General features: G+C 40.5%; 44 protein-coding genes (1 of these 44 running past the window's edge). 27 read left to right on the forward strand and 17 right to left on the reverse strand.

Annotated features, from left to right (window positions below; translation table 11 throughout):
* Positions 1-132: 132 nt before the first annotated feature.
* Genes QMA00_RS03040 through QMA00_RS03050 form a run of 3 tightly spaced genes read right to left on the reverse strand, consistent with a single transcriptional unit; the run spans position 133 to position 4,805 of the window.
* Positions 133-3,165 (reverse strand): TonB-dependent receptor, encoded by a 3,033-nt coding sequence (locus QMA00_RS03040; RefSeq protein WP_290155962.1) that lies wholly within the window; start codon positions 3,163-3,165, stop codon positions 133-135.
* Between the two features lie 9 nt (positions 3,166-3,174).
* A complete protein-coding gene (locus tag QMA00_RS03045) occupies positions 3,175-4,251 on the reverse strand; it encodes a FecR domain-containing protein (RefSeq protein ID WP_290155964.1) in 1,077 nt (358 codons plus the stop codon).
* The gene (locus QMA00_RS03050) at positions 4,248-4,805 is read right to left on the reverse strand and encodes a sigma-70 family RNA polymerase sigma factor (RefSeq protein WP_013464680.1); all 558 of its coding nucleotides are present in this window, start codon (positions 4,803-4,805) and stop codon (positions 4,248-4,250) included. Before QMA00_RS03050 ends, QMA00_RS03045 begins: the two co-directional genes overlap by 4 nt.
* 300 nt (positions 4,806-5,105) lie before the next feature.
* On the opposite strand from QMA00_RS03050, the gene QMA00_RS03055 reads away from it, so the two are divergent.
* From QMA00_RS03055 to QMA00_RS03080, 6 genes are all read left to right on the forward strand, one after another.
* Positions 5,106-5,714, forward strand: coding sequence for a PilZ domain-containing protein (locus QMA00_RS03055; RefSeq protein ID WP_290155966.1), 609 nt, complete (start codon positions 5,106-5,108; stop codon positions 5,712-5,714).
* Between the two features lie 114 nt (positions 5,715-5,828).
* Positions 5,829-6,884 carry an agmatine deiminase family protein gene (locus QMA00_RS03060; RefSeq protein WP_290155967.1) on the forward strand — a complete coding sequence of 352 codons (1,056 nt, stop codon included), beginning with the start codon at positions 5,829-5,831 and terminating at the stop codon, positions 6,882-6,884.
* Positions 6,881-7,774: a carbon-nitrogen hydrolase gene (locus QMA00_RS03065; protein ID WP_214552853.1), complete on the forward strand. Its 894-nt coding sequence runs from the start codon at positions 6,881-6,883 to the stop codon at positions 7,772-7,774. Before QMA00_RS03060 ends, QMA00_RS03065 begins: the two co-directional genes overlap by 4 nt.
* 50 nt (positions 7,775-7,824) lie before the next feature.
* Positions 7,825-11,298 carry a transcription-repair coupling factor gene (mfd, locus tag QMA00_RS03070; RefSeq protein WP_290155969.1) on the forward strand — a complete coding sequence of 1,158 codons (3,474 nt, stop codon included), beginning with the start codon at positions 7,825-7,827 and terminating at the stop codon, positions 11,296-11,298.
* Positions 11,298-12,134 carry a peptidoglycan binding protein CsiV gene (locus QMA00_RS03075; protein ID WP_290155971.1) on the forward strand — a complete coding sequence of 279 codons (837 nt, stop codon included), beginning with the start codon at positions 11,298-11,300 and terminating at the stop codon, positions 12,132-12,134. The genes mfd and QMA00_RS03075 overlap by 1 nt, the downstream gene beginning before the upstream one ends.
* 27 nt (positions 12,135-12,161) lie before the next feature.
* The gene (locus QMA00_RS03080; RefSeq protein ID WP_138626899.1) at positions 12,162-12,416 is read left to right on the forward strand and encodes an outer membrane protein assembly factor BamE; all 255 of its coding nucleotides are present in this window, start codon (positions 12,162-12,164) and stop codon (positions 12,414-12,416) included.
* A gap of 23 nt (positions 12,417-12,439) precedes the next feature.
* Here the strand turns inward: QMA00_RS03080 and QMA00_RS03085 are convergent, their stop codons facing one another.
* The 3 genes from QMA00_RS03085 to QMA00_RS03095 all read right to left on the reverse strand — a co-directional run bounded on the left by QMA00_RS03085 (position 12,440) and on the right by QMA00_RS03095 (position 17,785).
* On the reverse strand, positions 12,440-13,807 hold the full coding sequence (locus QMA00_RS03085; protein WP_036983009.1) for a hypothetical protein: 1,368 nt from the start codon (positions 13,805-13,807) through the stop codon (positions 12,440-12,442).
* A 107-nt stretch (positions 13,808-13,914) separates the two neighbouring features.
* A complete protein-coding gene (locus QMA00_RS03090) occupies positions 13,915-16,602 on the reverse strand; it encodes a TonB-dependent receptor (protein ID WP_013464672.1) in 2,688 nt (895 codons plus the stop codon).
* A gap of 754 nt (positions 16,603-17,356) precedes the next feature.
* Positions 17,357-17,785, reverse strand: coding sequence for a hypothetical protein (locus QMA00_RS03095; protein WP_290155975.1), 429 nt, complete (start codon positions 17,783-17,785; stop codon positions 17,357-17,359).
* Between the two features lie 337 nt (positions 17,786-18,122).
* Between QMA00_RS03095 and ccoN the strand changes: the two genes are divergently transcribed.
* The 12 genes from ccoN to ttcA all read left to right on the forward strand — a co-directional run bounded on the left by ccoN (position 18,123) and on the right by ttcA (position 29,541).
* Positions 18,123-19,556 carry a cytochrome-c oxidase, cbb3-type subunit I gene (gene ccoN / locus QMA00_RS03100; RefSeq protein WP_010389600.1) on the forward strand — a complete coding sequence of 478 codons (1,434 nt, stop codon included), beginning with the start codon at positions 18,123-18,125 and terminating at the stop codon, positions 19,554-19,556.
* A gap of 12 nt (positions 19,557-19,568) precedes the next feature.
* Positions 19,569-20,243: a cytochrome-c oxidase, cbb3-type subunit II gene (gene ccoO / locus QMA00_RS03105; RefSeq protein WP_033102690.1), complete on the forward strand. Its 675-nt coding sequence runs from the start codon at positions 19,569-19,571 to the stop codon at positions 20,241-20,243.
* A gap of 6 nt (positions 20,244-20,249) precedes the next feature.
* Positions 20,250-20,435, forward strand: a complete 186-nt coding sequence (locus QMA00_RS03110) for a cbb3-type cytochrome c oxidase subunit 3 (protein WP_010389598.1) — start codon at positions 20,250-20,252, stop codon at positions 20,433-20,435.
* Positions 20,432-21,466, forward strand: a complete 1,035-nt coding sequence (gene ccoP / locus QMA00_RS03115) for a cytochrome-c oxidase, cbb3-type subunit III (RefSeq protein ID WP_036983016.1) — start codon at positions 20,432-20,434, stop codon at positions 21,464-21,466. The genes QMA00_RS03110 and ccoP overlap by 4 nt, the downstream gene beginning before the upstream one ends.
* A 149-nt stretch (positions 21,467-21,615) precedes the next feature.
* Positions 21,616-22,107 (forward strand): FixH family protein, encoded by a 492-nt coding sequence (locus tag QMA00_RS03120; RefSeq protein ID WP_069439306.1) that lies wholly within the window; start codon positions 21,616-21,618, stop codon positions 22,105-22,107.
* An 8-nt stretch (positions 22,108-22,115) separates the two neighbouring features.
* On the forward strand, positions 22,116-24,488 hold the full coding sequence (locus QMA00_RS03125; protein ID WP_290155978.1) for a heavy metal translocating P-type ATPase: 2,373 nt from the start codon (positions 22,116-22,118) through the stop codon (positions 24,486-24,488).
* Positions 24,485-24,652 (forward strand): cbb3-type cytochrome oxidase assembly protein CcoS, encoded by a 168-nt coding sequence (gene ccoS / locus QMA00_RS03130; RefSeq protein ID WP_008109812.1) that lies wholly within the window; start codon positions 24,485-24,487, stop codon positions 24,650-24,652. Before QMA00_RS03125 ends, ccoS begins: the two co-directional genes overlap by 4 nt.
* Complete coding sequence (locus QMA00_RS03135; RefSeq protein WP_138687007.1) at positions 24,645-25,316, forward strand: sulfite exporter TauE/SafE family protein; 672 nt, start codon at positions 24,645-24,647, stop codon at positions 25,314-25,316. Before ccoS ends, QMA00_RS03135 begins: the two co-directional genes overlap by 8 nt.
* 42 nt (positions 25,317-25,358) lie before the next feature.
* Positions 25,359-26,096 carry an FNR family transcription factor gene (locus QMA00_RS03140; protein ID WP_013464664.1) on the forward strand — a complete coding sequence of 246 codons (738 nt, stop codon included), beginning with the start codon at positions 25,359-25,361 and terminating at the stop codon, positions 26,094-26,096.
* Between the two features lie 196 nt (positions 26,097-26,292).
* Positions 26,293-27,447 carry a right-handed parallel beta-helix repeat-containing protein gene (locus QMA00_RS03145; protein ID WP_290155981.1) on the forward strand — a complete coding sequence of 385 codons (1,155 nt, stop codon included), beginning with the start codon at positions 26,293-26,295 and terminating at the stop codon, positions 27,445-27,447.
* A 159-nt stretch (positions 27,448-27,606) separates the two neighbouring features.
* Complete coding sequence (uspE, locus tag QMA00_RS03150) at positions 27,607-28,533, forward strand: universal stress protein UspE (protein WP_069439304.1); 927 nt, start codon at positions 27,607-27,609, stop codon at positions 28,531-28,533.
* Between the two features lie 93 nt (positions 28,534-28,626).
* On the forward strand, positions 28,627-29,541 hold the full coding sequence (gene ttcA, locus QMA00_RS03155) for a tRNA 2-thiocytidine(32) synthetase TtcA (RefSeq protein WP_076920801.1): 915 nt from the start codon (positions 28,627-28,629) through the stop codon (positions 29,539-29,541).
* Between the two features lie 48 nt (positions 29,542-29,589).
* On the opposite strand, the gene QMA00_RS03160 is transcribed toward ttcA, so the two are convergent.
* Together QMA00_RS03160 and QMA00_RS03165 are read right to left on the reverse strand one after the other, a co-directional pair.
* Positions 29,590-30,654 carry a hypothetical protein gene (locus QMA00_RS03160; RefSeq protein WP_033103709.1) on the reverse strand — a complete coding sequence of 355 codons (1,065 nt, stop codon included), beginning with the start codon at positions 30,652-30,654 and terminating at the stop codon, positions 29,590-29,592.
* A 64-nt stretch (positions 30,655-30,718) separates the two neighbouring features.
* Positions 30,719-31,777, reverse strand: coding sequence for a hypothetical protein (locus tag QMA00_RS03165; protein WP_290155984.1), 1,059 nt, complete (start codon positions 31,775-31,777; stop codon positions 30,719-30,721).
* Positions 31,778-32,101: 324 nt separating this feature from the next.
* On the opposite strand from QMA00_RS03165, the gene QMA00_RS03170 reads away from it, so the two are divergent.
* A complete protein-coding gene (locus tag QMA00_RS03170) occupies positions 32,102-33,391 on the forward strand; it encodes an amidohydrolase (RefSeq protein ID WP_290155986.1) in 1,290 nt (429 codons plus the stop codon).
* 439 nt (positions 33,392-33,830) lie between these two features.
* Positions 33,831-34,463: a trimeric intracellular cation channel family protein gene (locus QMA00_RS03175; protein ID WP_290155987.1), complete on the forward strand. Its 633-nt coding sequence runs from the start codon at positions 33,831-33,833 to the stop codon at positions 34,461-34,463.
* A gap of 13 nt (positions 34,464-34,476) precedes the next feature.
* On the opposite strand, the gene recD is transcribed toward QMA00_RS03175, so the two are convergent.
* From recD to QMA00_RS03205, 6 genes are all read right to left on the reverse strand, one after another.
* Complete coding sequence (gene recD / locus QMA00_RS03180) at positions 34,477-36,495, reverse strand: exodeoxyribonuclease V subunit alpha (RefSeq protein WP_290155988.1); 2,019 nt, start codon at positions 36,493-36,495, stop codon at positions 34,477-34,479.
* Complete coding sequence (gene recB / locus QMA00_RS03185; RefSeq protein WP_290155989.1) at positions 36,492-40,058, reverse strand: exodeoxyribonuclease V subunit beta; 3,567 nt, start codon at positions 40,056-40,058, stop codon at positions 36,492-36,494. Before recB ends, recD begins: the two co-directional genes overlap by 4 nt.
* On the reverse strand, positions 40,045-43,344 hold the full coding sequence (recC, locus tag QMA00_RS03190; RefSeq protein ID WP_290155991.1) for an exodeoxyribonuclease V subunit gamma: 3,300 nt from the start codon (positions 43,342-43,344) through the stop codon (positions 40,045-40,047). The genes recB and recC overlap by 14 nt, the downstream gene beginning before the upstream one ends.
* 168 nt (positions 43,345-43,512) lie before the next feature.
* Positions 43,513-44,574 (reverse strand): alkaline phosphatase D family protein, encoded by a 1,062-nt coding sequence (locus QMA00_RS03195; RefSeq protein WP_290155993.1) that lies wholly within the window; start codon positions 44,572-44,574, stop codon positions 43,513-43,515.
* The gene (locus QMA00_RS03200) at positions 44,571-45,701 is read right to left on the reverse strand and encodes an alkaline phosphatase family protein (RefSeq protein WP_024601366.1); all 1,131 of its coding nucleotides are present in this window, start codon (positions 45,699-45,701) and stop codon (positions 44,571-44,573) included. Before QMA00_RS03200 ends, QMA00_RS03195 begins: the two co-directional genes overlap by 4 nt.
* 68 nt (positions 45,702-45,769) lie before the next feature.
* Positions 45,770-48,043 (reverse strand): TonB-dependent receptor, encoded by a 2,274-nt coding sequence (locus QMA00_RS03205; RefSeq protein ID WP_076920790.1) that lies wholly within the window; start codon positions 48,041-48,043, stop codon positions 45,770-45,772.
* A 402-nt stretch (positions 48,044-48,445) separates the two neighbouring features.
* Between QMA00_RS03205 and QMA00_RS03210 the strand changes: the two genes are divergently transcribed.
* Positions 48,446-50,185 (forward strand): PAS domain S-box protein, encoded by a 1,740-nt coding sequence (locus QMA00_RS03210; RefSeq protein ID WP_076920789.1) that lies wholly within the window; start codon positions 48,446-48,448, stop codon positions 50,183-50,185.
* Positions 50,186-50,244: 59 nt separating this feature from the next.
* On the opposite strand, the gene QMA00_RS03215 is transcribed toward QMA00_RS03210, so the two are convergent.
* Entirely contained in the window at positions 50,245-51,288 is a 1,044-nt protein-coding gene (locus QMA00_RS03215) for an alkene reductase (RefSeq protein ID WP_076920787.1), read from the reverse strand.
* 173 nt (positions 51,289-51,461) lie between these two features.
* Between QMA00_RS03215 and QMA00_RS03220 the strand changes: the two genes are divergently transcribed.
* The 6 genes from QMA00_RS03220 (at position 51,462) to QMA00_RS03245 (ending at position 57,275) form a co-directional block, all read left to right on the forward strand.
* Complete coding sequence (locus QMA00_RS03220; RefSeq protein WP_013464648.1) at positions 51,462-52,040, forward strand: TetR/AcrR family transcriptional regulator; 579 nt, start codon at positions 51,462-51,464, stop codon at positions 52,038-52,040.
* Positions 52,041-52,104: 64 nt separating this feature from the next.
* Positions 52,105-52,494 carry a DUF2750 domain-containing protein gene (locus QMA00_RS03225; protein ID WP_013464647.1) on the forward strand — a complete coding sequence of 130 codons (390 nt, stop codon included), beginning with the start codon at positions 52,105-52,107 and terminating at the stop codon, positions 52,492-52,494.
* Between the two features lie 229 nt (positions 52,495-52,723).
* Positions 52,724-53,836 (forward strand): methyl-accepting chemotaxis protein, encoded by a 1,113-nt coding sequence (locus tag QMA00_RS03230; protein WP_013464646.1) that lies wholly within the window; start codon positions 52,724-52,726, stop codon positions 53,834-53,836.
* Between the two features lie 111 nt (positions 53,837-53,947).
* Complete coding sequence (locus QMA00_RS03235) at positions 53,948-54,331, forward strand: hypothetical protein (protein ID WP_248474764.1); 384 nt, start codon at positions 53,948-53,950, stop codon at positions 54,329-54,331.
* Entirely contained in the window at positions 54,316-54,660 is a 345-nt protein-coding gene (locus tag QMA00_RS03240; protein ID WP_290156048.1) for a c-type cytochrome, read from the forward strand. The genes QMA00_RS03235 and QMA00_RS03240 overlap by 16 nt, the downstream gene beginning before the upstream one ends.
* A gap of 443 nt (positions 54,661-55,103) precedes the next feature.
* A complete protein-coding gene (locus QMA00_RS03245) occupies positions 55,104-57,275 on the forward strand; it encodes a M3 family metallopeptidase (protein ID WP_290155995.1) in 2,172 nt (723 codons plus the stop codon).
* A 159-nt stretch (positions 57,276-57,434) separates the two neighbouring features.
* Here the strand turns inward: QMA00_RS03245 and QMA00_RS03250 are convergent, their stop codons facing one another.
* Both QMA00_RS03250 and QMA00_RS03255 read right to left on the reverse strand, forming a co-directional pair.
* On the reverse strand, positions 57,435-57,605 hold the full coding sequence (locus tag QMA00_RS03250; RefSeq protein ID WP_290155997.1) for a hypothetical protein: 171 nt from the start codon (positions 57,603-57,605) through the stop codon (positions 57,435-57,437).
* A 10-nt stretch (positions 57,606-57,615) separates the two neighbouring features.
* A protein-coding gene (locus tag QMA00_RS03255; RefSeq protein WP_290155999.1) for a DEAD/DEAH box helicase crosses the window boundary here: on the reverse strand, positions 57,616-57,671 show its 3' end. It continues 2,968 nt past the right edge of the window; 56 of the gene's 3,024 nt are visible here — the last part of the coding sequence; the start codon falls outside the window, past its right edge — the gene reads right to left on this strand; the stop codon is at positions 57,616-57,618.

Here is a 57,671-nt window from a genome sequence, read left to right on the forward strand (position 1 = left end):
TCTTACATGGATGTAAGCCAGTAGAATAACGCAGGAGCAGTTATCGAGCCCACTAAGTTACAAGCCTCGCGCCGCGATTAAACCGCTCCTAGTTTGAACAAATTTTAATCCACAAAGGTCAACAGACCCTTATTAAAAGCGGTATTCTGCACCTACGTAGTAGTAAGCACCGTTAAAACCAAATGGCGCTGAACGACGAGAGTACTTAAATACCCCATCACTGCTGACAATGGTATTACCTTGAGCATCTACAATAGTACCCGAACGTGAATTACCTATGGTGTTTTCATCAGGGTAAACATCAAATAAGTTATTTGCGCCAATGTTTACCGATAAGTTATCAGTTACAAAGTAATTAACTTTAATGTCAGTTAAAATTTCAGCACCGTAAGTCTGGCGGCCGCCATCTTCAACTGTGTACTCACCAAAACGATTAAGTGATAAATTAACAGTCCAGTCGTCACGGCGATAAAGTGCACTTAAGTTAATGCGATCTTCTGGTTGCCATTCTTCAATGATAGAAATTTCTTGATCAGAAAACACATCATCGACTGGCACGGTTTCAAGACCAGAACCTGCAGGTGTAAATAACGACACGACATCGGTTTCTGTAAAGTTAGCCGCTAAAGTAAAATCAAGCGTGCCGCCTAGGCCTTCTGTATTCCATGTAGCCACAAAGTCGATACCTTGTGTCTCAGTGTCAGCGCCATTTAAGAAAAACTGCCCTGCACCCGCACCTGAACTTAATAACGCAGCATCAAGACTGCTTGATAAGCCTTTACCTAAGCGATTACTAATTACAATACGGTCGTCAATATCGATTGAGTAGTAATCAAGCGTTACATTAATATTATCGCTTACATTATAAACAATACCTAAACTGCGGTTTTGAGATTTCTCTTCTGTTAATTTAGGAATACCTAAACTTTGCGCAAGGGCTGAATCGTTTCTAAAGGTCCCTACTTCTTCAGCCACTAAATTACCATTAGGGCCTACAACAAACTGCGTGCTGATATTGTTAAAGTACAACTGCTGCATTGAAGGTGCTCTAAAGCCTGAGCTTAATGCACCACGAAGTGAAATATCTTCGGTTAGTGACCAGTTCCCCGCGAGTTTAAAGTTAACTGTATCACCAAACCCTTTGTAATTATCGTAACGTAACGCCCCTGAGATAATCACATCTTCAATAACGTAAGCTTCAGCGTCTAAGTAAAACGAGATCACATCGCGCGACTCATCAACCGACGATGCTGGCGATGAACCACCAAAGCCTTGTGTGCCACCTGATGCATTTTCGCTACCAATACCACCACTCAGTCCATCATAAATATTAACACCATTGTTGGTATCGTAATCGCGGTATGCGTATTCACTGCCCTCTAAAATACGGTACTCATCGGTGCGTATTTCTGCGCCCATTGCTAATGAGTAATCATCAAAATTTTGAGTAAAATCAAGATTAATCGTTTGCAGTGATAACTCCATACCATACGCGTAACCTTGACGTGGAATAGTGGCGCGAATATCTGCAGCGCTTAAGCCTTGGTCGTAACGTAAGAAGTTGGCATAAGAGGCATTAATCGTATCGCTAGTGGTGTAATCAATGCTGTTTTCACCATAGGTGTACGATAAGTCTAAGCTTGAGTCGTTATCAAACTGCGTTTTATAACCAAAGTTATATGAAATATCGTCAATCGTAGTGTTTATTTTTGGTAAAAAGCCAGCCGGAACTGTCGCATCACCATCTTGTAATACTGGGTTACCACCGGCATTGGCATTATGACGGAAAAATGCTGCTGATTCGTTATCACGCGTTGAGTAGGTAATAAAACCGTATAGTTCACCCGCTCCTAATTCGTAGCCGGTGTTAACCGTTAAACCAAATTGTTGAGAGTCGGCATCGCCAATTCTAAATGTATCGCGTGGCGCGGTTAGTTCACGCGGGTCGCCTGCCAGTAACGTGCCGTCACTGAGCTCAGTACAACCATAAAATTGACATGAACCATGAAGCCCTGCACGGTTAGTTGGTGCGCGGTCACGATAGTTTATAGTCGTATTTAAATAACCATTGTCACCTAAAGCAAAGCCTTTATTAAAGTCGATGTTAACAGTTTCGCCATCACCTTCTGAGTACTCACCGTAGTTAATAGCGGCTTTACCACCTTCGCTGCCATCTTTGAGCACAATATTTATAACACCGGCAATTGCATCAGAACCATATTGAGCCGCAGCGCCATCACGCAGTACTTCAATACGTTTAATTGCTGAGGCTGGAATAGCGTTCATATCGGTACCCGCCGTACCACGCCCCACCGAAGTATTAATATGAATAATACTGGCTTGGTGACGACGCTTACCATTGATCAATACCAACGTTTGATCTGGCCCTAGGCCACGTAGCGTTGCTGGTCTTAATGCGTCAGTACCATCACTGATAGATGAACTTGAAAAGTTAAAAGAAGGTGCAATAGCTTGAAGCATGCGGCCAACTTCTGTTTGGCCGGTATTTTCGAGTGCTTCTGCACTTAAAATATCAACGGGGACAGGTAAGTCTTCAACTGAGCGCCCTGCGACACGGCTACCTACAATAGCAATTTTTTCGATGTTTTGTTCTGCGCTTTGTTCAGCGGCATTGATTCCTTGTGAATTAACTGCAAGTAAAGCAGGTAATACAGCTGCACTAACTCCTGAAAGCTTCATCATGTTGTTATCTTTCCTATTGATTTGTTTGAGTTTAATACTCAGTAAACCATTTTGATCAACAACCGCATCGAGCTGTGTCTCAGCCAGTAATGCTTTTAGTGCATCAAGTTGAGAATAAAATCCATACAACGAATTTGCTTCGTATTGCTTGGCAAGTTCATACGAAAAAACCACAGTTTGTTCTGTTTGCTTAGCAAATTCTATTAAGGCTTTGTCTGCTCGTTGCGCTTTTATATCAAATTGCATCATTTGCCCCTCGGTTTGACTTGCATACACACTGATACTTAAAAACAGCGGTGCAACAAGGCCAAATTGAGTTAAATGGCACGTATGGTTACTGCGCAACTTATATAAACAGTTAGCAAACAAAAATCCTCTATAGTTTTTTATCATTTTTTTAATCTTTAAATTACTTTTTACACCCTTATGAGCAACATTGATTAACAATGGTGTGATTTTCATTACGATTACCTATGATTTTTTTTGATATTTTAGGCTAACAACATGCTCGCCTAAACGTTCATGTTCAATCGAAAAATTATTTTGTAAGCTCTCTAACAGCCCTGCCACATCACCCGCTTTAAAAACACCGGCCACTTTTATACGGGCTAACTCATCAGATGATAGTTCAAACCGCGTAGCGGTATAACGGCTGACTTCGTTTAAGGCATCAACCAGTTGCTCACCATTAAATATCAACATGCCATTTTGCCAAGCTAAGTCACGCTGTACATCATCAACCGATAACTGTGTGATTGGTTTGGTAACGCTTTGTTCAATAATGGCTTTTTCACCGGAAATCACAATATTGGCATTAATTTGACGAATTTCATGATTGTTATTATCAGCTTGTTGATACGCTTTAAAATCATCAGCATTAACAGCAACGCTAGGATCGGTGATCATCACTTTACCCTCAGTAACAACCAGCTCGAGATCTGACGAAGTATTGCGCTGCACATTAAATACAGTACCGAGAGCGGTAAAGCTTTTATCACCGGCCATCACGCTGAATGGGCGTGATGCATCTTTAGCAACATTAAAACGCCCCTCGCCACGACTTAGTAACAATTGCCTACGGCCTTGGCTATAAGCGACTTCTAATGAGCTATTGGTATTAAGTTGTACAATTGTGCCATCCGGTAAAACATAGGTTGCTTGCTCGCCAACTTTTGTTTTATAAATTTTTGTATAATTTACCTTGGCTAAATTTTTGTTGAAATTGCTATCTATATTTAGCAAAAAGTAGCTGCACATCATTAAAGCTGCAACAACACTTGCCGCAATACCATATACATAGGAAGGCTTTGTTTTAATGCCTGCAGAGTGCTTATTAGGAAACAATACGCTGAGCTCGTTAAGCACACTTAAGTCATCCCATAATTGTGCTAATTCATATACCGCATTCTGATGAGCCGTGCTTTGTAGCATCCACAGTTTAAATTGCTCTTGCTCTTGTGTACTTAAGCCACGATCAATCGCACTTATCCATTGCGATGCTTTTTCTAAGATTAATTCTTTTGAAGTAAATTGATGGATGTTATTCATTTTGCTGCCCTCATTATGTCCGCACTTTGTTGGCAATGGTCGCTTTCATCGTGTGACTGTTCGCGCATATATAGCATGGTATTTAATAACCCTTTGGCAATGTGTTTTTCTACCGTACTTTGACTTAGCTGCATTTGCTGTGCGATCTCTTTTTGGCTCATTCCATAGACTTTTTTTAAAATAAAGCACTTTCTTACAACAGGACTTAATTGCTCAGTCGCCCGACAAAATAATAAAAAACGCTCTTTAGAGGTGTATTCGTCTTCTAATTGCATTGATTTAAGCAATTTGGGGAGTTCAGTTTCGTGATTTAAAGGGGTACTAAATTTATTATCCCATTTAGCTATATGATTAAGTGCTAGGTGTTTAGCTGTTTTTAACATGTAGCTACGGGTGTATTGAATATCTTGCTTTAATTCAGCTTCATAACTTTTAACAAAGGTTTCTTGAACAATATCATCAACATCGTCAGGCAACACAATTTTAGACACGAAACGCCGCAGTTGCGTGGATATGTCTGAGAATGTACTGGCTAATTTAAGTCCTCGAGCCACGTGGGTAGTCCCTTGTTATTATTATTACCGTAAGATTACGAGTTTTAGGGCTAATTACAAGGAGTTTTGTTAATTATTGGTTATTTATTAGTTGCTAACATACATAGTGCAATGTAAACGTATTACCTTTTAAAACTTTTTTAATCATTATGCCTGTTTGGTAAATATTGAAAGTTAGCGCAATTTTAGTTGATTTGGCTTTTTATAATGAGGGCAAACAGATATTTAGCTTAATTTTATTGGCGTGTTGTGTAGTAATTTAGTAGTGGCAACGCTACTATTAACGGATAGGAGTTACATATGAATAATCAAAAATTATCAGATTTTGAGCTTTATTTTCAAATTGATGAAAGTAATCGCGTCAATCTGTTTGCCGTAGATGATTCGGCTGTGCCAAAAAGTTTAGCTGAACTTGACGCTGATATTCCGCCTTTATTTAAACTTGCTAACGAAGTAAGCAGTTTAGAGCAAAGCGTCTTAGGCCCTTTGCGTAATTTAGGTGATATTGCCCAAGAACTAACTACTTTTTTACAAGCTCAGTCGCGCAAAATAGATTTGATCATGAGTCATATTTTAGCCTCTGAACAACCAGAAGATAACTCTATCTATTGCGATAGTTACGGCGGTGGCGGCATTAAGTTTACCAGTGAACATTTGTATACATTAGAGCAAAAGTTTCGTACTAAACTTTTTTTACAACACGAGGCCTCTGCGGTGTATTGTTATAGCGAAGTGGTTGCCATTGAAAAACAAGATAATGAGCACTACCAATATACCCTGTTATTTGTATCAATAAGAGACAGCGACCAAGAGTTGGTTGTAAGAGCCAGCTTACATGCGCAAACTCGCCAGCTTAAAAAGCGCCAGCAACTTGAAAAAGCCAAAGAGAGTACAAACGACAAAAGCTAGCGTTTATTTACTTCTCAAATCGCTTTAAAATTGTGAGCCAAACACTCATTTAGAAGTGACTTAGCAGTAATTGAACTGCTAAACTAGCCCCATCTTTATTTGTATTAAAAATCCATGAACTTTAGACTTTTACCTGAATGGGCCGAGCAAGACGCTGTTATGCTTACATGGCCGCATAAAGACACAGATTGGGCTGATAAATTAGCCCGTGTAGAACCTGTATATATTGAGCTTGCTAAGCATATAACAACGCAGCAAAAGCTTGTTATTGTGGCGCATAATAGTGCCTTAAAAATGCATATTACAGCATTGCTAAATAGCGCTAACATCCCTTTGAATCGTGTTCATTTTGTAGTAACCCCTACCAACGATACGTGGGCGCGCGATCATGGCCCGCTTACTTGTGGCGCTATTGACTCACCCGAGCAACTAAAAGTATATGATTTTACTTTCAATGGTTGGGGCAATAAATTTGAAAGCGCATTAGATAATGAAATTAATCGTACTTTGGTAAAAGAGTTAAGTAGCAAAAACAACTACTATCAAGCGCTCGATATGGTACTTGAAGGTGGCGGTATTGAAATAAACGAGCATGGTGTGTTGCTAACAACCAGCGAATGTTTGCTTAATAAAAACCGTAACCCAAATTTAAACCCAAGTGACATAGAAGCGCTTTTAAAAGCGCACTTGGGCGCAACAGATTTTTTATGGGTTGATCATGGCTATTTAGCAGGTGACGACACCGACAGCCACATTGATACCTTAGTGCGTTTTGCACCAAATAATACCCTTGTGTATGTGCAATGTGACGATGAAACCGATGAGCACTTCAGCGCGCTTAATGCCATGCAAAAGCAACTACAAAGCTTTAAAACTGCCGATCGCACCCCATATAAGCTAATTGAGTTGCCATGGCCAAAAGCCGTGTACGATGATGAAAACACGCGCTTACCCGCCACCTATGCAAATTACTTAATTATTAACAATGCGGTATTAGTGCCTACTTATAACGATATAAACGACCAACGCGCGTTAGCGCAGGTTCAAAAAGCATACCCAGAGCACACAATTATTGGGGTAAATTGTTTACCTATTATTGAGCAATTTGGCAGTCTTCACTGCATTACAATGCAATTACCTCGTGGATTTTTAGCTGGAGCAGCACAATGACAAGCCCTGCAAATTTATCAGTTGCCTTAGTGCAACAAAGCAACAGTGACAACGCTGAACACAATATTGAAAAATCAATTGCTGGCATTCGCGATGCAGCCAGTCAAGGTGCACAACTTGTTGTGCTACAAGAATTACACTGTAGTTTATATTTTTGCCAAACTGAAGATGTCGACGTCTTTGATTTAGCCGAAACAATACCTGGGCCGAGTAGTAACACGTTAGGTGAACTTGCTAAAGAGCTTGGTATTGTAATTGTCGCGTCTTTATTTGAAAAGCGCGCTACAGGCCTTTACCACAATACCGCAGTGGTGCTCGAAAAAGACGGCAGTATTGCCGGTAAATACCGTAAAATGCATATACCGGATGACCCTGGCTTTTACGAAAAGTTTTACTTTACTCCTGGCGACTTAGGCTTTGAGCCTATTCAAACCTCAGTGGGCAAACTTGGCGTACTGGTGTGTTGGGATCAGTGGTTTCCTGAAGCGGCGCGTTTAATGGCGATGGCCGGTGCAGAGCTTTTAATTTATCCAACAGCCATTGGCTGGGATCCACGCGATGATAAAGATGAGCAAACCCGTCAAAAAGATGCTTGGGTTATTAGCCAACGAGCCCATGCGGTAGCCAATGGCGTTCCAGTGATTAGCTGTAATCGTGTTGGTCTTGAGCGCGACCCGAGTGGACAAAGTGACGGCATTCAATTTTGGGGTAACTCGTTTATTGCAGGTCCCCAAGGCGAAATATTGGCAGAGGCCGATAATCAAAGTGAACAAATATTAATGGTTGAACTTGATCAAAAACGCAGCGAAAACGTAAGACGTATCTGGCCGTATTTACGCGACCGCAGAATTGATCATTATCAAGATTTAACAAAAATCTATCGCGACTAAATAATAGTATGGCTCTTAGCAGCTAAGAGCCTAATTTAATGGAGTAATTAATGGCGTTTGAGCAATGGGCAGCCTTGCCTTGGGTAAAATCTCAAAAAGATAAAATTCAATGGGGCGAGCTTTTAGGCAGTGGCTTGAGCATTGCCATTGCACAAGGTGTAAAACAACAAGATAACTTAGTGTTAATAGTTACGCCAGATACACCAAGTGCTTTGCGCCTTGAAACCGAATTAGAGTATTTGCTTCCGGATAACCCGGTAATGATATTTCCGGATTGGGAGACATTGCCTTACGATCATTTTTCTCCCCATCAAGATATTATTTCAGCGCGCTTAGCAACGCTTAATACCCTGAAAAACGAGCAACAAAGCGTGCTCATTATGCCTGTATCAACGCTGATGCTGCGCACGGCCCCTGCTTCGTTTATATACGGTTCAACGCTTAATTTTAAAGTAGGCGATAGATTAGACACCCACGCTTTGCGTGAAAACTTAGAGCAAGCGGGTTACATGCACGTGCAACAAGTTATGGAGCATGGCGAATATGCAATACGTGGCTCTATTGTTGATTTATACCCGATGGGCAGTAAACACCCATTTAGGCTCGATTTTTTTGATGACGAGCTTGATACCATTCGCTTATTTGATGTGGAAACACAACGCTCAGACGAAAAAGTTGAAAAAATTGAGTTACTTCCTGCCCATGAATTCCCCACTAACGACACAGATATTGAACGCTTTAGAATAAACTATCGTGAAAAGTTTGGCGCAAGCGCAGAGCAAGACTCTGTCTATATGCAAGTTAGTAAAGGTAATTGGCCTGGAGGTATTGAATACTACATGCCATTATTTTTTGATGGCTTGGCGACTATTTTTGACTATTTGCCTGAATCAACGACCGTGATGCAATTAGGCGATTTAGAACATGCGGCGGATAATTTTTGGCACGATGTTAATGTACGCTATGAAAACCGCCGTGTGGACCCCTTGCGCCCACTTTTACCACCGGATGAATTGTACCAGCCAATCAATGAGCTATTTTCAAACTTAGGTAATTATGGCCGCATTCGTTTATCGCAAGCAAAATTGGGCACTAAAGCCGGCAATAAAAACCTTGCCGTTAATGAATTACCCAATGTCCGCATTGATCATAAACAACATGAACCTTACAACGCATTCATTAGCTATGTGGCAGAGCAAAAAAAGAAAAAAGGCCGAGTTGTCATTAGTGTTGAGTCGGATGGTCGACGTGAATCATTACTGAGTATATTAAAACCCAGCGGCTTAAAATTTAAAGAATTTGATACTTTTGAGCAATTTATCAACAGCAGTAGTGACGTTGGTTTAATTGTAAGCCCACTGGAACAAAGTGTTGTGCTTAGCACAAGACCTAGCCTGAGCATTATTACTGAGCAAGAATTGCTTGGAATTAAAGTATCACAACGCAGACGCCGTAAGCACAAGTATGAAGCAAGCCAAGATGCGCTAATTCGTAACTTAGCAGAGTTAAAAGAAGGCCAACCGGTTGTGCACCTTGACCATGGTGTTGGCCGTTATCAAGGACTGCAAACAATTGATGCCGCCGGTGTGGTTACTGAATTTGTAACCATTATTTATGCCGGTGAAGCAAAGCTCTATGTGCCGGTATCAGCGCTTCATATGCTTAGCCGTTACTCTGGCGGTGAAGAAGCCAGTGCCCCACTGCACAAGCTCGGCTCTGATGCGTGGGATAAGGCAAAAAAACGCGCCGCTGAAAAAGTACGTGATGTCGCTGCTGAATTGCTCGATATTTACGCTCAGCGCCAAGCAAAGCCGGGTAATAAATTTACGCTTGATGGCCAAGCTTATCGTCAATTTAGTGATAGCTTCCCGTTTGAAGAAACGGATGATCAACGTAACGCTATTGAAGCTGTACTGGGTGATATGCAATCAAAACAAGCCATGGATCGCTTAGTCTGTGGTGATGTAGGCTTTGGTAAAACCGAAGTAGCAATGCGTGCAGCGTTTGTTGCGGTTAACGATAATAAGCAAGTTGCTATTTTAGTCCCTACCACCCTACTTGCTCAACAACACTACGATAACTTTAAAGACCGCTTTGCTGATTTTCCAATTGAAGTGGGTGTATTGTCTCGGTTTAACTCAACTAAAGAGCAAAAAGAAACCCTTGAAAAAATGAGTAATGGCAAGCTTGACGTGGTTATTGGCACGCACAAACTAATTCAACAAGACATCAACTTTAAAGATTTAGGCCTGTTAATTGTTGATGAAGAACACCGATTTGGGGTGCGCCAAAAAGAAAAAATTAAAGCCCTGAGAGCTGATGTTGACATACTCACCCTGACCGCTACGCCTATCCCCCGTACTTTAAATATGGCCATGAGTGGTATGCGCGATTTATCTATTATTGCTACCCCACCGGCTAAACGCTTAGCCGTTAAAACTTTTGTGCGCCAACGCGACGAAGAGCTTATTCGCGAAGCGGTACTGCGTGAAATTAAACGCGGCGGCCAGGTGTACTTTTTACACAACAATGTAGAAACCATTGAGCGTGTTGCTCAAGAAATTAGCGAATGGGTGCCTGAGGCAACAGTTACCTCAGCCCACGGGCAAATGCGAGAGCAAGAGCTTGAGCAGATCATGACCGATTTTTATCACCAAAAATACAATGTACTGGTATGTACTACGATTATTGAAACCGGCATTGATGTACCCACAGCAAATACCATTATTATGGACAGAGCCGATAAACTCGGTCTTGCTCAGCTGCATCAATTACGCGGGCGTGTTGGTAGAAGCCATCACCAAGCCTATGCTTATTTACTTACAGGTAACCCTAAAGCGCTCTCTAAAGATGCGAAAAAGCGTTTGGATGCCATTGCCTCATTAGAAGATTTAGGCGCAGGCTTTGCCTTGGCAACCCACGATTTAGAAATTCGTGGTGCCGGTGAGCTATTAGGAGATGATCAATCTGGACAAATGCAAACCATTGGCTTTAATTTGTATATGGAAATGCTTGAACAGGCTGTTAACGCGCTTAAAAATGGTCAAGAGCCAACCCTTGAAAATCTATTACAAAAACAAACCGAAGTTGATTTAAAGCTACCTGCCTTGTTACCTGATGATTATATTCACGATGTTAACACGCGTTTAGGTATGTACAAGCGTGTAGCAAGTTGTGCTAACCTTGCTGATATTGATGAACTGCAAGTAGAATTGATAGATCGCTTTGGTTTATTACCTGATGCAGCTAAAAACCTATTTAGTTTACAACAACTAAAAATGCAGGCGAGCAATTTGGGCATAACCAAAATAGAAGCTAACCCGAAAGGAGGCTACTTTGAGTTTAGTCAAAATACCAAGGTTAATCCTAGCTTCATTATTGGTTTGATACAAAGTGCGCCACACATTTATAAAATGGATGGCGCAAATAAACTACGCTTTGCCATTAGCGAGGCGAATGCCCGTGAACGCTTAAAAATGATCACTGCTATGATTGCAGATTTCGAAAAAAAGGTTAGCCATTAATGTTGCTGAAAAAATCGCTGGTTATTTTATGCTGCTTATTTAGCAGTACTGCATTTGCAGAGCGCTGGTTTGAAGTAGAGGTGTTAATATTTAAACAGCGCCCTGCTCCTAACTTACAAGAAGACTTTAGCTTAAAGCATGACGCCATTGAAGATAAAAACATCTTAGATTTATTGGCCTCTGCTTATAAGAACCAAGCAATGGACGCGTGTATAAACGGTGACCCACGCTTTCAAACACGCACTCTTGCCGACACTTTGGTTAATTCAAACCCACAGTCTGCAGCGTGTAACGACAGCATTGATTATGTAAAAAGTTACGATGTGCTGCCAGTAACCCCTCAAGCACCAGTACAAGATACGATGGAGCAAACTTACCTGCTCGCTCCTGAACAACTGCAGTTTGAACAACAACGCCAAGCTTTAGACCGCAAAGGACTCACCCCTATATTACATACCGGCTGGCGGTTTGAAGGCGCAAGTAAATCACGCTCACCCAGTATGCACTTATTTGCAGGCAACCAATTAAAAAACAATATGAACACCGGTTTTAGTTACGCTAATTCCGACTTTATTAGCTTAATAAATAGACCTGAGCCACTGTTTGCCGAAGCTCAATCTTCCGAAATGAAATGGGAGTTAGATGGCTTATTGAAAATACATTTACGCCATTATTTATACATTAATGCGGATTTCGATATTAGTGAAAAGCAAGATAATGGTGAGCTAGAATCAGCCCGTTTTTCACAATTTAGACGCGTTTTCAGCGAAGATATTCATTACTTTGATCATCCTCGTATGGGTATGATTGTACAAATTCGAAAATTTAACCATTAACAGTATTTAATCAAAAGGAAAATAACAATGAAGAAGCTTCTAATAATTGCTGCAGCACTGAGTCTTGCTGCTTGTTCAAAAGTAAGCATGGAAAATTACGAAAAAATTAAAATTGGTATGGACAAGTCAGAAGTTGAAGCACTTTTAGGCAGTGCTGATAACTGTGTAGAAAAAACATTACATACTAGCTGTACTTGGGGTGATGACGCTAAAAACATCGAAATTACCTTGGTATCAGACAAAGTAACGCTTTACAGCAAAAAAGGGCTAACAGATAAATAAAGACAAAAAAGGAATAACGTATGTTATTCCTCTTTTTTTACATCGCTGGTGTAAATAAGCTCTATGTTGACTATTTTACTGCGGTTTAAGGTTATTTTGTAACGCTGATAGAGTGTTTTATCCGGTTCAGTTAGAACCAACACCATGTTTAACTGATAGCGCCTTTCTACTCCCTGTTTAGAAATTTTATTGTTTTCTAAATGGTAGAGCTTCCCTTCCCCCTTTTTTAAATAACGTGCAAATGGTGCAAGATTAAATTGCAATGTTTGTTGTAAGCTATCGTAGCCCGGCAAAAATTCTTTGGCACTTACCCGGGTTTCACTAGCAAAGTGCAACCATTGTGCCGCTTGTTTGTTTTGCTGACGACGCTTAGAAAAAATCTTCCTCACTTCTTTAGGGATTTTTTTAAAGCGCGTGTACTCTAACCAAATAAACTGACTCGCCACTTTATCTTTTGTGATACTGTTTTTAAAAATAAAGCGCCATTTTGGCCGCCCTCGCACAATAGCACGCCAAATAATACGGGTAATATCTTCTTTAAATATTTCTCTCAGCCCGTAAATAACCCCTAAAATTAGAATTAATGAAGCGGTTATTTCAGTAAAGGTAGAACGCGCATTGAGTATTACCACCATCACAAAAGCCATTATAACAGCTGTTACAGAGCCTTTTACTAACCGCTTTAAATAGCTATTAAGATAGCGTGTTTGGCGCTGTAAAATCACTCCATGCTCTATTAAACGCTGGAGTAAACGCATCTTATTAGTAATTCTGTTGGCGTCTTTAAGTGTTGAATCAGAATTATATTGCTGCTCTTCTCGATACTCACTCTCTGACTTACAAAAGTTTAATAAGTCATTTCGCTCTTTAGCGTAATCGCTACTACGCGGGCCTTCATCAAGTAGCTTTAAAAACGTTTGTTCAATTTGCCAGCTTAGGTAGTTATCAGCATTAGTATAAAACGGGATTAACTTTTCGTTATCTGGGGTGTAACGTCTGAGTTTTCTAAGTAGGCTTTGGCTTTGCTCACAGAGCTCCATGGCTCGTTGATAAAACTCATCGCTTTCTTGAATTTTTAATGCATCTTTAATATCAGCATCAATTGCCAGACGCACTTGATAACAATATAGATTTAAATTTTGTCGGTAATCTTGCTGTTCGCCCTTGTTTTTACTCACAAAGCGGCTTCGTACCAATGGAAGATGAATGTTATTCGCGTTATAGGCTACAAAAGATTTAAATTGGTTATTAAAGTAAGACTCTTCGCTGAGTGTTTGCGCGTTAATACCCATTTCATTTGGGATAGAAAAATAAAGATCGAGACGCTGCTCTGCACGCGGTGATAATTGCGGTTCAATAACAAACGATAAATTTTCGTCTTGCTTTAACAATGATGCCTCCTTTGGTTATCTACCTGAGTTTACGTGCCTCTTTAATTTTGTTCAACAAAAAAGGCCTAGTAAAAACTAGGCCTTTTAATAGTTCTAATGAATTAAAATTAGAATTTAACGTTTACGCCAGCGAATAAACGACGACCTAACGTATCAAACGTGTACGGGTCAGTGTTTGAATCGTTATTACCTGAGTAATACGGTGGCTCTTTATCAAATAAGTTATTAACACCTGCAGACAATGTCACTGTATCATTAATTAAGTAAGATCCACTAATGTCATGGTACACAACTGAAGGCGTTGAAGGTGCATAACATGTCTCACCATCAATACATGCGAAGCTATCTAGGCCTGCAATGTAGCGTGCTTCATAAGTTGCATCCCAGTTATCTCCTTTAACTGTTAAGTTAAAGTTTGATTTGATATCTGCGTAACTACCAGCGCCACCCGTAATGTAACCAGCGTAATCTACAACAGCACCCGTATCAACAACGTATTCATCTAAATATGTTGTATCAAGGCCAGCTCTCCAGCTTAGGCCTAATGCATCAAATGAATACTTCAGATTTAAGTCAATGCCAGATGTTTTTTCAGAACCAATATTACGAAGCTGATTATTGAACACAATTCGACCATCAGCTTGTAAAATTGCACCTGTGCTTGCACAAAGTTCGTTTGAACTGCTGTTTGAATTACCAATACATTGATCAACAACGAATTGGTTGTTGTATGTTGAAATAGCATTTTCGATTTCAATGTCGTAGTAATCTACGGTCATTGAGAAACCTTCAAACCATTGTGGTTCGTACACCACACCAAACGTTAAAGTATCAGCTTCTTCTGGTGTTAGATTTTGATTACCGCCCACAGTTACTTCTGCCTGGCTATCAGCACCTGGGTATTTTACTTGCTCATAAGATGGCGCATTACCTGAGTAAAGCTCATCTACCGTTGGAGCACGGAATGCGGTTGAACGTACGCCACGGAACATCAATTCATCATTTGCTTTCCAAGTAAAACCAAGTTTCCATGTTTCATCAGAACCAAAAGTGCTGTAATCAAACGCGCGGATTGCCGCACTTAATTCAACATATTCTGCAAATGGAAGCTCAGATAGTAAGGGTAATGCAAACTCAACATAAGCCTCATTCACATCAAACCCACCACTTGTTGGATCTACACGTGGATCGTTACCTAGACCTTGAGCAGCAATTGAATCAGGGTTATACCATGCCTTTTCTTGGCGACGCTCTACACCCGCTGCAAATGCAGCATAACCTGCAGGTAACTCAAACATTTCACCAGATAATGAGGCTGCCAAAATAAATAACTGGCTTCCACCTGAGTTTTGCTCTGTGTATATATAATCTTGAATGTTTTCTTGTGACCAAGATGCCTCATTTAAAGGCTTAAATGTACCTGCAGCTAAGTCTTCTGTGATTGCAGAAACGTTGTGCAGATTACTCATTTTATCAACAGAATCATTGCGACCAAAGTTTGCTGATGCATCCCATGAATAATCACCAATAATACCTTCAGCACCCACAACAACACGAACAGTATCAACTGTTTGCGATAAGTCACGAGTACCACTTTCAGCCATGCGACGACGGTAGCTTATTTCATCACCATAGGCGTAATTAGTCGGTGTTGTAACGTAATTATCATTAGCATCTTTTACAAATGCACCGTTAACGACTTGTCGCTTATCATAAGTTTGTGACAGTAAGCTGTCACCCATATCTTCGGTATATTTAAAGCCAAAGTTGATAGGCTGTGGTGCTAACTTTTGCTCTGACCAGCGCTTAGTATAGGTAAACTCGCTGAAAAGCATTGTGTCATCATTTAGTTCATAATTACCTAAACCTGTGATGTTTAAGCGTTCCATAGGTGTGTATAGGTAGCTTTTAGACGCATAGTTGTATGCATCGTTTTCATCGGTATAGCGGTGTAAGTTACCGCCAAGGCCACTTAAACCAGCATCGTCAGCAACACCCTGCTTCTCGATTTCACCTTTATCGTTGATGATATTAGCTGTATTAACATTGTAAATATGGCCGCCTTCGCTGAATGAAGAACCGCCACAGAAAAGTCCATTTTCGCCTTCAAATAAAGGACATGATGAGAAACCACGATCACCTTGACTTGCTTCACCACGATCAGTGTATTGAATACCAAAAACCATATTACCTTTGTCAAATGTTGTACCTAAGGTAAAGTCGATTGATGTTTCTGACGCATCATGTTTTGAAGTCATGGCTGTGTTGACGTTTAAATCTAAACCTTCAAAGTCATTTTTAAGGATAATATTTACAACACCAGCTACAGCATCTGTGCCGTATACTGCAGAAGCACCGTCTTTAAGTACTTCAATTTGTTTGATCATTGATACTGGAATAGTATTTAAATCAACCGTTGAAGCCGCACCAGTACCTGAATTGATCATACGACGACCATTAACAAGTACTAAAGTACGCTGTGAACCTAAACCACGTAAATCTATAGATGCACCACCGCCAGAGCCATTATTAACGCCAGGGTTTGTCATTGCACCACCCGTAGCCGTCATTTGTTGTAATACGCTATCTACAGATGTTGCACCTGATGCTTTAATTTCATCGGCACCGATAAGTGTAACTGGGCTAGCCGTTTCCATATCTGAACGCTTAATACGAGAACCCGTTACTTGAATTTTTTCAATTGACTTTGCTGCTTCGTCTGCAGCTAAAACTTGAACACTTGAGAACATTGGGATTGCTGCAATTACAGCTAAACCAAGAGTTGATTTTTTCATGGATGAACCCTACTTGTTGGAAATTTACCTAAATTGGTAATGCTCACTTTTATGAGAATTTTGAGTGAGCGGGAGCAACTTAGGCGCCTTTAACTGAATGAAAACTTAATGAGCGATCACGGTGCAATCAATAAAAATTAAAACGTCCCGCGAAAGGAACAAAGGTTACAGTATGTTTCATTGTTAATTAATAAAAACACTTTATAATCAATAATTAAAGACTAAGTAATCACATAAAAAACACAGCTGAAATCAAATGAGTAGAGTTTGTAATCAAATGTAATTATTACATTAATGTGCCCTAAACAGGAAAATTAACATGTTAATCACAGCTCGTTATTAAAACGGTAAAACTAGGTGTTAATTACTAACCATATTTATGCAAGTAGATTGTTTATTTAGTCTGAATTTTTTTGTTATAAGTTTTAATCATGCAAATTTTATGTGTATTGAAGGTTTAAGACGGGCTGCCAATTAAACTAAAAACGGCTACTAAAGTGGGTCCATTAGATAAATCTACATACAAATGATATAGGTGCTTTATTGCACGTATGAGCACAATTAAAAAAGTAAGCCAAGCAGAGCTTAAGTTATAAACTTGGAAGGTAAATGGGTATGTAAAAGCTTTATTCAGAATGGTTATTTTATCAGATGTACTTTAATTGCAAATAACTATTAAATGTGAGGCATTTGGCTTTCCGCTATAATTTTACGGGAATGGCGCAGTTAAAAACCACGCCTGAGTAGAAAGCCTTTAATAGGTAACGTTAAAAAAATATTCAACATTTTCACTTATGCCAGTGTTTGTATCGACAGTAGTAAGAATAAGCTTCCACACCATGTTTTTTTCCGAGCAAATCCCTACCATAGTATTAGCTACCCAAACGCTGCCCTGATTTTTAAATTGCACGGGAATGTAACCCATATACATAGTTACCCCCTCCAATTTAGCCGCTGTTATTGTTTCACCAGTCGGTAACTGAGTGTAAATTGAAAACGGTGTCTCTGGTGATAGGGTTTCTTCGCTTAGCCAAACTTTAACTTGATTTGGAAAAATACACGGGTTGTTATTTTTACACTCTGTTTGTGATTGATTTACTTTTGGTGTTGATGTTGATCCAGAAAAGTCACAACCTAGTAAGAATAGTAGAAAAGAAAGTAAACATACTCTATATATATACATGCAGGTTCTCAAAGTATCTAATGTATTAGCCCAACATTTGGGCACGTTGGTTGATTATCGGTTTTAATGAGTTAGTAAAGTACAAATCACCTCAAAAAATAGACAGCAACTTAATAAAGTTTGATTGATGTCATATTATTACGCAATTGACCTATCTTTTTAAAGCCAAAAAATTTATCATTTCAACTGCAAAAAAAACAAGTAATTCTCGAGATTATTATCTGTAACAACCATATATTGTGGGTTTTAGATAGTATACTTTGGAATAATAGTAGGTCCTACTTTTACAAGTAGGTAATTCATTTCTAAACGCATTTATTGCAGCGGAAGCCAGAAAATGAGCCAAACAGTAGCATCACAAACTGAGTACAATTATAAAGTTGTACGCCAATTCGCTATTATGACAGTGATTTGGGGCATCGTTGGCATGGGTATTGGGGTTCTGATAGCTGCCCAATTAGCTTGGCCAGCTCTTAACTTTGACACACCATGGTTAACTTACTCTCGACTTCGTCCGTTACACACGAACGCAGTAATTTTCGCATTTGGTACAAGTGCACTTTTTGCGACGTCTTATTACGTCGTACAACGTACATGTCAAACGCGCCTTCTTTCAGATAAATTAGCCGCCTTCACCTTTTGGGGTTGGCAGTTAGTTATTGTTCTAGCAGCAATTACTCTACCTATGGGTATTTCAAGTTCTAAAGAGTATGCAGAACTTGAGTGGCCTATCGATATCTTAATTGCTGTTGTTTGGGTAACGTACGCTGTTGTATTTATGGGCACTATTGCAAAACGCAAAGTAGCGCATATTTATGTAGCTAACTGGTTCTATGCTGGTTTCATTATTACTGTTGCTGTTCTACATATTGTTAACAGCATGGCAGTCCCAGTTTCATTGACTAAATCATATTCAATCTATGCAGGTGCCGTAGATGCAATGGTTCAGTGGTGGTATGGCCACAACGCAGTAGGCTTCCTTCTTACTGCTGGCTTCTTAGGTATGATGTATTACTTTGTACCAAAGCAAGCGGGTCGCCCTGTTTACTCATACCGTTTGTCGGTTGTTCACTTTTGGGCACTTATCTCTCTTTACATTTGGGCAGGTCCTCACCACCTTCACTACACTGCGCTTCCTGATTGGACGCAAAGCTTAGGTATGGTGATGTCTATTATCTTATTCGTACCGTCTTGGGGTGGTATGATCAACGGTATTATGACGCTCTCAGGTGCATGGCATAAGCTACGTACTGACCCTGTTTTACGTTTCTTAGTGGTTTCATTGTCTTTCTACGGTATGTCGACGTTTGAAGGCCCGATGATGGCAATTAAATCTGTTAATGCGTTATCGCACTACACAGATTGGACTGTAGGTCACGTTCACTCAGGTGCATTAGGTTGGGTTGCGATGATTTCTATCGGTGCTATTTACCACCTTATCCCTGCGTTATTCTCGCAAGGTCGTATGTACAGCATTAAATTAATCAATACACACTTCTGGTTACACACAGTGGGTGTTGTTTTATACATTGTTGCAATGTGGATTTCAGGTGTAATGCAAGGTCTAATGTGGCGTGCAGTTAACTCTGACGGTACATTAATGTACAGCTTTGTACAGTCGTTAGAAGCCTCTCATCCTTTCTATGTTATGCGTTTCTTAGGCGGTGTGTTCATCGTTACAGGTATGCTGGTTATGGCTTATAACGTTTATCGTACAGTTTCAGCGAAAAATAACTCGTTAGAACTTGATGAACAAGCGCAGTTAGCATAACGGAGTTAGATAATGAGCAATAAAAATTCACAAAACAAACACGAAATTATCGAGAAAAACATTGGCCTCATGGCCATCTTGACTGTTTTCGCAATCAGCTTCGGTGCATTAGTAGAAATTACGCCGCTAATGTTCCAAGACGATACAACCAAGCCAGTGGATGGGTTACGCCCGTTAAACGCACTAGAGTTTGAAGGTCGCGACATTTATGTACGTGAAGGTTGTGCTAACTGTCATTCTCAAATGATCCGTCCATTTCGTGATGAAGTTGAGCGTTACGGTCACTACTCTGTAGCAGGCGAGTCAGTATGGGATCACCCTTTCCTTTGGGGTTCTAAACGTACTGGCCCTGATTTAGCACGAGTAGGTAAACGTTACTCAGATGATTGGCATTATGCGCACTTAATGGATCCACGTGCCGTGGTTCCTGAGTCTAATATGCCAAGTTTCCCTTGGTTAGCAGAGAACACGCTTGATACAAGTCTGACTCTGAAAAAACTACAAATTTTCCGTGACACGTTTGCTATCAATCCAGAAAACCCAAAACACCCGGGTCTAGGTTATGGCAGTGACGAGGAATTAATCGCTGACATTGCTAAAGTTGACGCAATGAATGACGGTAAAGGTGCAACAGAAATGCAAGCCCTTATTGCTTATTTGCAACAACTTGGCACACATTTGAAGTAGATTATTATGGACTACGGGACATACAGAGGCATTTTGACTCTGGTAATTTTAGTATTATTTATTGTGATTGTTGGATGGGCATATAGCAAGCGTAGTAAAAGTCGTTTTAAAGACGCTGCCAATGTCATATTTGAAGATGAAAAAAAACACAACAATACACTCTCTAACGAGGAAAAGGGGTCTGAGAAATGACTAGCTTTTGGAGTATATGGGTTATTGTATTAACCCTTGCATGCTTAATCATTATCTTTGGTCTACTAGTTTGGAACTTAAAAAACTATGTAGGCGTAAAAGAAGGTGAAAGCTGTGGACATGAGTTTGACGGCATTGAAGAATTAAACAATCCACTACCAAAATGGTGGACTTACATGTTCTTCGCAACCTTTGTGTGGTCTGTTTATTACTTAGCAGCCTACCCAGGTTTAGGTAACTGGGAAGGTTTAGCAAAATGGACAAGCTCAAACCAAGGTATTACCTCTTTAACTGAATCGAAAGAAGCAGTCATTGAAGCTAAAGAAGATGGTCGTTTTGTAAAGCTAGATGCTGAATACCGCACTGCTGAAGAACGTTTTGGTCCTATTTTTAATGAATTGGCTCAAATACCTGTTCTAGACTTAGTAGAGTCTAAATTTGCTGGTGATGCAGCACAGCAAGTTGCGCTAGAAAACGGCACTACGCATGAGCAAACGCAAGGTCAACTCGCTGTTGAAATTGGTCAACGTTTGTTCTCACAAAACTGTGCACAATGTCATGGCTCTGATGCTCGTGGTGGTACTGGCTTCCCTAACCTTACTGACAACGATTGGTTGTACGGTGGTTCTCCTGACAAGATCAGAGAAACATTACTTTTAGGTCGTGTTGCAGCAATGCCACCTTGGGGTGATGCATTAGGTGAGCAAGGCGTTAAAGAAATGACGGCTTACGTACTTAGCCTATCTGGCCGTACTGTAAACCAAAAAGATGCCGATGCAGGTAAAGCAAAATTTGCTATGTGTGCTGCGTGTCATGGTCCAGATGGTAAAGGTTCAGTTGCCCATAACCTACCGTTTGGTGCACCAAACTTAACTGATAACATTTGGTTATACGGTGGCTCTCAACGCGCTGTTGAAGAAACACTTAACCATGGCCGTGCTGGTGTAATGCCTGCATGGAAAGAGATTTTAGGCGAAGATAAAATTCACCTATTAACTGCTTACGTATACAGCTTATCGCAAGATAAATGACGATAAAGTTAACAAAACGTTTCAGTTTTAATCTTTTTATTTCAGTAGATTAATTCAGATCAAAAAAGCCTCCACTCGGAGGCTTTTTTTTAGTCTTTTCATTCTATTTATTATAATATAGCCGCACATTAATTAATTTTAGAGCGACTATGCAACCGACTCCGTGGTATAAAAATTTTTGGCCTTGGTTTTTAATTTTCTTTCCTTTAGCTGCAATTATTGGCTGCATTAGTTTATTTATTACAGCCATTGGTAACGGCCCAGATATGGTTGTAGATGATTACTATAAAAAAGGCAAAGCAATCAACTTAGAACTCGTTAAGTTTGATAAAGCAAAAGCGTTGTATTTACATGGCGACCTAAATGTATCAGATAAGCGTGTAAGCTTTAAATTTACCAAAGGCGATACCAGTAATATACACGCATTAAGATTGTCGTTTTTTCACCGAACTATAAAAGCACAAGATTTTGAAGCTACCCTCACTCCAAATGCTAATCAAGAGTTCACTGCATTATTAGAAAGCTATACACCAGGCGCATATTCGGTATTTATTGAACCCGTTGATAACAGTTGGAAAATGAAAGAAAACGTTAGTTTACCAACCACCGCCACCGTTTTAGTGACTCCTAACTATAAGTAGTATTTAGTATGTCTAAAAATTGCTTTCATTGTCTTGAAAGTGTGCCTGCTGGATTTAGCGCACATGTTGTTATAGACAATACCGCTGAGCCAATGTGTTGCATTGGCTGCCAAGCTGTTGCACAAAATATCATTGACCAAGGGATGACCGACTACTACAAATATCGCACTGTTAGTGCCGGTAAAGTAGAGCAACTCGTCCCTGAACAACTCGCTTTTATTAAAAGCTATGACAATGAAGATATTCAAGATGAGTTTATCAGTACGCATAACGACAACTCTGAGGTGCTTCTCAGTGTTGAGGGCATTACCTGCGCCGCCTGTGCCTGGCTTATTGAAAAGCAATTACTTAACCTTAAATCGGTAAAGCGCGTTGATGTAAACACCTCAACAAATCGCGCTATGATACAATGGGATAAAAGCGCAACCCCTTTAAGTGAGCTAATCACCTCACTGGCTGAAATAGGCTACAAAGCCTATCCATTCCAATCAGATTTAGAAGCCCAGCAAAAACAACAAACAGCCAAAGCGTATATTCGCCGCCTCGGCGTGGCAGGCTTAATGACCATGCAAGTGATGATGTTTGCCTTTGCTATGTACTTTGGCATGTTCTCTGGGATGGACAGTAATTTTGAACAGTACTTTAGATGGATCAGCTTGATCCTTGCAACGCCCGTCATTTTATACAGTGCCCTGCCCTTTCTAAGTAACGCAATTAACGGCTTAAAAGCAAAACAACTGAATATGGATTTACCGGTATCATTGGCGATTTTTGGTGCCTATGGTGCAAGCTGTTACGCCACGGTAATGGAAGTCGGTGAAGTTTACTTTGAATCTATTTGTATGTTTACCTTTTTACTCTTATTAGGTAAATACTTAGAATTTAGAGCGCGTTTAAAGGCCAGTGAATTTACAGCCAACTTACAAAAGCTACTGCCACTGACTGCCCGTACACTCGATGAAAACGGCAAAGAGCACATAATTGCCGCTAAAAAGCTCAAGCTTAACGATATCGTTTTAATAAAAGCAGGCGAAACTATCCCTGCCGATGGCATCTTAGTCAAAGGCAGCACCAGTGTTGATGAGTCTATGATGACTGGTGAACATCAGCCAGTACGAAAGTATATTGATCATAACGTATATGCGGGCACGGTTAATCATGATGGTATTATTGAAATAAAAATCAATAAGCTGGGCCAAAATACCCTGCTTAATCAAATTATTCGCCTGCAACATAATGCCCTAACAAAACGCCCACGGTTAGTAGAAATTACCGACAAAGTAGCGCAGTGGTTTGTCGCGGTATTACTGGTATTTGCCTCTCTAACCGCCATTGGCTGGTATCAAATTGACCCTGATGCTGCTTTTTGGATCACTATATCGGTGTTAGTGGCCACCTGCCCGTGCGCATTAAGTTTAGCTATTCCAACCGCATTAACCTGTGCTGTGGCTACCTTAACTCGTAAAGGAATATTAATTAAGCAAGCACATGTGCTTGAAACACTCTCAAAGCTTACTTTAGTTGCTTTTGATAAAACAGGTACGCTTACGCAAGGTAAATTTAGCCTCGACGTTGTTGACATACTTGATGATAACTACAGCAAAGAGCAAATTCTTGATATTGCAGCACAGCTTGAGAGCTATTCTGAGCATCCTATTGCTAGTGCCTTTAAAGAGTTTAAAGGTCAGCGTAAATTTGACGGTGTACAACTCCATCCCGGGGTTGGGATCAGCGCTCAATACGATAATACGCACTACGCTATTGGTAAAAGTGGCTGGTTTGATACCAAAAAAACCAATGCGCAAGCTACTCTTTACATAAACAAGCAACCCGTTGCACGCTTTTACTTTGTTGATAAAGTAAAAACAGATGCCGATAAACTCGTTAACTCGTTAAAGGCTGCCAATCTAAGTTGTCATATGCTAACAGGTGACGCCTCAGATGCCGGTGCCAAGGTGGCAAAAAAATTAAAGCTTGATTCAGTACAAGCCAGTTGTAGTCCAAAAGATAAACAAGACGCCGTTGAGCATTGGTCAACTCAAGGTGAAGTTGTTGCTATGGTTGGCGATGGCGTAAACGACAGCCCAGTATTTGCCAGCGCCCACTTATCAATCGCCATGGAAACAGGAGCTGATATCTCTAAAAACAGTGCCGATGTTGTGCTGCTTAACAGTGATTTAGCCTCTATTGATCATTTGTTGACGATTGCTAAGCAAACACGGCGTATAATTAAGCAAAACCTAGCGCTTTCTTTTTTATATAATGGCTCTATATTACCGCTTGCTGCTATGGGTTTAGTTGCGCCTTGGATGGCGGTAATTGGTATGTCTGCCAGCTCTATTATTGTGATATGTAATTCACTAAGGCTATTAAAGTTATGAGCATAATTTATATTTTAGTTCCTATCGCTATCTTGTTTGTACTAATTGCCATTGGCGTGTTTTTTTGGGCAGTAAAAGGTGAGCAATTCTCTGATTTAAACAAGCAAGGCCATAGTATTTTGTTTGAAGACGATAAAGAGCAACATAATAAAAGTAATGATTGACCCTGTTTTTGTTAGCGCTTTTTTAATGGGCTTAATTGGCAGTGGCCATTGCATTGCTATGTGTGGCGGTATTGCCAGTTCATTACAGCTTGCCAGCAACAAACGCCAAACGTGGTTATATTCTCTAGCTTATAACAGCGGTAGAGCTTTAAGTTATATGCTTGCAGGAGCCCTTGTTGCGGGTATTAGTAGCCAGTTTGCCACGCAAAATTCTGCCTTTTCATTATTTTTGTCATTTTTAGCTGGTATTTTTATGTTACTGGTTGGCGTTTATATTATGCGCTTAGCCGCGACATTACAATGGCTCGAAAAACTTGGCAAAACCCTCATTTGGCAGCACTTAATTAAACTTAATAAATATTTAATGCCCATTGATTCCCCATTGAAAGCGCTTGGTTATGGCGCACTATGGGGCTGGTTACCGTGCGGCTTAGTATATTCTGCGCTCACATGGGCGATGACCAGTGGCACTGCCATAAATGGTGCTCTGGTTATGCTGGCATTTGCCCTAGGGACGTTCCCTGCCATGATCACCTTAGGTGTGGCTGCACAAAAGCTCAATACGCTTTTTAATCACCCTTGGACGCGAATAATATTAGGCAGTGTTATCATTTGGTATGGTATCTACCTTTTGATCATTGCAACAGACAAGCTAGTGCATTAACATTGGTAAATGTTGTGCATAGAAATTTAACGGATTGAACTTATGGATTTTTCTCAAAGTCGTGCTAAAGGTAATTGTGCCATTAGCTGTAATAACTGCAGTATTAGCCAGTTATGTTTACCATTTTCTTTAAATGGCCAAGAAATGGATAAACTTGATGAGATCATTGAGCGAAAAAAACCATTACACAAGGGTGACTACTTATTTGAGTCGGGCGCACCTTTAAATGCAATTTATGCAGTTCGTTCGGGGTCGTTTAAATCGTATACCTTGTCAGAGCAAGGCGATGAACAAATTACAGGCTTTCATTTAGCGGGTGACCTTGTTGGCTTTGACGCCATCAATAAAATGCAACATCAAAGTTTTTCTCAAGCACTAGAAACCTCAATGGTATGTGAAATTCCCTTTGAAACTCTTGACGAACTAGCCGGTAAACTGCCTAAATTGCGCCAACAAATAATGCGTTTAATGAGCAGTGAAATAACCTACGATCAGGAAATGCTATTATTACTTAATAAAAAATCAGCAGAAGAACGTCTTGCTAGCTTTATTTATAACTTATCAGAGCGTTTTGGTGAGCGTGGTTTTTCACGTAAAGAATTTAGATTTACCATGACTCGCGGCGAAATTGGCAACTACCTTGGTTTAACAGTAGAAACTATCAGCCGTTTATTAAGCCGTTTTCAAAAAGCCGACTTAATTAAAGTAGAAGGTAAATTTATTACTATTTTAGATAATGACGCTTTAGCCAAAACGGCTGCGATTGTTAAGCCTCGTTAATAATCATTTCTCATTTTAAAATTAATCCTACCCTGAATTGGAGCGTAATTATTGCAATTATGCTCTATCTCTACTAACACTTTGAGTAGAGGTATTAACCATTCACTTTTAAGAGTCGATGAATGAATTGTCTGGCTCATTTTTTAATATAAAAGCAACTACGTCCTATTAAACTCTTACATAGAAGGACAATCTTATGCCTAAATCTTTATTTCTATTTATCGCTCTTTCTTTAAGTATTTTATATAGTAGCCAAGCATCGAGCTCAATGATCCCCGATGACGGCATTGATGACTCAGAAGCACTAAAAGACTTGATTTTAAACACTGCAGAAAATTCTGAGCTTAAAATAGACAAGCCAGGAGTTTATGACATCTGCTCAGCTATTATTGTTAGAAATCTTAACAATATTGTTATTACAGCTAATACTGGCGTTATACTAAAAAAGTGTGACCAATTTGAAGGAGAGTATATTTTATCCTTTTATAATTCACGCTTCATAGAAATTAATGGTTTTATTTTTAGGGGGTTAACGACAGACAAAATTAATTATGTTTGGGGTGAGCAAGGTATCCTTTTTGCCGGCTCCGAAGATATTTCAATTAAACATAATCAATTTTTTGATTTTGGCGATGCGGCTATAAGAGCAACATCTTCACACTTATCATCCCATGATACGAATATCAATTCTTTCAGAATTGATATTCGTAATAATTACTTTGAAAATGTCACACAAGTATCAACTACTCACCCGTGGAATAATAACTATGGAGGTACGCATGATATTACAGTTGAAGATAATATTTTTGAGGGATTGAAGGGATCATTGAAATTTGCCACGGTTAAACCTGTATCAAAGGCTCTAGTAAGATATAACACTTTCAAAAACACCAAAGGCACCGCTATAGAAATTACTTATTACTCTAACGTAAAAATTATTGCTAATACCTTCATAGACAGTGATAAGTTTATCCTCAATGCTTACCCTAACAAACCAAAAAGTGTGACGGAGCCTTTTAATTGGGGAAGTATTTATTTTACTCACAACACAGTTTTACGTTCTAAGGGAGGCATTAGAATACAGTCAGATGTAACCAGCGAGCTAATAGATGACAAATACGTAAGAGGCATTTATATCAATAACAATCACTTTATTGACGTTGATATGACTGTTTATCCTGAAAAAAAATATTGGTATCTTATTAATTTATTTACTAGAGGTGGAAAGAGTTATCTATTTTCTACAATCAAAGATAATGTTTATAACTTACTACCCGAAGTAGACTTTGTGAAAAAAACGAGTGGATTCACTGTGGAAGACAACACTTTAATAAAGCCTGAAAATAATTAAATTTTGTAAAGCTCTACACACGTTCATGCAGGGTAAGGGTTTCAAAATTAGAGAAGCTTTATTTCTTGATATAGAACAAGAATATTAGTGCTACCCCTTTAACTGTTGTGTATTTGCGTTACACTCAAGGTATAACTGTTAAGTGAATGGAGTAGCACAATGGAAACGATTAAACGTATTATCGCGGTTATTGACCCAACTAAAGACGATCAAAATGCCCTCGCGCGTTCAATAGATTTAGCCAAAAAATCAGGGGCTAGCATTACCGCCTTTATGACGGTGTACGATTTCTCTTACGAAATGACTACTATGCTCTCTGGTGATGAACGTGAAGCAATGCGTAAAGCGGTGTTAAAAGATCGCGAACTATGGTTAAAAGATCTTGTCTCTCCTTATCAAAACATTAATATTAATACCCAAGTCATTTGGCATAACCGCCCTTACGAAGCCATTATTAATACCGTTATTAATGATAAATATGACCTAGTGATCAAAGGTACTCATCAGCATGGTGCGCTTAAAGCGGTTATTTTCACACCAACAGACTGGCACTTAGTCAGAAAATGCCCAACCCCTGTATTATTTGTAAAAGATATGGCGTGGCCAGCACATGGGAATATTTTAGCGGCTGTTAATGCAGTCAGTGAAAATGATCAGCACCTGTCACTGAATAAACGCATAATTAAAGATGCACAATTTTTATGTGAACTGGCTAATGCTAAACTTAACTTAGTCAATGCATACCCTGCTACACCGGTTAATATAGCCATAGAGATCCCTGAGTTTAACCCAGGGTTATATAACGAATCAGTTAAAAAACATCATATTGAATCAACCAATGAACTCGCTAGTGAGTTTAACCTAACCTCTGAACAATGCTTTATTGAAGAGGGATTGCCAGAAGATGTGATACCGGATGTTGCAAAACGCTTAAACAGCGAATTAGTGGTTATTGGCACGGTCGGACGGACTGGCTTAAGCGCTGCCTTAGTAGGCAACACTGCTGAGCATGTTATTGACAGCCTTGATTGTGATGTACTTGCACTTAAACCTGATGGGTACGTAAGCCCGCTTGCAGAAAGTTAGCGTTTGCAGTAGCTCCCATATTACATATGACTTATAATACGCCCCTTTATTTTTAGCAATTAATTTTGCCGTACTATTTTATAAGGGGGCGTAGTGTCTCATTCTGCTCAAGCCAAAGCTCAATACAACTTAAATAAGCTTCAAAAGCGTTTACGCCGCCTCACAGGTCAAGCTGTCATGGACTTTAACATGATTGAAGAAGGTGACCGTATTATGGTGTGCTTATCGGGTGGCAAAGACAGTTACACTATGCTCGACATGTTGCAACATTTACAACGTGTTGCACCTATCAAGTTTGATTTATTTGCAGTAAATCTCGACCAAAAACAACCTGGTTTTCCTGAGCATGTGCTTCCTGAGTATCTTGATAATTTAAATATTGAATACAAAATTGTAGAAGAAGATACCTACAGTATTGTAACTGATATTATTCCTGAGGGTAAAACAACCTGCTCGCTTTGCTCTCGCTTGCGCCGCGGTATTTTATATCGCACTGCTAAAGAGTTAGGTGCGACTAAAATTGCACTGGGTCATCACCGCGATGATATGATAGAAACCTTGTTTTTAAATATGTTTTATGGCGGAAAACTAAAAAGTATGCCGGCTAAACTAATGAGCGATAACGGTGAGCATATGGTTATTCGCCCACTGGCATATTGTAAAGAAGCCGATATAAGCAAATATGCGTTCAGCCAAGGCTACCCTATTATTCCGTGTAATTTATGTGGCTCACAAGAAAACTTACAGCGTAAACACACTAAAAATATGCTAGAGCAATGGAATAAAGAGCACCCAGGCCGTATAGAGAGTATTTTCACCGCCATGCAAAACGTTGTGCCTTCACACTTAGCTGATAATCAATTATTTGATTTTACCAACTTGCAAACGGGTGACGTTATTGATGGGGGCGATATCGCGCTCGATAAGCCAGATATTCCAAAAGCGCCAATTAATCATGAACAAGATGAAACAAACCAAGCCGACGTGGTTACCATTAATTTAAGCTAATTTTTAAGGGTTTGCAGTAATGCAAACCCTTCACTTTGTTCTATGCTGCTACTGACCAGCAGCTAATCCTTGTAAAAACTCTAAACTCTGCATTTCTTGTTTGTTTGCCTGATAAGGCAACTGTTGTAAGCTGTCGTAAGCAAAATCTTCAATAGTAAACTCGCTAATTTCACTTTCACCAAAACTGTTAAGCTCACCTGGGCTTGGCGACATACGCTCAACAACAAAATCGCTTAACCGTAAGCCGCCCGTTTGCTTGGGCAAAACAGACCAATGCGCTTTAAAGTCAATTTGCTGACTGCCCTCATTTAAACGTGCTTTAGCAACTAAATGTGCTAATGGCGAAGTTCCACTGTATAAGTTAGCTCTTAAACGGTATAAGCCACTTTTTATAACTGTTAAATTGGCCGGTACTATCATGTTTTCATTACGTGGATAGGCGTTTTCAAAACCAGTTAAGGTTGCACTAGGCGGCATATAGTGTATTTGTGCCACCACCGGGACTATTTTACCCGCGATATCGGCTTCAACTAATAATTGTAAATTACGTGGATAGTCTTCTTCACCTTTAAATGTCATTGCCAGCTCGTTTTGACGAGCCACACCACTTTGCGTTTTTAGCGACTTTTTGGTGTCTGTATTACTGAGTGTTACTACCGCCTTACCTAAATTTGGGGCGCTTACGGTTAGCTCTATAGCTTGTGGATACACATACCGATATTGAGACAAGCTCACTGTTAACTCCCCGCCTTGCTCACCCACTGGGCTGCTAACAGGAAAGAACTGATTTGGCTTAAGTCTGTCCTCATCATATACCGTTAATGGTTGTGAATAAGGCGGAAACGCCAAACTTTGTTGATACTGTTGTGCCACCGCCGATGCCGCTTTGGCTAAGTCTTCATCAAATGCTGACTGAGTTACTGAGCTGGTTTTTGTTGTTGCCTTTATCACAGGTTGGCTTAGCGTGCGCTGCTGAGCTGGAGGTGTCGATATCGGCTTTTTATCATTGAGAGGGGCTTGTTTTAGGGGGTAACTTGCATGACCCTCATCAATTAAAAACCACATAAGTAGGCCCATGCTGATAGCAAAGCCAATCACGTAGGACTTTTTCATCGGTTAGTTATCCTATATAAAACGTGTAGTACGTATACTACACGATGTTTTAAGTATGCTTATATTACGGGATCACATTATATATAAGTGCCGATGCACTCAAATTATCTGAGTCTTTTACATAACGATATTGTTTCTTCCAAAACCAACTACCTGTGGTTTCATCTACGGTTTCAAACCCTAGCGTGTCGCCAGCTACCATAATGTTATTCATCGCAATCGTTACATTTCCTTGGCGCTGCGCTTGTTGAATCTCATTATGGCTGTAACTGTTAGTCATCATTAATGGATAATGATATGGCATAAAACTATTAACAGCATCACCTTGCGATTTTAAACGCCCATTAGTGTCAATATTGGTGCTACAGCTACCAAATGAGTTTACCGAGCTTGCACCACATGATGAGTGAGTAGCCACTACCGAGTCGTCATTACCGCGTAAAAATCCAGCCGTTAAACCTAAGTAAGCATTACCATCGGCTACAAAACGTAAACGAGGTGTGCGTGCATCAGGTAATGGCGCAATTCTGCGTGCATTATTTACTTTTAAATCGTGCAATACGCCTACCGCCTCATTAACTTCACTGCCTAACCACCACGTTAGCGCGGCATCTACAGCAAAATTCCACGATGCGCCTGTTAATGTACTCACCGCTAAGTCGGCCAATTCACTGCCGCCACCAGCACCGGCTAAATCAAAGGTGGCAATAATATTAAGCGGCTGTAATCCGGAATTTGCAAGCCAGTTTTCTTGGTTATCTATAATATATCGGGCAACTAAGTCACCGGTTGAATGAGTCACAAATACACAGCCTGGCTCGCATAGATTTGAGCGAGAAATTTGCTGTAGTTTAGGCCATACCCAATCGGTGGTGATTTTTCCTTCTATTCGTTCATATGCAGGCCAATCGATGCGCTCATCTGCGCGGTTCACCCAGTAAGACTGCCAATAGCTTTGTCCATCGCTTACCACATCAATGGCTGCTCTATTGGTAAGTTGTGATACCTGTAAGCCATGAATTAAAATTACCTTATACTCTTTACTGAGCGCAGAAAAACTCATTAGCAGGCTTAATGCTGCTGCAAATAAAGATACGCGTTTAAATATGTGTGTGTTGTTCATATTAATCCTTAACTGATTCAATATTTTTATTATGCTTAGCTTGTTACACGCTGTTGTCGGTGCATGGTAAAAGCAACGCATTGACCAGTATTGGGAACAAAGTTAAAAAGTGCAACATTTTGTTATCATTTTCGCTATTAAGGCTAAATATCTGCGTTAAAATACGACAAAAGCGCTAAACTATTGTGCTATTTGAAACAGTTTATGGGCTTTATAAACCGCCATTGAAAACACCGTGCACTTTTTTGTTAACTATCGCACGGCACTACTTTTTATCAGCGTAATAGCGTAAGTTAGTTACATACGAACAACCAAGGAATCATAATGATAAAAAAAATAATATGTGGTGGCTTTTTATTAACCGCCATTTCCGCCCCTAGTTTTGCCGCGAGTGTTAACACCCAACTTGAAAAAGCAACACAAAGTGTGAGTGAAAAAGTCATTACATGGCGTCGTCACTTACATCAATATCCAGAGCTGAGTAATCGCGAATTTGAAACCGCCAAGTACATTACTGAACATTTAAAATCACTGGGTCTTGAAGTACAAACGGGTGTTGCGCATACCGGAGTTGTGGCTAAATTAAGCGGCGGTAAAAAAGGCCCTTTAATCGCATTGCGTGCTGATATGGATGCTTTACCGGTTACCGAACAAATTGATTTACCCTTTGCCTCTAAACAAACATCAACCTATCGAGGCAATGAAGTAGGCGTTATGCATGCCTGCGGGCACGACACTCATGTTGCTATTTTAATGGCCGTGGCAGAGTCACTGGTAAAAATAAAAGATCAGTTAGCGGGCGAAGTACTGTTTGTATTTCAACCGGCTGAAGAAGGTGCCCCCGAGGGCGAAGAAGGTGGCGCTGAGCTGATGTTAAAAGAAGGCTTATTTAAGCAAAAGCCTGAGGCCGTGTTTGGTTTACATGTCACCAGCTCACTCAATACAGGGCAAATTGGCTTTCGTGAAGGGCCACTAATGGCCAGTGAAGATTCTTTCACAATTAACGTAACGGGGCGTCAAACACATGGTTCGCGTCCATGGAATGGCGTAGACCCAATTGTTGCTTCATCACAAATTATAATGGCAACTCAAACAATCGCCTCTCGCCAAGTTGATGTAACTAAAGCACCTTCAGTCATTTCGTTTGGCGCAATTAATGGCGGCATACGCTCAAATATAATCCCTGATAATGTAGAGCTGATTGGTACCATTAGAACCTTTGATCAAACTATGCGCGCCGATATTAAAAAACGTTTAGCTAAAACCGCTGAGCTGGTTGCCGAATCCGCTGGTGCTAAAGCCGATGTGCATATAGATCACGGCTACCCTGTCACAGTAAACAATGTAGCACTCACCCAAAAAATGACCCCAACGCTTGCCCGTATTGCTGGTGCTGACAACATTATTACCACCGATTTAATTACCGGCGCAGAAGACTTTAGTTATTATGCGCTTGAAACCCCTGGGCTATTTTACTTTTTAGGCGTCACTCCAAAAGATCAAAACGCTAAAACGGCAGCAAGTAATCATTCACCTCAGTTTTATGTTGACGAAAGCGCCTTACAACTCGGCGTAGAATCATTATCTCAACTGGTTGTTGACTACTTACAATAACAACTCAACGTAACAAGCACAGGGGTAATAACCTTGTGCTTGTAAAGCTAGGGTCTGTTGACCTTTGCGGATTAATATTTGTTCAAGCTAGGGGCGGTTTAATCACGACGCGAGGTTTGTAACCTAGTGGACTATGTAAAAACCGAGCAAAGCTTCCGCGTCCTGCTCACGCCCCTTACCTACATCCATGTAGGCAACAAAGAGTAAATCGCCCCTAGGCAGAACCCTTCGGGCAGCGCCTGTTTGGCATTGATGCTGCGTTATCGCCTATTTATGGGGAATAACCACACCACACAGGCTCTGCCTTGCTTTAATACCAAGCAGACTGATGCAAATTCAACCTTGAAAGGTAAACAGACCCTAGTGTTATTCAGCTAATATAAATCCCCTTTCGCTTACCTTTAATTATATAAATTCTCAATCAGGTAAGGACACCTTAATGACAGCAGAATATTTTAATTTTTTAAGCTTAATTGGTGTGGCTTTTTTTGCAATTTCAGGTGCGTTATTAGGCCATGATAAAGATATTGGCGGATTTGGAGTGGTGGTTGTTGGCTCAGTCACCGCGTTAGGCGGTGGCACGCTCAGAGATATACTTCTTAACCAACCCGTTTTTTGGATAGCCAACCCAGATTTTTTATATGCCACCTATGGCGCTATTTTTGTCACTGTTATGTTTATTCGCCACTTACCCGATGTGTCTAACTATTACATGTTGTTGGTTGATGCGATTGGTATGGCTATCTTTAATGTGGTCGGTATTGAAAAAGCATTAATTGAAGGCACCACCATGATGGTTGCACTTACAATGGGCATGACTACGGGGATATTTGGTGGCTTAATACGCGACGTGATCTGTCGAGAAGTGCCGTTGGTGATGCGAGAAGAGCTCTACTCCACCGCCTGTTTTGCAGGAGGCTTGACCTATGCCGCGCTATTTTTATTAGAAGCCCCTTATTTATGGTGCATTCTTGGTTCGCTGTTGGTCAGTGTTTTTTTAAGATTGGGCGCGCTCCATTTTGGCTGGCAGCCCAACCTATTTAGAAAACGAACTCCAAAAATAAACGATTAGTATAAGCATTGCGTTACACTAATCGCTCATAGAGTCCTGATGCCCGTGACACACTTTTACCCATCGCCAGTTGCAGCACTTTTTTATCTGCTACCAGCTCAAAGGTCTGCTTTGCGCGGGTAATACCGGTATACACTAATTGCCGATTAATACCGACGCTCGCATGCTTAAGTGGTGGCAATACCATAGCAGTGTAACTAAACTCTGAGCCTTGCGATTTATGAATGGTCATAACATACACTTTATCGTGCGCTGGGAGTCGTGCAGGTGAAAATGCACGTTCATTACCCTGCTCATCAATAAACAGTGCTTTGAGTTGGCTACTATCATCAGGCATTAAAATACCTATATCACCGTTAAAAAGTTTAAGTTGATAATCGTTTTGGCTAATCATAATAGGCATACCCGTGTAATGCCGCTGATTAGGGTTAACGCTAATTAACCCTTGCTGTTGCAATACCCGCTCAATACGTTGATTTAAACTATTAACGCCGTAATCGCCTTCACGCACTGCTGCAAGTAATTGATAGCGGGCAAAAGCCTCATGCACTTTGGCAACACTAGCTCCTTGGGCAATCAGTGTTAAATAATCACCGTAGTGACTTGCCGCGCTGTTTATAAGCTTTTCAATCGGTGTAGAGACAAAATCGTAGTCTAAAATCACATCGCTAAAATGCCCTTGCGTACTTTGTTGTTCAACGTAATTTAAAATACCCCGATCATTGGTATTAACAGCCAAAGCCAATTGGCCTATGCCACTTTTGGCATCAAAGCGATAACTATGTTGTAAAAAGGCAATGCAATCAGCCAGTTTAAACTCACTCTGATTTTGCGCGCCAAGTTTAGCGGTGCCATTAAAACACACCTTATTTAATTGCTCACAGCGTGCTTTTGAATAACGCGGTGTTTGCCCAAGCACTAACCCTTGGCATAAATCACTCATTACGCTGCCAGTATCAACCGAGGCAAGTTGGTCTTTATCACCGAGTAAAATCAATCGGGCATGATCTGGCAAAGCCTCGATTAATTTAGCCATAAGTGATAAGTCGACCATACTGGCCTCATCAATAATCAATACATCAACATGCAGCGGATTGCTTTTATCGTGCCGAAATTTATTGGTAAATGGCTTAACTCCCAACAACCGATGAATGGTTTGCGCACTTTGCGGGATCAACGAATTAATATCATCCGGTATTTCTGTGAGCTTATTTTTAGCCCCTAAAATTGACTCGGTTAGTCGCGCCGCTGCTTTACCGGTGGGTGCCACTAATTTTATGCTCAATGGTGCAGCCTGATATAACGACTGTAAAATGGCTAACAGCTTTGTCACCGTGGTGGTTTTACCTGTGCCAGGCCCGCCTGTGATCACACTAAAGCCCTTTGTTGCAGCAATGGCACAAGCGACCTTTTGCCAATCAATATCAAGCGTTGGATTATCAGGAAAGTAGCGTGTTAATAACTCAGTAAGGACTGCATCATCAATATTGAGTTGTCGCTCACTCATTGCCAGTAATCGCTGCGCTAAAGTTTGCTCATACCCTGCTAAACGCGTAAAATACAACCGCTGATTAAACAATTGCAGCGGCTTGTGATCCCCCACACTGTGATGCGCGTGTAAGTAACTTATTGCTGCCTCAGTCGTAAAATCGTCACTAAATGGGGTGAGAGTGTCAGGTACGGTGCCTTCTAATTTAGTAAAGTCGCTTTGGCGTAAATTAAACGGATTAGTCCAATCAACCTCTGTTAGAGTTAAACAACTATGCTGGCTTTGCTGCGATAAACACAGCATTAAAATAATATAAAATAATTCGTCATGATCATGCTCAGTATTGTTACCACTGAGTAATTCGGCCAGCTTTACATCCACAACACGTACGCGATGCTGCTCAGTTAAATAGCTAAGCAGCGGCACAACTTTCGGTGTTTGAGTTACAGAGTCTGCTGGTTGTTCATTGAGTAACGACGACTCATCAACAGGCGCGTCGTCAACGTCATCAAACAAACCGGGGTGTTGGTTTAAATCACTCATAGCATCGCTCCTTGGCTAAACAAACCATCTAAAATAATAACTTGCTCTGTACTTAACTGTTTAAAGTACACCCCTTCACCCGCTGGCATACCGCGTAAAAAGGTATAATACACGCCGCCTAAATGCGTCTCTATGGCATAGTCAGGAATACGTTGTTTAAGTAATCGATGCAGCGCTACGGTATAAATTAAATACTGTAAATGATATTGGTGGCTGGTCATGGCTTGCTCAAGCTGCTCTGGCTCATAATCTGCGGGGATACTGCCCAAATAATTCGATTTATAATCTAAAATATAATACTTGCCTTGGTAGCAAAAAATTAAATCTATAAAGCCTTTTAATAAGCCTTTTACATGGGCAAATTCAAGTTTGCTTTGGCTAAAACCAAAGTGTTTAATCAGCATTTCGTTGAGTTTAGGCGCACTTAGGCTAGCAAGCGGTAAGTTAAACTCCATTTCAACAAGACAATCTCTCGGTGATAATTGACTCAAGCTTAAATTATTTTCACTATTTAACGGGCAATTAAGCGCATCGAGTATCCATTGCTCGGTAATTTGCTGCCATTGCTCATCAATATGGTATTTTTCAAAGGCACGTTTAATTACTGCCGATAAGTTTTGCTCTGGATTTGAGGGGTGAACAAGCGGGCTGGTAAAATCAAGTTGCTCGAATATTTCGTGTAAGCAACTTCCTGGTTTTGCACCTTTTGGAAAACTATACGGTGAGAGAAGTTCATCTTGTTGCACCGCAAACTCATCTTTTTGATGATCTTCATCGCTGCGCCCAGGTGCCAGTTGGTCAGTATGCTTTTTAAAGCTCAAGGCACTAAAACTGGTTGCCCGCCAATCGCGTTCAATCTGCGTGGTTACAGTATTAATACTCAACGCCTGCTTTTCAACGTGTTCATTATTAAAGCGAAGTATGCCCTGCTCGAGTAATTCACCCGAGGTAAATTGCAGATATTCCATCGAATCATTGGCATCACAAAACTCACTTAAATGAGTGCGCCATGTTTGGCTGCTGGTTAACGCTAACCCTGAGAACAACACATGCCCAAGCGCACTACTTTGAATCGCTAAGCGGCTACTTTGCCCTTGCCCGATATTATATACACCCAAGGCACAAAAATGCACTGCACGGGTCAGTGCGACATACAATAGGCGTAAATCTTCGGCTAGGCGCTCTTGCTCTGCTTGTTGCAAGGCGTCTTCGTCTTTACTTAAATCAAAAATTAACTTGCCGTTATGGTGATAAAGCGCGTCTTTAGTTTCACGATAGCCACTGGCAAAGGGCATAAATACCAATGGATATTCAAGCCCCTTTGAGGCATGCATAGTGACAATTTTAACCAAATTTGCGTCGCTCTCTAAACGTACTTGCACAGTTTCGCCATCTTGTTGGCTCACCTTTTGCGCAAACCAACGCAACAAACGAAGTGTCCCTTCAAGCTCTATTTGTTTTTGCTGCAGTATTTCGCCAAGGTGTCTAAAGTCGGTAAGCCAACGTTCTACGTTATAGCCCAAGCCTTGCCATTTGGCACTGAGTTGATTATGACTCAGTAAGCGCTCAAGCATGGCCATAGCCCCTTGCTTGTGCCAAATATGGCTAAGTTGGGCAAAAAAGTTTAAGTGTTCTTGCCATGCATTTTCATCATCGGCCAAAGCAAAAATATCGTTATAACTTAAACAGAATAATGGCCCTGCGAGTACACCACGTAGTAGCGACTCGTCGTACTGGCCGTGCAATGCGGTTAAAAAGTTGAGTAAATGGTGACTTAGCTCTTGGCTAAATACACTATCACGAGACAAATACACGCTGGCAATATTGGCTTTGCTCAAGGCCTGCTTCATTATTTGCGCTTCAACGCGGTCGCGCACCAAAATACAAATATCAGCAGCGCTTACCGGCGTACTGCCAATACAGGCTATTCCTTGGTTTGCCTGCTCAAGTAAAGTAACAATTTTATTGGCAAAATGGGTGGCTAAATGAGCTTGCCCTAAGCCTTTACTGGTCGGTTTGCCTTTTTCATCGCCGGCTTCATCTACAAACACATTAAACTCAAAGGCGATGGCCGGTTTGCCAGCAATTAAAAATGTATCTTCGGCTTTTTTACCCTTGGCTTTCACTTTATTAAAAGGAATGGCATCGTTATAAATAAAGCTGTTGTCGTATTTACTAAACAAGCTATTTACGCTGTTGACGATATCGCTGCTGGAGCGAAAATTAGTGCCTAGGGTAAATTGTTGCGACTGCTCTACGGCCTCTTTGGCACCAATGTAGGTGAATATATCTGCGCCCCTAAAGCCATAAATAGCTTGTTTGGGATCGCCTATCATGGCTAAAGTGGTATTGCTTTGAGCATAAATTTTACTAAAAATACCGTACTGAATAGGGTCGGTGTCTTGAAACTCATCAATCATTGCCACCGGAAATAACTGCGCAATTTTTTGCGACAATACGTCACCCTGCTCACTATTAAGGGCCGTATGTAAATTAGTGAGTAGGTCATCAGGGGTGATCACGCTTTGCTCTTGTTTGCGCTTAACTATGGCCGCTTTTACCCAACTTGCCGCATATTGCACTATCGCAATTTTTAGCCCTTGTTTAATGGTATTGTTAAGTGCGGCTAAGGTATCGAATTGGCTAATAAGTGGATGAGTCAGTAATGTGCCATTTTTTTTATAATTAGCGGTATTACTTAAATTCTCGCTGCTCCATACCTCAAACGAATATTTGTTAGTACCAAATTCAAAAAAGTCATCATTGCCTAAGCAAAATGCTTCAAGCGCCGCTAAACTGCCTTTTCGCCCGGGTGTTTTTGAGCCACTTAAATCGGATGCTTTCACAGCACCAATAAACTCTTGCTCTAGGCACGCTTTTTTAAAGGCGGGTACAAGCTCCAAGTATTCATCTCGGGCTTGCCACACATCCTCTAAATTTACTTGCGGTGTTATTTCGGCGTTGGCTTTATTTAAAATACTGCTTACTTGGCTAAATAATGATTCGGGTGCGGCAAACACCTCTAAAATCGCATTTGTTTTTTGCTTATTAAGCGGGTAGACAAACGCGCGCCAAAAATCTTTTATGGTCTCAAGCAGTATCTCGCGCTCATCTAAAATAAACTCTAAGTTAAATGCTACACCAGATTCAAACGCATGTTGTTTTAGCATCCGCTGACAAAAACCATGAATGGTAAAAATAGCCGCCTCGTCCATTGATTTAGCTGCGGCATCGAGTAAGTCAAATGCACGGTGCTTGTCATCAACGCCTGCTATTACACCCTCAATTAGCTCATCATTAGGTACTTGCCCAAGTAACGCATCACGCGCGGCAATAATACGGCTACGAACGCGGTCTTTAATTTCTTGCGTGGCGGCATCGGTAAAGGTTACTACCAAAATTTGCTCAACACTCAATGGCGTATTCAACTCACCAGGTATTTGCATGCCCAATAAATAGCGCAAATACAAACCCGTGATCGTGTAGGTTTTACCTGTGCCAGCACTGGCTTCTATCAAACTTTGGCCCTTTAATGGCATAGTGAGTGGGTTAAGCGCTTGCATAGTCACTCTCCTTGGCGTGCTCAAATAACGGGGCGAGTAATTTTTCGCTCCATTGTATAAACTCCTCTTGGCAATCATTGAGCGATTGCACCGTGAGACGAATATAAGGGTTTTCCCCTTCACCTCGGCCAATATACTGTGGGCTAAATTTACTGTTAGCTTTTGCCATATCGCCACCGCTTTTCACATATTCGTAACCACTCACCGGAAAAAACGCCACCGGCGCGTTTCGCAATGCTTTATATAGTTCAAACCAATCTGCAAGCAGCAAGTCGGCATTGGCTTTACTCATAGGGGCAAAGCTAATTTGTTTATCTAAACCCAGTAATAAAGTTTCAACCTCTTGTTGCATGCTTTGTGCAGCAAGATGATAAATAAAGCCTTTAATTAAATCTTTAGCTTTAATACTGGCACTGCGATAAAACACTTGTTTTTGCATATACACATGGTTTAGCCAGCCTTCAATAGTGGTATTTTCAAGCGCAAGTAACACTTCTATCGGTTCGCTTTTACCCGCTTTTATTTGTTGTTTTACTTGCCCTGCAAGCGCATCAACGCGATGTTGCATGCTCTCATAAATTAAGCTGCCAACATGGGCTTGCGGCAACTCACCGCGCTGCAGTATTTGTTCGGTACTCAGTGGTGTATCGTTAATATTAGCTTCAAGTATTTCATCAAGGTAAAAATAACGGCGCAGCGCATCTAAGCTAAACGGTTCTTCATCTTTGGCTATATCGTTAAATTGCGGCAAACGTAACCCTAGGCTTTGCTGATAAAAGCTCTCTTGGGCGTGGCACACACTGCGAATAAACATATCAAGATCAAGCAGCTCTGGAGGCGTTACATCAAGCGCAGTGATTGCTTTTGGCTCAATGGCCTCGCTAGGCAGCCAAATTGGGTTATAGCTGTGGTTGTTAAGCCCTGCCTGTTCAGCGCTAGCTGGCAAATAATAATGACTATTAAAAGGTTGTAAATGTTGTTGGCTAATAAGACAATCTGGCAAGGGTTTATCACTGGGTTCGCTAAGTTTAAAGCTGCGACCTATGTATTCTAACAATTCACTGACAAGTGTTGATGGCATGCGCGGCTGGTTGTCAAAACACGAGCGGCCAATGTAGCTCATATATAAATTATCTCGGGCACTAAGAAGCGCTTCTAAAAAGAGGTAGCGGTCATCGAGTTTACGTGAACGGTCACCTTTTTGCTTTTTAGAATACGGCACTAAATCAAATCCGATAGGCTGCACGGTACGTGGGTAATCGGCATCATTCAAGCCTAGCATACACACCACCTTAAACGGCACGGCACGCATTGGCATTAACGTACAAAAATTCACCTGCCCCACTAAAAAGCGCTGGCCGACACCTTTTTCTTGTATACCTTGCTTGATTAGATAGCTCACTATGCGCTGCGAAACGGCTTTACTGTAGTCGCCGTTGTCGTGGTGCTTCGCAATGTCTTCGAGCACCTTTTGCAGCACTAATAAATCCCAGCTATCATCGCTTTCGCTCTCATACACAGCATTGAGTAATTCACATAATATATGGGCTTTATTGGTAAGCGTATCATCTGGGGTGAGTTTCGCTTTAAAGTCTTGAAGCACATCAATAAAATGCACCAGCTTATTGAGTGTATCAAGCGCCATACCTTCTACTTCATCGGCGCTGTAAATACCATTAAATGGGCACTGTTCATCGCGCATGGCAATCCCCAGTAATAAGCGGTTCAAGCCATGTTGCCAGGTATTTAAATCAATGGCGGGTAAATCAAAGCTTTGTTTATGCTCAGCGTTTACACCCCACTTTACCCCTACTCGCTCAAGCCAATAATGTATTTGCTCGTATTCATGGGCCTCTAGGCCAAATTTTTCGGCAATTTGCGTAACCTGTAATAAATCAAGAATATCCGACACGCCAAAGCGCGAAAACGGTAAATTAGCTAAACTGGCAAACGAGCTCAGTACTGGTTTTTCTTGCTCTATGGCTAAATCGGCAAGGGCGTATGGTATAAATCGGCTGCCCTGCGCACCACCAAAAACGGCCTCAATGTAAGGGCTATAAATACCTACATCAGGCATCATCACAATGATGTCTTTGGGGGTAAGCGTTGGGTTTTGATTAAACAAATTGAGTAAGTAGTCGTGCAGGCGCTCGACTTCCCTTAATGGCGTGTGGCAGTCACTTAACGTAATGCTGGTATCGTGTGCACTTATGGGCAGTTTACCCTCATCGTTTATAAACCATTCTTTGTTATCGGTAAGCGATTCACCTTTAAAGGCAAGTTGGTATATTTCACTTTGCACTTGCCCAAGTAAGGTATCGTCAAACGCATCAATAAAACCATCAATCCAACGGGCATCAAGCTGCACCAGTTGCTCAAAATAATCGCGGCCGAGTTTACCCCACGACGACAACAACGGATTACCAATAAAATAGTATTCTTCATCAGGATTCGTTTGCTTTTTTTGCTGCGCTTCCACCAGCGGCATTTTGGCGTATTTAGCGTTTATTTTAGCCGCTGTTTTTTCATCGATTATATCGCCCCAATAATGCTCGCTGGGGTTAAAAAAGAATAAAAACACCTCAGTTTTTTTACTCAAGGCTTCAAACACGTCAAGCTGTGAGCTGGCAATCGCAGATATACCAAATAGGCTAATACGCTTTGGCAATAAGCTGCTATCCATACTCTCAAGGGCGCTGAGTAATTGTCCTTGCATGTTGGCGCGGTGAAATTGGCTTTGCCCAAGTGTTTTACTTAATTTGACAAGGCGGCGCCATAAATCGGGTTGCCAAGGAGCAATGCTGATATCTACATCGTCAAGCGTATCAACACCGCTATCCCAAGTGGCTATCCAATGGGGGCGATACATTAAATATTGGTCGTACACATCGGCTATTTTTTCACATAGGGCAAAGGTTTTTTGGCCGTCAATATCCCCCTCTAAATAAGTTTTTAGGGGTAAATACAGTGGCTCGTCAATACAAGTAGGTAAAATTGCAAACAGTTTCCAAGCAAGGTTCGGTTTATTAAACGCCGACTCTTTAGGCACGTTTGGCAATAGTTGCTGGTACAACTGCCAAATAAAGCTCGACGGCAGCGGAAAGTCTACCTGCGCAGCCACGCCTAAATTTTCACTTAAACCAATTTTTAGCCACTGCGACATACCCGGCGATTGCACTAACACCACTTCTTTATCAAATGGGCTTTGCAACGGGTTTACCTTTAACAGTTGATGAAACTGCGCTTGCAGGGCTTCCATACGGTTTGATTGAATAATATTGAGCATACGATACCAGCCTTACTTGAGATAAAGCCAGTGTAAGGTATTTTCAATTTAAGCGGTAGCGCTAAGGAGGAATTGGCGTTAATAAATCAGCATGTTAGCCAGTAGCTAGCTGATTTTTTAAACGCACAGGACTCACTTTAGTCACTGTGCGTTTTTATATTAAACCAACTATTGGTATGGGCTTATGCTAGATAAGCTAAAGTCACTTTGCATTATTACGTTACCATCAATGCCTTTGAGCTTAAGTGACAAGCCTGGATCTGCTTGCTGCCAATCAATGGTTAAATCGCCATAGTTAACATTATGCGTGTAATCACCGACACGATGTTTATTTGGGCTAACGTCTTTCCATTTTTCAGTCAGGCCTGAGCTGGTCATTTCAAAGAGTGGGTAATCAAGATTGTGTTGATACCTTGAAATTTCCCCCCAATGAGTATCGCCGCTGATGATCACCACGCCATTTACGTGGTGTTTTTTTATTAACGAAAATAAACGGTTTCTATCCTCTGGAAAATTTGCCCACGATTCCCAGCCAGTAAAATCAGGCAGTAACTGCAAGCTTGATGCAATTAGTTTAATCGCTGCTGGCTTTTTAAGTTCGGCTTCAAGCCATTGCCACTGCGCCTCTCCAAGCATAGACGCGCCTTTTACTTCGGTTGGACTGTACGGTCCTTGGTTATTTGCTTTACGCTTTGTAAAATACTCAAGTTCGCTCACTGAATTAAGCTTATCGCGATTAAAGCGTAAGTCAGGCATGATCACCTGCACGGTTTGCTCGCCTTCGCCATACATGTACGAGGTATAAATGCCGTCAGGGCGGGTACGGCGTTTTGAATTAGCAGGTTCTTGCCAAAAATCGAGCATAATTTGCCGTGATGCTTCTTTTTGCGGATACTCTTTACCCGCATCGTTTTGACCATAGTCGTGATCGTCCCACATGGCTATTAGGGGTGTATTTGCTTTTAAGGTTTTAAAGCCAGGCTTTGCCCCTAATCGTTGGTATTTATTTTTAAGCACGGCCATGTCGTTAGTATCGCCATAAATGTTATCGCCTAAAAATATAAATAAATCACCCTGCTCTTTGTTAATCGCATTAAAGATGGGGATGTCTTTATCTTGATGCCCACACGAGCCAAACAATATTTTAGACGGCGCAGCCATTGCGCCACCACTAATAACAAAAGCAAGTAACAGCGCTGAATGATTAAAAGTTTTTAGTAACTGTTTCATTTTAAAATCTCGTTAATAGCCGGTGCCATATTAGGGTTAATCGTGTTTGGGTTTTGCCCAAGTGCTTTTAAAACGGTGGCGGCAATTTGCGCTTGTTTAAGCTCATTATCGGTTTTTATTAAGCCATTACCTTTAATTGTAGGGCCAATGGCAGCAAGCCAAATATGCTCTGAGCCAATAATTCCCTCAGGAAATGCCTTTTTACCCTGCTCCGACTTCGCTAGTGCCCGTTTAGAGCTGTGATGTTGCCAATCGTTTGCGTAGCTGCCACGGCCATGATCGGTAGTAACAATTAACGTAGTATTATTTTTATAACCTGCTGTGCTTTGAATGGTTTGCCATAAATCTTTTAAAAATGCATCGCTTTGTTTGGCCGACTTTAAGTAAGCATCGTAATGGCCATCGTGAGCAAAGTCGTCAGTTTCTCCTAAGCTAATAACCAATAATCTTGGCTTTTTCGCCAGCATATAGGCTTTAGCAAATCGATAGGTAAAACTATCAAGCCGCACATTGTGCCATGGGCTGGGGATTTCTGTTTGTAATGCGTTTAACAGGGGGGCATCGGCAAATAAATCATCGGCAATAGGCATAAATCCTGCGTTTACATACACATGACTACGCTTAGTATTTACAATGTAAGGAAACACATCCCAGCTACCAAATAAAGCCGTGCTGTTTTTAAATTCAGGCTGCGCATCTAATCGCTCTAAAATGGTTTTATTTGGATTAAATACTTTATCGTTACTGTTAATGTTTTCATCCACTTCGCCGGTAAGAATTTCGTTATAACCAGGGTATGAAAAATACCATGGATTACTCACTGACATCGCTGAGCCGTTTGCTCTGTCGCCCATAATTACGCCTTGAGTGGCAATCGTTTGTGTTAAAAACGGCATTAATAATTGCTGGCGCTGTTGCACCCTTTCATCCCAAAATTCATTGCTTAACTGTGCTGGTTGCTTAACAAATTCTTTATTATTGAGCAGGTTTTTATCGGCACCATTAAATACTTCCTGCCAGCGTACGCCGTCAAGGGTGACTAACACTACATTTTGTTGAGCAGCCAATGCCACATTATTAAACAATAAAATTAAACTTAATCCGGTTATTTTTATCATGCTTTTCATAGTGTTCTCATCAACTTTATATAGTAAAAAGCCCATCGATGATGGGCTTATATAAGGTTACATTAGGTTTAAAAAGTAGCCGTTAATGTAACTGCTGCTGTGCGTGGTGAGCCAATAAAGTAAGTACTCCCATTACCTGTGCCGCCCGCTAGGTAGCTTTCATCAGTAATGTTGTAAACCACAAAAGCAATATCAATTGCTTTGAAGGGGCCAGCATTAACTTCAGCTGCGTAGCCTGCATTTAAATCAACCACGGTATAGCTATCTACATCGCCACGCTCGCCAGTGTATTTAGCCGATAAACCAAAGCGGAAATCACCGCTGTAATAATCGGTTGAAAGCACAAATAAATCATCTACTGAATCAATTACTTTGCCTCCAGCTTCAAAGCCTGGCGCATCGCCTTTATATTCAGAGTTATTATTGGTGTATGAGCTATATACATTCCACTGTGGGCTCAACATATAACTTGCTGATAGCTCTAAACCTTTCGATTCAATACCGCCCACATTGAGGTACGAGCCGTTAGTACCTATGGTGTAGTCTATACCACCCGTGTCGCTACCTGGCGCTATAAAGGTAATACGGTTATCAAATTCAATTGAGTAAGCCGTTGCCGTTAATTTAAGTGCGTTATTGTCATAACGCACCCCTAAATCAATATTTTCTGCGGTTTCTGGCTCAATAGCTGACAAGTCAGAGCTATCGCGCTCAAGCACACCATCTTTAATGGCGGCAAAGTTTTCGCTGTAGCTGGTAAATAACTCAGTGTTACTGTTTAACTGATATAAAATACCGCCACTAAATAGAAGGTCTGAATCACTGTTTACTTTAGCTGTGGTGGCGTTTTGATAATGGTCATACTTTTCTATGTCTACTAAGTACTTTTTAACCCCTAGGTTAAGAGTTAAGTCGTCAAATGACATTGAGTCTTGGGCGTACCATTTAAGGGTGTCGGTCTCAAAGGTGTTTTTATATTGCGTCCAATAAGGGGTGTTATCAAAGTGATGATAAATGCGCGCATCTATAACTTTATGCCAATCTCGTGACTCATCACGGTCGCTTTGCTCATACCAAAAACCGGCTTCAATATCGTGCATGCCAATGCTTGCTTGATAATTAGCAGTTACCCCTAAACGGTCTTTATTATAATGTGTATGACGATAAGACATAACTGGCGTTGCATCAGCATCGTAACATGCAGGATTAAGCTCAGGGCCTGACTCCCACGGCCAGTTTAAGCTAGCCGTACAACCTGCATTGGGAGCAAGTGGGTTACCATTACTATCTGTAAAGCCATAAGAGCCTGCGTTTGTGCCACCTTCTGTGGTTGGGTTACCATTTTCATCTACAGGGGACGTTAAATAAGGAGGGATCCAATCACCTCGGCCTGAGTTTTTATGATAATAAGGGCTAATGGTTAACAATGAGGTGGGTGAAATCGCGTATTCAAACTTTAAATACCCTAGAGTGTTTTCACGCAGCGTGCCCCAACCTTCTGCAAACATTTGGTCAAAGTGCGGAACGCCTGTCCAATTCCATGTTAGTTGATCCCAATCTGGAGTTTGTTCAAATTGTGCCAAGCTCACGCTATTATAATTCGTCTCGCTTACATCATCGTAAGATAAACGCCCTGTTATAGTTAACTCATCAAGGGTGGTGACAAATTTCGCTTCAGCATGTTGGTTATCTTTCCCGCCATTGCTGCCCGAGCCAATCCAGCGGCTAGTATCGGTTTGCGAATAACTCACATACGCTTGAGTATTATCAAAAATGGTGCCAGTTTCGTGTTTAACGTAATAGCGGCTTGCGTCATGGCTGCCTGAGGTATAAGCAAAAGTGGTGCTTTTTTCAAAGCTAGGCGCTTTACTTACAAAGTTAAAAGTACCGCCTAGCGCCTCTAACGAGGCTGATTTAATATCTGAAGTGCCCTGACCTACTTCCACGGTGACAAGATTTTCGCTATCTAGGTAACGATTCGCTTTAGCACCACCGCCATAATTAGAACCGCCATTAGGAATACCGTCTACCGTCATACCTAATTGCTGCTGGTTTGAGTCGATACTAAAACCACGCATGGTAATAGTGGTTGACCAATCGTCGCCGCCAAATGCGTCGCCTTCGTTTATGCTAATGCCAGGTAAGTTATCTATTACTGATAACACACTGGATACCGAGCTTTGTTGCTCAAGCATGGCAGGTTCAATAACGTTGTTTGCATAACTGGTTGGTTTTGCAGTAACGGTTACTTCTTCTATCACGTTATCGTTAGCATAAGCTGAAGTTGATACCGCCATGGCCACAGCCATGCTCAAAATCGATTTATTTTTTAAAGCGTACATTGTTGTCCCGTTTGATTCTAATTATAAAAGGTAATTATGAAAGCGGGCACAGTCTATTTTTTAAATATGACAACGAGGGGGAACTTTATTGACAAACAGGTTAAACAAATATGAGTTAATTATGACGTAAAGTAATCAAATCAAGCACATCGTAATTAAGAGCAATCAGACTAAAACAGCACCCAAAAGCCAAGGGACTCTCTAAAGTCATAAAATTTTCTCACTCTTTCTAACTGCAATTGATCAAAATCTTATTTAACTTAGATATAAAAAGTTAAGAGCCCATAAAGTGATAACTTTTAGCCCAAAAACACAGTTTTATACAAAGTTAAAAACCAATTTTGCAATCAGCTTTTCCTGGGCTATCTTTTTATTAACGCTTTAATTACAGGTAGCTGCACTATGTTTAATTTTTTCGCTAATAGCGCTGAGCAAGCATTAAAACAGTCTATTACGGCAATTGTTTCCATAGATGAAAAAAACAATATTGTCTTTTATAACAAAGCCGCGCAAAAATTATGGGGCTACACAGAAGATGAAGTACTCGGTCACAACATACGAAAACTAGTCCCTGACGAACATAAAACAAACCACGACGACTATGTAAATCATCATAGAGAAACCGGGCAAGACAAAATTGTTGGCAGCTACCGAGAAGTTGAGTTACAAACTAAATCGGGAAGTCGCATTTGGGTCGAACTAGCGCTTTCTCAGGTGAAAGTAAATAACAACAAACATTACACCGCTTTTATAAGAGATATATCAGCAGAGCGTGAAGCAAAAGAAATCAATGAGCAATCGTTAGAGCAAGCCCTTGATGCAGTTGTATGTATTGATGAAAATAATTGTATCACTTTGTATAACAAAGCCGCTGAAACACTGTGGGGTTACAGTAAACAAGAAGTAATGGGAAACAATGTAAAAATGCTAGTACCCCATGCAATACAACATAACCATGATGAGCTTGTAAATGCAAACCGAAACACAGGTGTCGATAAAATAGTTGGTACCAGTAGAGAAGTTGAAATTGAACGCAAAGATGGAACAACTGTGTGGGGGCGATTATCGCTATCGAAAATTAAATTAGCTAATCGCGTTATTTACACAGCTTTTATCAAAGATGTAACGCAAGAGGTAATAACTAGAGAAGAACAACGGATGTTGTCACTTGTTGCAAACGAAACAGACAACGCGGTAATAATCACCGATCCTAACGGCTATATTCAATATGTAAACAATGGATTTGAACGTTTAACAGGATACGCTTTAAGTGAAGTAAAAGGTAAGAAACCAGGCAGTTTTTTACAAGGCAAAGATTCTGACAAAAACATGATAGAAACGATACGCACACATCTTAAAAATCGAACTCCTTTTTATGGAGAAATATTAAACTATAAAAAATCGGGGAGTGCTTACTGGACCTCGCTATCTATCAACCCAGTAATAAGAGAAGGGAAATTAGAAAATTACATTGCAATTCAAGCTGATATATCTGAAGTAAAGCAAATGGCGCTTGATTTCACAAACAAACTAGAAACTATCGGCGAGTCTATAGCTATGTTGCAAGTGTCTCTTCATGGTGAAGTACTTGATTGTAACGAATTACTAAAAACGGCATTAAAACCCAATTTTTCTGTAGAAGAGTTTGCTAAAAATCTGATTTCTGATCTCAGCGTTGAAGAAAAAGCATTTTTAGACAAAAACAAACATATCTCAAAAACTTTTGAACTTGAAAAAAACAATCAATACAGTGCCTTTGATGCAAGAATATGTGCTCTTCGAGATGTTAATGGTCAAACTACTAGTTATATGTTTATAGGTTTAAATATAACGGAAAGAAAAAAAGCAGTTAATCAAACTCAAATATCAATGAAAGAATTATTAGATATAAGCCAAACTATCAGCAAAATAGTAGAAACAATTAATGGAATATCAGAGCAAACAAATTTACTTGCACTCAATGCTGCTATTGAAGCCGCAAGAGCAGGTGAAATGGGACGCGGTTTTGCTGTTGTTGCTGACGAGGTAAGAACTCTTGCAGGCAATTCAAAGGCATCTTCTGAAGAAATAAACGGCTACATAAAAGAAACGGTTACTAAAATTCAAGAGCTTGCAGAATTATCCAAAAAGATAGATTCATAAATCCGCTTTTAAGTAATAAGCCCACACTTGTGGGCTTATTAGTGAGAACTCTTTAAAACTTAAACTAACTCAGCAAGCATCTCATCACTATAAGGTGTCACTTCTTCACCATTTTTAATTTTGCTAATGTAATCTGGGTTAGCAATAAGTGGGCGACCAATGGCAATTAAATCAAATTTATTATCGTTGATCGCTTGTTTGGCAGTTTCAAAACTATAACTACCTACACCCACTAAGGTACTTGCATAACCAGCTCGTAAAAATTCAGAGGTTGATTTACCTTCTAGTGAATCAAAACGCATGCTGTCGTCAAAAATACCGCCGTGTAAATAAGCTAACTTGCGGTTTTCAAGCTCTGGTAATAAGTAGTCAAATACTGCTTTATCACGATTGTCTTCGCTCATATTAAAGTAGGCACCTGGTGTTAAACGCATAGCGGTACGCTCATTGCCTACAACATCAATAACTGCATCGGTTACTTCCAGTGCAAAACGAGACATATTTTCTGGTGTTTGCCCGTACTCGTCATCACGCTCATTGGCAGCATAATGTAAAAATTGGTCAATTAAATAGCCATTAGCACCATGAATTTCCACGCCGTCAAAACCTGCTTCCATCGCGTTTTCTGCCGCTTTAGCGTAGTCAGCCACTAAGCCTTTAATATCATCTTTAGTGGCAGCTTTTGGCGTAATATAAGTTAGCTCGCGCATACGCGGTACTGAACCTTCAACCCCTATCGCCGATGGTGCGAGTACATCACCACCAAAAAAGTGAGGGTGAGCAACACGGCCAACATGCCATAATTGTGCAAACATTTTACCGCCATTGGCATGCACGGCGTCAGTGACTTTTTTCCAACCTTGAACTTGTTCACTAGTGAAGATACCCGGTGTATTTGGGTAACCTTGTGCATCGGCACGAATAATAATTGCTTCACTAATAATTAATCCTACATCAGCACGACGAGCGTAGTAATCAACCATAGCTTGTGTAGGCACTAAATTGTCATCTGCCATACAACGAGTTAGTGGTGCCATTAGTACACGGTTTTGCAGTTCAATGCTGTTATTTAATTTAAAAGGTGAAAGTAAGTCTGTCGACATAATGTTTATCCTTTGTTGAATGTACATTCAAGATAAGGTCACTTGAATGAATATTCAAGTATAATTTTGAAACTTTGTTCAAGATTGCGTAAACTGCTTTACCTAAACGCTGCTTAAAGTAGGATTATTGCTGAAAGTTCGCTTTACCTACTCTGCCAACGAGAAGAGTCATTATGAGAACTGCAGAATTTGATACAGAGTTTGTACTGCGCCAAGCAATGGCGATGTTTATGCTTCATGGCTATGCAAAAACCAGTATGCAAAAACTGACTCAAGCAACCCATTTACATCCAGGCTCGTTATACGCGGCATTTGGAAGTAAAAAAGGCATTTTTTTAGCCGCTACTGAGCAATACCAAACCGATCGCAATACACAGTTTACGGCGCTGTTTGAGCACAGCAGTTGTATTTTAGATACGCTGAAACAATACCTTAATATCATTGTGCAAGAATGCGTTGACGGTGAAGCAACCAAAGTGTGCCTGCTCACAAAAAGCATTAGCGAGGTAGAGGGTAACGATCCACAAATTTGCCACGTATTGCGTACTAATTTAACTGCATATGAGCACGCTTTTGCGCAGCAGTTACAAAAAGCAATTGATAATAAAGAAATTACCAATGGCCGAAGTGCCATAGAGCTGGCACGATTTTGTGTTATGGGTATATATGGATTACGCACCTACGCATTAACAAACCAAGACCCCGACGCACTAAACCAACTAGCCAATGAGCTACTAGCAGCTATCAGCTAAACTAAATTTTAAAGCGCAGCAGCTCGCTGCTCTTTGTATACTCCACAGTGAGAGAGAGCCAAAAATGACCACCGATAATTTATCAAAGCAAGACGACGTAATTTTAGGCCTTGGCGCAAAAAAACGACTCGCATACATGTACGAAACCGTGCAGCAATTTAAGCAAGTGTGGATTTTAAACGATGACGACGGCTGCGTAATGCTCACTAACGAGGACGACGATTGCGTGCCGGTATGGCCAACACGAGAGTTCGCACAAGCCTGGGCAACCGGCGAATGGCAAGGCTGTACACCTAAAGCAATTCCAACAAACGATTGGTTTAGCCGCTGGACACCTGGCCTTGAAGAAGACGACTTACTGGTGGCCGTGTTCCCTACCGAAGAAGACGACGGCACAATTTTATTCCCTGATGAGTTTCAAGCCCAGTTGAGTAAATCAATTAGGAAGTACTAACTTCTAAAGCAGTGTTCACCTTAAACAAGCTTATTATAAGCATTAAAAGAAAAGTTTATTTACCAAAAGGTTATAAAGCATCTATTATAGTGTTGTAACTTACTTTTATAAAAATCGACCTGGGTGGACGTCAATTCCACCCCTGTAAAAAATCGAATAAAGTAATCAATGTTCAGGTAAATTTAATAAAAAATATACGTTTATTTTCTGTGTTTAAATTGGGGTCTACATGCTGTTCAATTCGAAATATAAAAACAAAATTAATGAGTTAAATAACGAGTTAATTCAATTAAAAAAAACCAATGAAAAGCTTGAAGCGCAATTGTTAGCAGCAAACAGCGAGCAATCACAACAAAACGACAATGAAATAGCAAATGATACAGCCTTTGTAAAACAGCGTGAATTAAACACATTATCATTACAGTCATCTGATTTAATTAGTGACATCAGAGAAAGCTTAGCCTCAACTTCACATAAACTAATTAATGATATTACGTCATTTAAGTCATCCCAAGAATTACTTGATACAATTTTAGATATGTTAGCAACGACTTCATCGTCAACACATAATATCTCAAGAGATACAAAATCAGCCACTAAATCCGTTAAAGAATTGCAGTCAGTAACAATCGGAATTAATGATTTTGTAAACATAATTAAAGGGATTTCTGATCAAACAAATTTACTTGCACTCAATGCGGCTATCGAGGCCGCTAGAGCCGGAGAGCAAGGACGAGGCTTTGCTGTTGTGGCAGATGAAGTAAGGACGCTCGCTCAGCGCTCTTCTGATGCATCTAACGAAATTTCTAATTTAATAGCTAAGGTCAATGAGCAAATGCAAAGCGTTGTAACTAACATTACTAACGTTAGCGAAGAAAGTGATGGCATTGCAAATAGCTCATCAGAAATTGATGCTACCGCTAAAAAAGTGGTTGAACTATCACAAAATATGTATAGCGTTATTGTTAATTCAAGTGCCGATGCATTTATTCAAACAGTAAAAATGGATCACATTGTATGGAAATACGATATTTATAAAGTCATTTTAGGCCAATCAAATAAGACTGCAGAAGACTTTTCTGATCATACCATGTGTCGTTTAGGTAAATGGTATTACCAAGGTGAAGGTGCATTAAAATATTCAAGCATTAACGACTTTAAAGCATTAGAGCAACCACATGAAGATGTCCATAAGAATGGCTTTGCTGCTTTAGAAGCATTCCAATTAGGCGATATCAATACTGCTGTAGAAAAAGTATCTCTTATGGAGCAAGCAAGTTTTAAAGTAGTGGACATACTTAGCGCTTTATCACACAAAATTATGGATTATAACTGTAAATAAAATAGTCAAAAAACACCTCACTTTGCATAGCGTTATGATTCATAATCATTTGGCTATGCATACCAAACTTATATAAATCAATCACAAACTAATGACACCTCCACCTAAGCAATGCTGTTCAATAATCAAAAGTCGGATTTAATTCGTTATGGGCGCTTATTAATTATTGATACCTATAAACAACTTCCCAATAACGTAAATAATAAGCTCAATTGTAGCACTTGCCATCTTAATGAAGGGCGTGTAGCCAAAGCCGCGCCTTATGTGGGCATGAATGTGGTATATCCAAAGTATCGTTCACGTAATGCAAAAATAAACACCATTGAAGACAGAATTAATGGCTGTTTTCAACGCTCAATGAACGGTCAGCCACTGCCTACTAATTCAGTGCATATGCAGGCTATTGTCAGCTACATGAACTTTTTATCACAAAATATAAAAACAAAAACGATCTGCAAGACAACACAGGTTTTGTCACTATTAATAAAGAGCTAGTATCAAACGCCGATAACGGAAAAACTCTTTACGTTCAGCACTGTGCAAGCTGTCACCAACTAGACGGTCAAGGCTTATACCCTAATAATACTTACATGTTCCCAGCCATTGCCGGCAGTCAGTCGTTTAATGATGGTGCAGGTATGGCACGCACTTACACCGCAGCGGCATTTATTAAAGGAAATATGCCATTGGGCCAAGAAGGCATGTTAACCGAGCAACAAGCTGTTGATATTGCTTATTACTTTTCACATTTAGAACGCCCTATTTTTGCCAATAAAGCGGATGACTGGCCAAAAGGTGACGCACCAAAAGACGTGCGTCGATAAATAACTAACCTGAACTCTGGTTAAGAGATTTACTAACATATTGAATCAAAATGATATTTATGTTTATTTTCTCAAGCTAGAGATTTTTAGTGAAAACAAGGCGAAATTACGCGTCAATAGCTAGCCTATTGCAAGTAAATTCAACGCAGTTAGCGCTGAAAATAGCTGCTTGAGATGGATTTATTATCCGGAGTTCAGGTTAACTAGATAGGTAAATAAATTAAGCATCGCTGGCGTATTTAAGTCACTCAACGCCCCTCCTATTTACTGCTTTATATTTTACTCGCTCGTCAAAAAATGCACTATGGGGCATATAACTTAACAGCTCGTCGCAGTTAATTCAGACTTTATCGCAACCTAAGTGTAGTTACATTTAAGTCAACGTACTCTTACTTGATTAATGACAAGGTAACGACTGGTTACAATAATAAGAGAATGTAAATATGAAAACTTTACTCGCCACGGCAATCAGCTCTGCGTTATTACTTTCGGGCTGCTCTGAGCCAAATGTAAACGCTGACAACAAACAACAAACAACTGCGCAAAGTATTTCAGCGCAAGCACAACAAGCTACCAACCCATTATTAGAAAAAAGCACACTACAGTACGAAACCCCTGACTTTGCAGTCATCAAAGATGAGCATTTTTTACCTGCCTTTAATCAAGGTATGGCGCAGCAAATGGCGCAAGTACAAGACATTATTAATAATACAGCCCCTACGACTTTTGAAAACACCATCGTGGCACTTGAGCAAAGTGGCGAGTTATTAACGCGTGCAAGCAGCATTTTTTACAACCTTGCAGGCTCTAGCTCAAACCCAGCGCGTCGTGAGCTTCAAAAAGAACTTGCACCAAAGCTTGCAGCGCACAGAGACAACATCTTTTTAAATGATGCGTTATTTAAAAAAGTAGCCACACTTTTTGAAAAAACAGACTCTTTAGCATTAACAGCGCAAGAAACACGACTATTAGACGTTTACTATAAACGTTTTGTACGCTCAGGCGCTCAGCTTAATGATGAACAAAAGCAGCAAATACGTGATATTAACTCATCGCTATCAACTTTAACGACACAGTTTTCACAAAACTTACTTGCGCTAAGTAAAAGTAATGTTGTCATCGTAAAAGACCAAAAAGAGTTAGCTGGCTTATCGGCAGGTCAAATTGAACAATTTGCTAATGCAGCCACAGAAGCCGGCCACGAAGGGCAGTATTTAATTAAAATCACCAATACCACTCGCCAGCCTGTTTTAGCTTCATTACAAAACCGTGATTTACGCGAGAAAGTGTGGCGTGCATCTTCAGAACGCGCGCTAGATGGTGAATTTAGTAATCGCGACATTGTTGCGCAACTAGTTAAATTAAGAGCACAAAAAGCAAAGCTACTTGGCTACAACAGCTGGGCTGAATTTAGTTTAGAGTCGCAAATGGCTAAAAAACCACAAGCTGTATTTGATATGTTTGCTAGCATGGTGCCAAGGCTAACTCAAAATGTAGCGTTAGAAGCTGCCGATATTCAAGAAAAAATAAATGCATCTGCAGAGCAGTTCGAACTTAAACCATGGGATTGGTTATATTATGCCGAGCAAGTACGTCAAGATAAGTACAACCTTGATGAAAAAGCAGTAAAAGAATATTTTGAGTTTAACCGTGTATTAGAAGACGGTGTATTCTTTACCATGAATCGTTTGTATGGCATTACATTTAAGCCACGTAACGATCTACCTGTGTATCACCCAGATGTAAAAGCATATGAAGTATTTGACGCAAATGGTGAAAGCCTAGCTATCTTTTTTGCTGATTATTTTGCGCGTGAAGGTAAACGTGGCGGCGCATGGATGAGCTCGTTTGTTAAACAGTCTGGTTTGCATGGGCAAAAACCTGTTGTCGTGAATGTTATGAACATTCAAAAAGGCGCCAAAGGTGAGCCGACACTTATTAGCTACGATGAAACAACCACTATGTTCCATGAGCTTGGCCATGGCTTGCACGGTATGCTTTCAAAAGTAAAATACCCAACCTTATCTGGTACGTCAGTATCAAGAGACTTTGTTGAATTCCCGTCTACGTTTGAAGAAGATTGGGCAATGCACCCTGAGGTCATTGCAAACTATGCTAAACATTACCAAACAAGTGAGCCAATCCCTGATGAACTGCTTGAAAAAGTGATTAAATCGCGCAGCTTTAACCAAGGTTTTGATACATTAGAATATGTATCTGCTGCTTTATTAGATATGGAATGGCACTCATTACCGGCAGATGCCCCACTGCAAGATATTGAAAAATTTGAGCAAGATGTTTTAACAAAACACGGCGTTAACGTGCCATTTGTGCCGCCGCGTTATAAGTCTGCATTCTTTTCTCATTCAATGGGAGGCGGTTACTCTGCAGGCTACTATGCCTACATGTGGAGTGAAATTTTAGCAGCTGACGCTTTTGCTTATGTACAAGAGCAAGGTGGCTTAAAACGTGAACTAGGTGACAAATACCGTAAAGAAATTTTAGAAGTCGGTAACTCGCGTGACCTGATGGAATCGTTTAAAGCATTTCGTGGCCAAGAGCCAGACACATCAGCCTTACTTAAACGTCGTGGTTTAACAGCCACGGTTGAATAACAAGCAGCTATACAAAGGCTTGATAACATATCGTTATCAAGCTTTTTTACCCCCCAACACATACACCCCAACAATACACATTACCCACCCAACGTAGGTCGGTTAAGTGGCAAAGCCACGCCACCCGACATAACCACCACACACCCAAGCAATTGTTTTTTAACGGCATTTATAGCTGTTATCAATAATCTGCAATTGCCAGTTTAAATTATCGCCGTCACTAATTAGGGTATTTACCCCCGCTTGTTTACCAGGTTCATATGGCAAGCAAGGTAAATCAGCCTTTGAGTATTTATTAAGCGCGTTTGAAGCGCTAAGTTGAAGTTTCATGGATTTAACCTCATAACCCCATTGACGACATTAGTTCATGCTCACTCACCACTTCAGGGGTTACTA

It is taken from the genome of Pseudoalteromonas sp. APC 3694 (genome assembly GCF_030407565.1).
Lineage (GTDB): Bacteria > Pseudomonadota > Gammaproteobacteria > Enterobacterales > Alteromonadaceae > Pseudoalteromonas > Pseudoalteromonas tetraodonis.

Coding starts and splice junctions, on each gene's coding strand:
- QMA00_RS03040 (WP_290155962.1), bottom strand. CDS start 3,165: ATGAAAATCACACCATTGTTAATCAATGTTGCTCATAAGGGTGTAAAA.
- QMA00_RS03045 (WP_290155964.1), bottom strand. CDS start 4,251: ATGAATAACATCCATCAATTTACTTCAAAAGAATTAATCTTAGAAAAA.
- QMA00_RS03055 (WP_290155966.1), top strand. CDS start 5,106: ATGAATAATCAAAAATTATCAGATTTTGAGCTTTATTTTCAAATTGAT.
- QMA00_RS03060 (WP_290155967.1), top strand. CDS start 5,829: ATGAACTTTAGACTTTTACCTGAATGGGCCGAGCAAGACGCTGTTATG.
- QMA00_RS03065 (WP_214552853.1), top strand. CDS start 6,881: ATGACAAGCCCTGCAAATTTATCAGTTGCCTTAGTGCAACAAAGCAAC.
- mfd (WP_290155969.1), top strand. CDS start 7,825: ATGGCGTTTGAGCAATGGGCAGCCTTGCCTTGGGTAAAATCTCAAAAA.
- QMA00_RS03075 (WP_290155971.1), top strand. CDS start 11,298: ATGTTGCTGAAAAAATCGCTGGTTATTTTATGCTGCTTATTTAGCAGT.
- QMA00_RS03080 (WP_138626899.1), top strand. CDS start 12,162: ATGAAGAAGCTTCTAATAATTGCTGCAGCACTGAGTCTTGCTGCTTGT.
- QMA00_RS03090 (WP_013464672.1), bottom strand. CDS start 16,602: ATGAAAAAATCAACTCTTGGTTTAGCTGTAATTGCAGCAATCCCAATG.
- QMA00_RS03095 (WP_290155975.1), bottom strand. CDS start 17,785: ATGTATATATATAGAGTATGTTTACTTTCTTTTCTACTATTCTTACTA.
- ccoN (WP_010389600.1), top strand. CDS start 18,123: ATGAGCCAAACAGTAGCATCACAAACTGAGTACAATTATAAAGTTGTA.
- ccoO (WP_033102690.1), top strand. CDS start 19,569: ATGAGCAATAAAAATTCACAAAACAAACACGAAATTATCGAGAAAAAC.
- QMA00_RS03110 (WP_010389598.1), top strand. CDS start 20,250: ATGGACTACGGGACATACAGAGGCATTTTGACTCTGGTAATTTTAGTA.
- ccoP (WP_036983016.1), top strand. CDS start 20,432: ATGACTAGCTTTTGGAGTATATGGGTTATTGTATTAACCCTTGCATGC.
- QMA00_RS03120 (WP_069439306.1), top strand. CDS start 21,616: ATGCAACCGACTCCGTGGTATAAAAATTTTTGGCCTTGGTTTTTAATT.
- QMA00_RS03125 (WP_290155978.1), top strand. CDS start 22,116: ATGTCTAAAAATTGCTTTCATTGTCTTGAAAGTGTGCCTGCTGGATTT.
- ccoS (WP_008109812.1), top strand. CDS start 24,485: ATGAGCATAATTTATATTTTAGTTCCTATCGCTATCTTGTTTGTACTA.
- QMA00_RS03135 (WP_138687007.1), top strand. CDS start 24,645: ATGATTGACCCTGTTTTTGTTAGCGCTTTTTTAATGGGCTTAATTGGC.
- QMA00_RS03140 (WP_013464664.1), top strand. CDS start 25,359: ATGGATTTTTCTCAAAGTCGTGCTAAAGGTAATTGTGCCATTAGCTGT.
- QMA00_RS03145 (WP_290155981.1), top strand. CDS start 26,293: ATGCCTAAATCTTTATTTCTATTTATCGCTCTTTCTTTAAGTATTTTA.
- uspE (WP_069439304.1), top strand. CDS start 27,607: ATGGAAACGATTAAACGTATTATCGCGGTTATTGACCCAACTAAAGAC.
- QMA00_RS03160 (WP_033103709.1), bottom strand. CDS start 30,654: ATGAAAAAGTCCTACGTGATTGGCTTTGCTATCAGCATGGGCCTACTT.
- QMA00_RS03165 (WP_290155984.1), bottom strand. CDS start 31,777: ATGAACAACACACACATATTTAAACGCGTATCTTTATTTGCAGCAGCA.
- QMA00_RS03170 (WP_290155986.1), top strand. CDS start 32,102: ATGATAAAAAAAATAATATGTGGTGGCTTTTTATTAACCGCCATTTCC.
- QMA00_RS03175 (WP_290155987.1), top strand. CDS start 33,831: ATGACAGCAGAATATTTTAATTTTTTAAGCTTAATTGGTGTGGCTTTT.
- recD (WP_290155988.1), bottom strand. CDS start 36,495: ATGAGTGATTTAAACCAACACCCCGGTTTGTTTGATGACGTTGACGAC.
- recB (WP_290155989.1), bottom strand. CDS start 40,058: ATGCAAGCGCTTAACCCACTCACTATGCCATTAAAGGGCCAAAGTTTG.
- recC (WP_290155991.1), bottom strand. CDS start 43,344: ATGCTCAATATTATTCAATCAAACCGTATGGAAGCCCTGCAAGCGCAG.
- QMA00_RS03195 (WP_290155993.1), bottom strand. CDS start 44,574: ATGAAACAGTTACTAAAAACTTTTAATCATTCAGCGCTGTTACTTGCT.
- QMA00_RS03200 (WP_024601366.1), bottom strand. CDS start 45,701: ATGAAAAGCATGATAAAAATAACCGGATTAAGTTTAATTTTATTGTTT.
- QMA00_RS03205 (WP_076920790.1), bottom strand. CDS start 48,043: ATGTACGCTTTAAAAAATAAATCGATTTTGAGCATGGCTGTGGCCATG.
- QMA00_RS03210 (WP_076920789.1), top strand. CDS start 48,446: ATGTTTAATTTTTTCGCTAATAGCGCTGAGCAAGCATTAAAACAGTCT.
- QMA00_RS03215 (WP_076920787.1), bottom strand. CDS start 51,288: ATGTCGACAGACTTACTTTCACCTTTTAAATTAAATAACAGCATTGAA.
- QMA00_RS03220 (WP_013464648.1), top strand. CDS start 51,462: ATGAGAACTGCAGAATTTGATACAGAGTTTGTACTGCGCCAAGCAATG.
- QMA00_RS03225 (WP_013464647.1), top strand. CDS start 52,105: ATGACCACCGATAATTTATCAAAGCAAGACGACGTAATTTTAGGCCTT.
- QMA00_RS03230 (WP_013464646.1), top strand. CDS start 52,724: ATGCTGTTCAATTCGAAATATAAAAACAAAATTAATGAGTTAAATAAC.
- QMA00_RS03235 (WP_248474764.1), top strand. CDS start 53,948: ATGCTGTTCAATAATCAAAAGTCGGATTTAATTCGTTATGGGCGCTTA.
- QMA00_RS03245 (WP_290155995.1), top strand. CDS start 55,104: ATGAAAACTTTACTCGCCACGGCAATCAGCTCTGCGTTATTACTTTCG.
- QMA00_RS03250 (WP_290155997.1), bottom strand. CDS start 57,605: ATGAAACTTCAACTTAGCGCTTCAAACGCGCTTAATAAATACTCAAAG.